This is a genomic window from Crystallibacter permensis, from assembly GCF_025960875.1.
Lineage (GTDB): Bacteria > Actinomycetota > Actinomycetes > Actinomycetales > Micrococcaceae > Crystallibacter > Crystallibacter permensis.
Map to the genome: position 1 here is coordinate 1 of NZ_JAODLR010000019.1, position 57359 is coordinate 57359.

At 63.5% G+C, this 57359-nt stretch carries 52 protein-coding genes (1 of these 52 running past the window's edge); 13 read left to right on the forward strand and 39 right to left on the reverse strand.

From position 1 onward, the window contains the following. Positions 1-172: 172 nt before the first annotated feature. From B0G38_RS17965 to fdxA, 3 genes are all read right to left on the reverse strand, one after another. Positions 173-1456 (reverse strand): citrate synthase, encoded by a 1284-nt coding sequence (locus tag B0G38_RS17965; RefSeq protein ID WP_264670690.1) that lies wholly within the window; start codon positions 1454-1456, stop codon positions 173-175. A gap of 193 nt (positions 1457-1649) precedes the next feature. Further along, the gene (gene dapC, locus B0G38_RS17970; RefSeq protein WP_264670691.1) at positions 1650-2777 is read right to left on the reverse strand and encodes a succinyldiaminopimelate transaminase; all 1128 of its coding nucleotides are present in this window, start codon (positions 2775-2777) and stop codon (positions 1650-1652) included. Between the two features lie 2 nt (positions 2778-2779). After that, positions 2780-3103 (reverse strand): ferredoxin, encoded by a 324-nt coding sequence (gene fdxA / locus B0G38_RS17975; protein WP_074703313.1) that lies wholly within the window; start codon positions 3101-3103, stop codon positions 2780-2782. Positions 3104-3194: 91 nt separating this feature from the next. Between fdxA and B0G38_RS17980 the strand changes: the two genes are divergently transcribed. Both B0G38_RS17980 and B0G38_RS17985 read left to right on the forward strand, forming a co-directional pair. Next, positions 3195-3437, forward strand: a complete 243-nt coding sequence (locus B0G38_RS17980) for a putative acetyltransferase (RefSeq protein ID WP_264670692.1) — start codon at positions 3195-3197, stop codon at positions 3435-3437. 73 nt (positions 3438-3510) lie between these two features. Further along, a complete protein-coding gene (locus B0G38_RS17985; protein ID WP_264670693.1) occupies positions 3511-4005 on the forward strand; it encodes an ArsR/SmtB family transcription factor in 495 nt (164 codons plus the stop codon). On the opposite strand, the gene B0G38_RS17990 is transcribed toward B0G38_RS17985, so the two are convergent. From B0G38_RS17990 to B0G38_RS18025, 8 genes are all read right to left on the reverse strand, one after another. Next, positions 4002-4415 carry a hypothetical protein gene (locus tag B0G38_RS17990; RefSeq protein WP_264670694.1) on the reverse strand — a complete coding sequence of 138 codons (414 nt, stop codon included), beginning with the start codon at positions 4413-4415 and terminating at the stop codon, positions 4002-4004. The genes B0G38_RS17985 and B0G38_RS17990 overlap by 4 nt on opposite strands. 87 nt (positions 4416-4502) lie before the next feature. Further along, positions 4503-6425, reverse strand: a complete 1923-nt coding sequence (gene typA / locus B0G38_RS17995) for a translational GTPase TypA (RefSeq protein WP_264670695.1) — start codon at positions 6423-6425, stop codon at positions 4503-4505. 204 nt (positions 6426-6629) lie between these two features. Further along, a complete protein-coding gene (locus tag B0G38_RS18000) occupies positions 6630-8321 on the reverse strand; it encodes an ABC transporter ATP-binding protein (RefSeq protein WP_264670696.1) in 1692 nt (563 codons plus the stop codon). Then, the gene (locus B0G38_RS18005; protein WP_264670697.1) at positions 8318-9274 is read right to left on the reverse strand and encodes an ABC transporter permease; all 957 of its coding nucleotides are present in this window, start codon (positions 9272-9274) and stop codon (positions 8318-8320) included. The genes B0G38_RS18000 and B0G38_RS18005 overlap by 4 nt, the downstream gene beginning before the upstream one ends. Continuing rightward, on the reverse strand, positions 9267-10193 hold the full coding sequence (locus B0G38_RS18010) for an ABC transporter permease (protein ID WP_264670698.1): 927 nt from the start codon (positions 10191-10193) through the stop codon (positions 9267-9269). The genes B0G38_RS18005 and B0G38_RS18010 overlap by 8 nt, the downstream gene beginning before the upstream one ends. 125 nt (positions 10194-10318) lie before the next feature. Further along, a complete protein-coding gene (locus B0G38_RS18015) occupies positions 10319-11950 on the reverse strand; it encodes a peptide ABC transporter substrate-binding protein (protein WP_264670699.1) in 1632 nt (543 codons plus the stop codon). Between the two features lie 308 nt (positions 11951-12258). Beyond that, positions 12259-12795 carry a hypothetical protein gene (locus B0G38_RS18020; RefSeq protein WP_264670700.1) on the reverse strand — a complete coding sequence of 179 codons (537 nt, stop codon included), beginning with the start codon at positions 12793-12795 and terminating at the stop codon, positions 12259-12261. A 106-nt stretch (positions 12796-12901) separates the two neighbouring features. Further along, positions 12902-14719, reverse strand: coding sequence for a dipeptide ABC transporter ATP-binding protein (locus B0G38_RS18025; RefSeq protein ID WP_264670753.1), 1818 nt, complete (start codon positions 14717-14719; stop codon positions 12902-12904). An 88-nt stretch (positions 14720-14807) separates the two neighbouring features. Between B0G38_RS18025 and B0G38_RS18030 the strand changes: the two genes are divergently transcribed. Next, positions 14808-15431, forward strand: a complete 624-nt coding sequence (locus B0G38_RS18030; RefSeq protein WP_264670701.1) for a PH domain-containing protein — start codon at positions 14808-14810, stop codon at positions 15429-15431. Between the two features lie 22 nt (positions 15432-15453). Here B0G38_RS18030 and B0G38_RS18035 read toward each other — a convergent pair whose 3' ends face one another. The 6 genes from B0G38_RS18035 to ychF form a co-directional block, all read right to left on the reverse strand. Continuing rightward, on the reverse strand, positions 15454-16497 hold the full coding sequence (locus B0G38_RS18035) for an ABC transporter permease (RefSeq protein ID WP_264670702.1): 1044 nt from the start codon (positions 16495-16497) through the stop codon (positions 15454-15456). Then, complete coding sequence (locus B0G38_RS18040) at positions 16494-18035, reverse strand: ABC transporter permease (protein WP_264670703.1); 1542 nt, start codon at positions 18033-18035, stop codon at positions 16494-16496. Before B0G38_RS18040 ends, B0G38_RS18035 begins: the two co-directional genes overlap by 4 nt. 194 nt (positions 18036-18229) lie before the next feature. Beyond that, positions 18230-20041 (reverse strand): ABC transporter family substrate-binding protein, encoded by a 1812-nt coding sequence (locus B0G38_RS18045; RefSeq protein ID WP_264670704.1) that lies wholly within the window; start codon positions 20039-20041, stop codon positions 18230-18232. Positions 20042-20442: 401 nt separating this feature from the next. Next, complete coding sequence (locus B0G38_RS18050; protein WP_264670705.1) at positions 20443-20799, reverse strand: iron chaperone; 357 nt, start codon at positions 20797-20799, stop codon at positions 20443-20445. 167 nt (positions 20800-20966) lie between these two features. Beyond that, the gene (locus B0G38_RS18055) at positions 20967-21491 is read right to left on the reverse strand and encodes a hypothetical protein (RefSeq protein WP_264670706.1); all 525 of its coding nucleotides are present in this window, start codon (positions 21489-21491) and stop codon (positions 20967-20969) included. Positions 21492-21830: 339 nt separating this feature from the next. Further along, complete coding sequence (ychF, locus tag B0G38_RS18060; protein ID WP_264670707.1) at positions 21831-22916, reverse strand: redox-regulated ATPase YchF; 1086 nt, start codon at positions 22914-22916, stop codon at positions 21831-21833. 112 nt (positions 22917-23028) lie between these two features. Between ychF and B0G38_RS18065 the strand changes: the two genes are divergently transcribed. After that, the gene (locus B0G38_RS18065) at positions 23029-24240 is read left to right on the forward strand and encodes a DNA recombination protein RmuC (RefSeq protein WP_264670708.1); all 1212 of its coding nucleotides are present in this window, start codon (positions 23029-23031) and stop codon (positions 24238-24240) included. A gap of 33 nt (positions 24241-24273) precedes the next feature. On the opposite strand, the gene B0G38_RS18070 is transcribed toward B0G38_RS18065, so the two are convergent. Both B0G38_RS18070 and B0G38_RS18075 read right to left on the reverse strand, forming a co-directional pair. Continuing rightward, complete coding sequence (locus B0G38_RS18070) at positions 24274-25359, reverse strand: 4-hydroxy-3-methylbut-2-enyl diphosphate reductase (protein ID WP_264670709.1); 1086 nt, start codon at positions 25357-25359, stop codon at positions 24274-24276. Positions 25360-25375: 16 nt separating this feature from the next. Then, positions 25376-26200, reverse strand: a complete 825-nt coding sequence (locus B0G38_RS18075) for a hypothetical protein (RefSeq protein ID WP_264670710.1) — start codon at positions 26198-26200, stop codon at positions 25376-25378. A gap of 226 nt (positions 26201-26426) precedes the next feature. Here B0G38_RS18075 and xseA point away from each other — a divergent pair, with 226 nt between their 5' ends. Together xseA and B0G38_RS18085 are read left to right on the forward strand one after the other, a co-directional pair. After that, on the forward strand, positions 26427-27623 hold the full coding sequence (gene xseA / locus B0G38_RS18080) for an exodeoxyribonuclease VII large subunit (RefSeq protein WP_264670754.1): 1197 nt from the start codon (positions 26427-26429) through the stop codon (positions 27621-27623). 38 nt (positions 27624-27661) lie between these two features. Next, complete coding sequence (locus B0G38_RS18085) at positions 27662-27928, forward strand: exodeoxyribonuclease VII small subunit (protein ID WP_264670711.1); 267 nt, start codon at positions 27662-27664, stop codon at positions 27926-27928. A gap of 9 nt (positions 27929-27937) precedes the next feature. On the opposite strand, the gene B0G38_RS18090 is transcribed toward B0G38_RS18085, so the two are convergent. Genes B0G38_RS18090 through B0G38_RS18120 form a run of 7 tightly spaced genes read right to left on the reverse strand, consistent with a single transcriptional unit; the run spans position 27938 to position 34090 of the window. Further along, the gene (locus B0G38_RS18090) at positions 27938-28789 is read right to left on the reverse strand and encodes a PPK2 family polyphosphate kinase (RefSeq protein ID WP_264670712.1); all 852 of its coding nucleotides are present in this window, start codon (positions 28787-28789) and stop codon (positions 27938-27940) included. Further along, entirely contained in the window at positions 28789-30003 is a 1215-nt protein-coding gene (locus B0G38_RS18095) for a pyridoxal phosphate-dependent aminotransferase (RefSeq protein ID WP_169993829.1), read from the reverse strand. Before B0G38_RS18095 ends, B0G38_RS18090 begins: the two co-directional genes overlap by 1 nt. A 28-nt stretch (positions 30004-30031) precedes the next feature. Beyond that, positions 30032-30952, reverse strand: coding sequence for an ABC transporter substrate-binding protein (locus B0G38_RS18100; RefSeq protein ID WP_264670755.1), 921 nt, complete (start codon positions 30950-30952; stop codon positions 30032-30034). 40 nt (positions 30953-30992) lie between these two features. Beyond that, a complete protein-coding gene (locus B0G38_RS18105) occupies positions 30993-31712 on the reverse strand; it encodes an ABC transporter permease (RefSeq protein WP_264670713.1) in 720 nt (239 codons plus the stop codon). Next, positions 31699-32454 (reverse strand): ABC transporter permease, encoded by a 756-nt coding sequence (locus B0G38_RS18110; protein WP_264670714.1) that lies wholly within the window; start codon positions 32452-32454, stop codon positions 31699-31701. Before B0G38_RS18110 ends, B0G38_RS18105 begins: the two co-directional genes overlap by 14 nt. Next, positions 32454-33521, reverse strand: a complete 1068-nt coding sequence (locus B0G38_RS18115) for an ABC transporter ATP-binding protein (RefSeq protein WP_264670756.1) — start codon at positions 33519-33521, stop codon at positions 32454-32456. The genes B0G38_RS18110 and B0G38_RS18115 overlap by 1 nt, the downstream gene beginning before the upstream one ends. Positions 33522-33568: 47 nt before the next feature. Continuing rightward, complete coding sequence (locus B0G38_RS18120; protein ID WP_264670715.1) at positions 33569-34090, reverse strand: NUDIX hydrolase; 522 nt, start codon at positions 34088-34090, stop codon at positions 33569-33571. A gap of 204 nt (positions 34091-34294) precedes the next feature. Between B0G38_RS18120 and B0G38_RS18125 the strand changes: the two genes are divergently transcribed. Genes B0G38_RS18125 through B0G38_RS18140 form a run of 4 tightly spaced genes read left to right on the forward strand, consistent with a single transcriptional unit; the run spans position 34295 to position 38607 of the window. After that, a complete protein-coding gene (locus B0G38_RS18125) occupies positions 34295-36010 on the forward strand; it encodes a tetratricopeptide repeat protein (protein WP_264670716.1) in 1716 nt (571 codons plus the stop codon). Between the two features lie 43 nt (positions 36011-36053). Continuing rightward, positions 36054-36479, forward strand: a complete 426-nt coding sequence (locus B0G38_RS18130) for a hypothetical protein (protein WP_264670717.1) — start codon at positions 36054-36056, stop codon at positions 36477-36479. A 26-nt stretch (positions 36480-36505) separates the two neighbouring features. Continuing rightward, complete coding sequence (locus B0G38_RS18135) at positions 36506-37942, forward strand: sensor histidine kinase (protein WP_264670718.1); 1437 nt, start codon at positions 36506-36508, stop codon at positions 37940-37942. Then, on the forward strand, positions 37939-38607 hold the full coding sequence (locus B0G38_RS18140) for a response regulator transcription factor (protein ID WP_169993817.1): 669 nt from the start codon (positions 37939-37941) through the stop codon (positions 38605-38607). Before B0G38_RS18135 ends, B0G38_RS18140 begins: the two co-directional genes overlap by 4 nt. Here the strand turns inward: B0G38_RS18140 and B0G38_RS18145 are convergent. The 4 genes from B0G38_RS18145 to galU all read right to left on the reverse strand — a co-directional run bounded on the left by B0G38_RS18145 (position 38583) and on the right by galU (position 42569). Beyond that, positions 38583-39815 (reverse strand): aminoglycoside phosphotransferase family protein, encoded by a 1233-nt coding sequence (locus tag B0G38_RS18145; RefSeq protein WP_264670719.1) that lies wholly within the window; start codon positions 39813-39815, stop codon positions 38583-38585. The genes B0G38_RS18140 and B0G38_RS18145 overlap by 25 nt on opposite strands. Before the next feature lie 115 nt (positions 39816-39930). After that, positions 39931-40737, reverse strand: a complete 807-nt coding sequence (locus tag B0G38_RS18150) for a hypothetical protein (RefSeq protein WP_264670720.1) — start codon at positions 40735-40737, stop codon at positions 39931-39933. A 269-nt stretch (positions 40738-41006) separates the two neighbouring features. Next, positions 41007-41630 carry a GNAT family N-acetyltransferase gene (locus tag B0G38_RS18155; protein WP_413542089.1) on the reverse strand — a complete coding sequence of 208 codons (624 nt, stop codon included), beginning with the start codon at positions 41628-41630 and terminating at the stop codon, positions 41007-41009. A gap of 18 nt (positions 41631-41648) precedes the next feature. Further along, the gene (galU, locus tag B0G38_RS18160) at positions 41649-42569 is read right to left on the reverse strand and encodes a UTP--glucose-1-phosphate uridylyltransferase GalU (protein WP_264670722.1); all 921 of its coding nucleotides are present in this window, start codon (positions 42567-42569) and stop codon (positions 41649-41651) included. A gap of 86 nt (positions 42570-42655) precedes the next feature. Between galU and B0G38_RS18165 the strand changes: the two genes are divergently transcribed. From B0G38_RS18165 to cpaB, 3 genes are all read left to right on the forward strand, one after another. Further along, positions 42656-43270, forward strand: a complete 615-nt coding sequence (locus B0G38_RS18165; RefSeq protein WP_264670723.1) for a 5-formyltetrahydrofolate cyclo-ligase — start codon at positions 42656-42658, stop codon at positions 43268-43270. Between the two features lie 79 nt (positions 43271-43349). After that, positions 43350-43631: an FmdB family zinc ribbon protein gene (locus B0G38_RS18170; protein WP_264670724.1), complete on the forward strand. Its 282-nt coding sequence runs from the start codon at positions 43350-43352 to the stop codon at positions 43629-43631. A 162-nt stretch (positions 43632-43793) separates the two neighbouring features. Then, complete coding sequence (gene cpaB / locus B0G38_RS18175; protein WP_264670725.1) at positions 43794-44453, forward strand: Flp pilus assembly protein CpaB; 660 nt, start codon at positions 43794-43796, stop codon at positions 44451-44453. A gap of 3 nt (positions 44454-44456) precedes the next feature. Here the strand turns inward: cpaB and B0G38_RS18180 are convergent, their stop codons facing one another. The 9 genes from B0G38_RS18180 to guaB form a co-directional block, all read right to left on the reverse strand. Next, a complete protein-coding gene (locus B0G38_RS18180) occupies positions 44457-48479 on the reverse strand; it encodes a DUF4011 domain-containing protein (protein WP_413542088.1) in 4023 nt (1340 codons plus the stop codon). Positions 48480-48594: 115 nt separating this feature from the next. Continuing rightward, positions 48595-50184 (reverse strand): glutamine-hydrolyzing GMP synthase, encoded by a 1590-nt coding sequence (gene guaA / locus B0G38_RS18185; protein ID WP_264670727.1) that lies wholly within the window; start codon positions 50182-50184, stop codon positions 48595-48597. Between the two features lie 172 nt (positions 50185-50356). After that, entirely contained in the window at positions 50357-50854 is a 498-nt protein-coding gene (locus B0G38_RS18190) for a DUF3817 domain-containing protein (protein WP_074703308.1), read from the reverse strand. A gap of 8 nt (positions 50855-50862) precedes the next feature. Next, on the reverse strand, positions 50863-51699 hold the full coding sequence (locus B0G38_RS18195) for an SURF1 family protein (RefSeq protein ID WP_264670728.1): 837 nt from the start codon (positions 51697-51699) through the stop codon (positions 50863-50865). A gap of 73 nt (positions 51700-51772) precedes the next feature. Beyond that, on the reverse strand, positions 51773-52243 hold the full coding sequence (locus B0G38_RS18200; RefSeq protein ID WP_264670729.1) for a PTS sugar transporter subunit IIA: 471 nt from the start codon (positions 52241-52243) through the stop codon (positions 51773-51775). A 38-nt stretch (positions 52244-52281) separates the two neighbouring features. After that, the gene (locus B0G38_RS18205; protein WP_264670730.1) at positions 52282-54006 is read right to left on the reverse strand and encodes a glycerol-3-phosphate dehydrogenase/oxidase; all 1725 of its coding nucleotides are present in this window, start codon (positions 54004-54006) and stop codon (positions 52282-52284) included. 28 nt (positions 54007-54034) lie between these two features. Continuing rightward, complete coding sequence (locus tag B0G38_RS18210) at positions 54035-55174, reverse strand: GuaB3 family IMP dehydrogenase-related protein (RefSeq protein WP_169993797.1); 1140 nt, start codon at positions 55172-55174, stop codon at positions 54035-54037. 118 nt (positions 55175-55292) lie between these two features. Beyond that, entirely contained in the window at positions 55293-56483 is a 1191-nt protein-coding gene (locus B0G38_RS18215; RefSeq protein ID WP_264670731.1) for a BtrH N-terminal domain-containing protein, read from the reverse strand. Between the two features lie 398 nt (positions 56484-56881). Then, positions 56882-57359 carry the 3' end of an IMP dehydrogenase gene (gene guaB / locus B0G38_RS18220; protein ID WP_264670732.1) on the reverse strand. 1028 nt of this gene lie beyond the right edge of the window, so the window shows 478 of its 1506 coding nt (coding positions 1029-1506); its start codon lies off the right edge, out of view — the gene reads right to left on this strand; the stop codon is at positions 56882-56884.

Here is a 57359-nt window from a genome sequence, read left to right on the forward strand (position 1 = left end):
GTTCTGTGGTAAGTCAAATTTTCCCTGAAACGACGGACATTTCGTGTTTAAAACGCCGAAGACGACCCGAAACTCATCGGTGGATCAAGGCTAAGCATTAAGCCATCGTACAAGCGTTAAAGGGCCAGGGCCCCGGAAAAACCGAAGCCCTGGCCCTTGGCGCAACTGCCCGTTAGCGCATGGGGTACTGGCGCTCGCCCTCGCCCGTGTAGAGCTGGCGCGGACGGCCGATCTTGGTCTGCGGGTCCTTCATCATTTCGCGCCACTGTGCAATCCAGCCCGGCAGGCGGCCGATGGCAAACAGGACCGTGAACATCTTCTCCGGGAAGCCCATGGCCTTGTAGATCAGGCCAGTGTAGAAGTCCACGTTCGGGTACAGCTTGCGCTCGATGAAGTAGTCATCGGCCAGGGCCTTTTCTTCCAGCCGCATGGCGATGTCCAGCAGCTCGTCGTTGCCGCCGAGCTTGCTGAGGATCTCGTGGGCGGTTGCCTTCACGATCCTGGCGCGCGGGTCGTAGTTCTTGTACACCCGGTGACCGAAGCCCATCAGCCGAACGCCGGCTTCCTTGTTCTTGACCTTCTCCATGAAGTCCTCGGGCTGCATGTCGGAGGACTGGATCTGGCGCAGCATGTTGAGGACGGCCTCGTTGGCGCCGCCGTGGAGCGGGCCGAAGAGGGCGTTGATGCCGGCGGAGACGGAGGCGAACATGTTCGCGTTCGAGCTGCCCACCAGACGTACCGTGGAGGTCGAGCAATTCTGCTCGTGGTCCGCGTGCAGGATCAGCAGCAGATCGAGCGCCTTGGCCATGGTGGGGTCCACTTCATACGGCTCGGCCGGGAGCCCGAAGCTTAGCCGCATGAAGTTCTCCACGAGATTCATGGAGTTGTCCGGGTACAGCAGCGCCTGGCCGATGGACTTTTTGTGCGCGTAGGCCGCGATAACCGGCATCTTCGCCATCAGGCGGATGGTGGACAGTTCCACCTGCTCGTCGTCGAACGGATCCAAGGAGTCCTGGTAGAACGTGGACAGCGCGGAAACGGCCGAGGAGAGCACCGGCATCGGGTGCGCGTCACGCGGGAAGCCGCCGAAGAAGCCCTTGAGCTCTTCGTGCAGCAGGGTGTGGCGGCGGATGCGCTGGTCGAAGTTTTCCAGTTCGGAAGGGGTGGGCAGATTGCCGTAGATCAGCAGGTAGGAAACCTCGAGGAAGCTCGAGTTCTCGGCCAGCTGGTCAATGGGGTAACCGCGGTAGCGCAGGATGCCGGCATCGCCGTCAATGTAGGTGATCGCCGAAGTGGTGGCCGCGGTGTTCATGAAACCGGGGTCAAAGGTGACGGCACCGGTCTGCTTCAGCAGCTTCGAAACGTCGTAGCCGTCATTGCCTTCGGCCGCTTTGAGCCGCGGGAGGTCGAGTTCGCCGCCATCGTAATGCAGGGTAGCACCGGATTGCTCAGTCATTGAGTCCCCTTCAGGAGGTGTATGGAAACTAGCGCACACACGGCGGTATCGGGGCGCCGAACGTATGCATACTCGGGTAAAACGCTACCCGCATAGTGCCCGGGATAACTAATCGTACGGTCACTTTTTGGTCACTAACGCAGGCAACAGAGGCCCGGATTTGTGCTTGCCTGACGGCGCTAGTCACTTCGGATCAGCTCAGCCGCTCGACGGCGGCGTCGACCCGTTCATCACTTCCCGTCAACGCAACCCGGATGAAGCCCTTGCCCTGTTCACCATAGAAGACGCCGGGCCCGACGACGACGCCAAGCTGGGCAAGACGGTCCACCGTGGTCCAGGTATCTTCGCCCGCGGTTCCCCAGAGATACAGCCCGGCCTCCGAATGCTGGATCTCGATGCCGAATTTCTGCAGCGCCGGCAGCAAGCGTTCGCGGCGGCCGCGGTACAGATCTTTCTGCGCCTGTACGTGGCCATTGTCCGCCAGCGCGCTGCGCATCGCTTCCTGGATGGGAAACGGGACGATCATGCCGGCATGCTTGCGGCTGTTGATCAGGTTTGGCATCAGTACCGGATCGCCGGCAACGAACGCTGCCCGGTAGCCGGCCAGGTTCGACTGCTTGCTGAGCGAGTAGATGCTTAAAAGTCCCTCATGGCTGCCCTGGGCCACCTGCGGATCCAGCACGCTGGGAACGGTTTCCCCGCCGCGTGCCGGGTCCCACTGGCCCCAGCCCAGTTCGGCGTAGCATTCGTCCGACGCGACGACCGCGCCGAGAGCGCGTGCCTGGTCCACGATCTCCCGGAGCGATTCGCGGTTCCGGACGATGCCGGTGGGGTTGCCGGGCGAGTTCACCCAGACAAGTTTGACCCGCCGGCGGACGTCGGGCTCAAGGTCATCCAGATTGTCTGCGGCAACAGGGGTAGCGCCTGTCAGCAGCGCACCGATGTCGTAAGTCGGGTAGGCCACTACAGGCCGCACAACGACGTCGTTCTTTCCCAGGCCCAGCAGCAGCGGCAGCCACGCCACCAGTTCCTTGGAGCCAACGGTGGGCATGATGGCCGCTGGATCCAGACCGGAAACGTTGCGACGGCTGGCAAACCAGTCCGCGATGGCTTCACGCAGCGCCGGTGTACCGTGCGTCGTGGGGTACCCCGGCGCGTCAGAAGCCGCCCTCAGCGCCTCTTGCACCACGGCCGGCGTGGGATCTACCGGCGTACCGATAGAGAGATCAACTGCCCCGTCCGGATGAAGCGAGGCCTTTTCGAGATAAGGCTGCATCGCGTTCCACGGGTACTCGGGCAGGCGCAGACCAAAACCTTCCATGCCTACTCTTGGTTCTGGGGAGGAAGCACGGCGATGATCGGGTGGTCCTTGTGCGTGTTGCCGATCTTGGCGGCACCGCCCGGGGAGCCGAGATCGTCGAAGAACTCCACGTTGGCCTTGTAGTACTCGGCCCACTGCTCGGGGGTGTCATCTTCGTAATAAATGGCCTCGACCGGACACACGGGTTCACAAGCGCCGCAGTCCACACACTCGTCGGGGTGAATGTAGAGAGAACGCTCGCCTTCGTAGATGCAGTCCACCGGGCATTCTTCAATGCACGCCTTGTCTTTGACATCCACGCACGGCTGTGCGATTACATACGTCACGTCCTTGAGCACCTTTCGTTGTCAGCTACCACCAAGGGTATCGCTTGGTCCATTATCTAACAGCGGCCGATGTCACACGTACTATGAAGGGGTGAGATCGGCTACGCCATTGGACTTCCTGCGAGGAGCCGCGCCCGGGACCCGGGTAGTGGTACGCTACCGCATTGACGACGGTGTCACGGACGCGCTCGGCTACCTGATCAGCCTCGACGCCACCGAGTGCACGGTCCGCACGCGACGCGGCGACGTGGTGGTCCCGCTGGACCGGGTCGAGGCCGCGAAGGAAGTGCCTCCTCCCCCGGCGCCGAGAGCACCTCGCCACCCGGCCCCCTAGCTGTTACGCCCGAAGTCCATACTTGTGATTGAGAAACATCAATCATCGGCGCTGCCTCACGTATGCTGGAAACATGCCAACGGACCAGGACCTTCAAGCTACCGGACGCGCGCTCAGCTCCCCTGTCCGCCTCCGCATACTGCGACTCTGCCTGCACCGCTCGCGGACCAATAAGGAGATCGCGGAACTGCTGGAAATGAATCCGGCCACCTCGCTGCACCACGTGCGCACCCTGCTCAACACCGGGTTCCTCGAGGCTGAAGAACCGCGCAAGGGCAACCGCGGGGCCAAGGAAGTTCCTTATCGGGCCACCCGGATGTCCTGGGGCGCCAAAATGCCCGACGCCGCACCCGTCCTGGTCGAGACGTTCCTGCAGGAGATCGACGGGCTCGCCCCGGACGAGATTGAAACCACCAGGATGGGCATCAAGCTCAATGATGCCAACCGCAAGGAAATGATGGACAAGATCCGCGCCGTGCTGGAAGAGTATGCCCGCCGGCCGGCGGATGAGGACGGCACCGCGACGTCGATCTTCCTCGCCCACCACGTGGACCGCACAGCCAACTAGCGCCGCGGCTTGAGCGCCCAGGCGGCGGCCATGATGGCCAGCACGACGGCGACCGCCAGCCCGATCATCCAGATCTTTCCGGCGAGTTCGATGCCCAACTGAATCTCGGCCGTAGTCTCGGTAACGATGAGCGGATCGCCGAAGACACTGGTGGCCATGATGCCCACCAGCAGGTAGGTCACCATGCCGGTCAGGCCCGTGGCCAGGACATTGTTCGCCCGCATGCCAACCCAGACCATCACCGCGAAAGCGAAAACCAGCGCCAGGACCGCTCCCCACGGGTAAGCCTGGTCCCCCGCGTAGGCAATCTGGCCGTGGAGATTGGTGCCCAGCGCGGCGGCGATAACGCCACCAACGACGGCGGTGCCCCACCCTGCCAACGGATGTTGCCGGCGTCGTACTCTTGACACCGGGCCTTGGGCATCTGGGGATTTAAACGCCGGAGGCAACCCACTTCCATAGTCCGTGGGTTGCCTCTGCTCAGTCATAGGACCAGTTTAGGCCTTGGCGCGGGCGCGGCTTGCCTTGGCCCGTTCGTTGGAGTCAAGAATCAGCTTGCGGATCCTGATGGATTCAGGGGTGACCTCGACACATTCGTCCTCGCGGGCGAATTCGAGGGACTCCTCCAGGGTGAGGATCCGCGGCGGGGTCAGGTTCTCGAAGCTGTCTGAGGAAGCGGCACGCATGTTGGTGAGCTTCTTTTCCTTGGTGATGTTCACGTCCATGTCGTCGGCGCGGGAGTTCTCGCCCACGATCATGCCCTCGTAGACCTCCGAGGTCGGCGGAACGAAGAAGGAACCGCGTTCCTGCAGGTTGATCATGGCGAACGGCGTCACGACGCCGGCACGGTCTGCAACCATGGACCCGTTGGTGCGGTATTCGATCGGGCCAGCCCACGGCTCGTAACCTTCGGAGATGGACGCGGCGATGCCGGCGCCGCGGGTCTCGGTCAGGAACCGGGTGCGGAACCCGATCAGGCCGCGGGCGGGAACGATGAATTCCATCCGGCACCAACCGGTGCCGTGGTTGGCCATGTTGACCATGCGGCCCTTGCGGGCGGCCATCAACTGGGTGACGGCGCCGAGGTACTCTTCGGGCACGTCAATGGTCATGTGCTCCATAGGCTCATGGATCTTGCCGTCGATGGTCTTCGTAACCACCTGCGGCTTGCCTACGGTGAGCTCGAAGCCCTCGCGGCGCATCTGCTCCACCAGGATGGCCAGCGCCAGCTCGCCGCGGCCCTGGACCTCCCAGGAATCAGGACGCTCGGTCGGCAGGACCTTGAGCGACACGTTGCCGATCAGTTCCTTGTCCAGACGGTCCTTGACCTGGCGCGCGGTGACCTTGGCGCCCTTGACCTTGCCGGCCAGCGGGGAAGTGTTGATACCGATGGTCATGGAGATGGCCGGGTCATCGACGGTGATCATCGGCAGCGGCTGCGGGTTCTCGGCGTCCGTCAGGGTCTCACCGATGGTGATTTCCTCGATGCCGGCGACGGCGACAATTTCGCCCGGCCCGGCTTCTTCGGCCGGAACGCGGGTCAAGCCCTTGGTCGCCAGCAGTTCGGAAATGCGCACGTTCCTCAGCTCGCCGTTCTGGCGGGCCCAGGCAACCGTCTGGCCCTTCTTCAGCGTGCCGTTGTAGATGCGCAGCAGGGCCAAGCGGCCCAGGAACGGGGAAGCATCCAGGTTGGTCACGTGTGCCTGCAGTACACCGGCCGGATTGTAGGTAGGTGCCGGGATGTGCTCCATGATGGTCGCGAAGAGCGGCTCCAGGTCTTCATTGTCGGGAGCGGTGCCGTCCGCGGGCTGCTCGAGCGAGGCGCGTCCGAGCTTTCCGGAGGCATAGACCACCGGCACGTTCAGCACGGCGTCCAGGTCCAGGTCCGGAACTTCGTCGGAGAGGTCCGAGGCGAGGCCGAGCAGCAGATCCATCGATTCGGCGACGACGTCGTCAATGCGGGCATCCGGGCGGTCGGTCTTGTTGACCAGCAGCACGACGGGCAGCTTGGCAGCCAGTGCCTTGCGCAACACGAAGCGGGTCTGCGGCAGCGGGCCCTCGGAAGCATCAACCAGCAGCACTACACCGTCGACCATGGACAGGCCGCGCTCAACCTCGCCACCAAAGTCGGCGTGGCCGGGAGTGTCGATGACGTTGATGGTGACATTTTCACCCTTGGCGGAGGGACCGGAATAGAACACGGTGGTGTTCTTCGCCAGAATGGTAATACCCTTTTCGCGCTCCAGGTCGCCGGAGTCCATGACGCGCTCTTCGACATCGCCATGGCTTGAGAATGCCCCGGTCTGCTTCAGCATGGCGTCCACCAGAGTGGTCTTACCGTGGTCAACGTGGGCAACGATAGCGACGTTACGAAGGTCGCTGCGGACGGCGCTCTGCGTCGACGTGTTGGTTTCAGACATGCGAGAATGCTCAATTCAGGTGGAGAACTAAAGGGACGGCGAAATGCGCAGCCGTGTGCCCTCAAAAGGGGGCATGTATATTCTAGCGGCATAGGCAAATCCTCACCTAATGCAGATTTTCCGGGCACGCCGGATCGGGGCCGCGGATTCTGCTCCACGACCCCGATCCTGCCTGCTACGCCTGCTACGTAGGTGGAATCCGCGTCAGGCTACCTGGGGAGGCAATTCCAGACTCGATCCCGGGATAGCAGCCAACAGGGCGCGGGTGTATTCCTGCTCAGGTTCGTCAAAGACGGCGTCCGTCGTGCCGGCTTCGACCACCCGGCCCTTCTCCATGACACAGACATGATCCGCAATCTGCCGCACCACTGCCAGGTCGTGGGTGATGAACAGATAGCTCAGTCCCAGTTCGTGCTGCAGGTCTGCCAGCAGGTTCAGGATCTGGTCCTGCACCAGCACGTCCAGGGCCGATACCGCTTCGTCGCAGATCACCACTTCGGGATCGAGCGCCAAAGCACGGGCGATGGCAATTCGTTGCCGCTGGCCTCCCGAAAGCTCGTTCGGGAAGCGCCGCATGACCGAGGCGGGCAGGGCAACCTGGTCCAGCAGGTTGCGCACTTTGGCTTCGCGGCTCTTTTTGTCGCCGATGTTGTGTACGCGCAGCGGTTCCTCGATGGTGCGGAAAATGTTGTACATCGGATCCAGCGAGCCGTACGGGTCTTGGAAGATCGGCTGGACCCGACGGCGGAAAGCCAGCAGTTCCTTTCCCTTGAGGGAACCCATATCGACGCCGTCGAACCGGATTTTCCCGCTCGTCGGGTCCTCGAGGTTCAGCACCATCCTGGCGACCGTGGATTTACCCGAGCCGGACTCCCCCACCACGGCAGTGGTGGTTCCGCGTTTGATCGCGAAGGACACGTCATCCACTGCCTTGAAGTCGGTGGTTTTGCCGAACCCTCCCCGCAACTTGAACACCTTGGTCAAGTTGCTGACCTCGATAACGTTGTCAGCTGTTTCCGCGGATGCCTCTGCCGGCGCGAGCAGCTCCACGGTCTCGATTCCGGCAGCCTTGGCCGACTGGATCCGGCGGGAAGCGAGCGACGGCGCCGCCTCCACCAACCGCTTGGTGTACGGGTGGCGCGGATTGGTCAGAATCGCCTGGGCGGGGCCGGACTCCACGACGCGGCCCTTGTACATGACCACGACTTTCCGTGCGCGTTCTGCCGCCAGTCCCAGGTCGTGGGTAATCAGCAGCACCGCCGTGCCCAGCTCCGCTGTCATGGTTTCCAGATGGTCCAGGATCTGCCGCTGCACGGTAACGTCCAAGGCCGACGTCGGTTCATCGGCAATCAGCAGCCGCGGGCGGCAGGACAGCCCGATCGCGATCAGCGCGCGCTGGCGCATGCCGCCGGAGAACTCATGCGGGAATTGCCTGGCCCGCCGTTCGGCGTCCGGCAGCCCCGCTTCGGCCAGCACCTTGGCGACGTCGGAAGGCCCGGCGGGGAGACCGTTGGCCTTCAGCGTCTCCCGTACCTGGTAACCGATCTTCCACACTGGATTCAGGTTGGACATGGGATCCTGCGGGACCATACCGATGGAACTGCCCCGCAGCTCAACAATGCGCTTGCTGCTGGCCCCCGTCAGGTCTTCGCCGGCGAAGGTAATCCGGCCGCCGCTGACCCTGCCGTTGCCGGGCAGCAGCCCGATGGCGGCCAGCGCCGTAGTGGACTTTCCGGATCCGGACTCCCCCACGATGGCTACCGTCTCACCCGGCATCACTGTCAGGTGGGCGTCCTTAACCGCCTGCACCTCACCGGTGGACGTGGCGAAACTGATGGCCAGGTCCCGGACTTCCAGCAGGGGTTCGTTGCTATTGACTTCGTTGATTACTGTCATCGTTTTCTGGCCTTCGGGTCCAGGGCATCCCGCAGAGCGTCCCCAAGCATGATGAAGCTCAGGACGGTCACGGAGAGTGCGGCGGCGGGCCACAGCAGGGTGGAGGGATTCGAGCGTAGGGAAATCTGAGCCGAGGAGATGTCATTACCCCAGCTCATCACGTCCGGCGGCAGCCCGATACCGAGGAAGGACAGCGTTGCCTCGGCGACGATGAAGATGCCGAGGTTAACGGTGGCCACAACGATGACCGGCGCCAGCGAGTTCGGAATGACATGGCGCACCAGCGCGGCCGGCCGGGACACGCCCAATGATCTGGCCGCGGTCACGAAGTCCGCGTTTCGCACGGAAAGGACCGCGCCGCGGGTGATCCGGGCAACCTGGGGCCACCCGAACACCGTCAGCGTGATGACCACTGTCCAGACGTTGCGGTTTTCCCGGAAGAATGGCAGCTGCATGATGATGATGGCGCCAAGAATCAGCGGCAGGGCGAAGAATACGTCGCCCAGACGCGCAATCACCGCGTCGAGCCAGCCGCCGTAGAAGCCCGCGATCGCACCAAGGGTTCCACCGATGATCAGTGTCCCCAAGGTGGCGAAGATGCCCACTGTGAGGGACGCCTGCGTACCGTAGATGATCCGGGAAAAAACGTCACAGCCCTGCAGTGTGAAACCCAGCGGGTGCCCGGGTGCCGGATCGCCGTCGGAATTCGCCAGCAGGCAGTTCTGGTTGGGCGGCGTCTGGGTGAAGACGCCCGGGAAGAGGGCCACGAAGACGATCAGGACAATCAAAAGGGTGGAAATGATGAACAGGGGTTGCTTGCGTAGATTCCGCCAGGCCTCCGCCCAGAGGCTCAGCGGCTGTACGTCTTCCGCCAGGTTGTCCGTGGCCTGGAGCGGAGTCTCATCCAGCGGAGCGACGTAGTGTTCGATCTTTTCAGTGGGTTTCTCAGGCATAACGAATCCTCGGATCAAGCCAGGCGTACAGAACATCGACCAACAGATTGGCCAGGATGTAAACCATCACCAGCACGCTGACAATGGAGACAATCGTCGGCCCTTCGCCCCGGAGCACGGACTGGTAGAGCCGCTGGCCGACACCGGGCACATTGAAAATGCCTTCCGTCACGATCGCGCCACCCATGAGGGCGCCCAGATCCGCTCCAAGGAAGGTGACCACGGGAATCATCGAGTTCCGCAGGATATGTACGACGACGACGCGCTGCCGGCTCAGGCCCTTGGCCGTCGCGGTGCGCACGTAGTCGGCATGCATGTTTTCGATAATCGACGTACGCGTTAGGCGCAGCACATAGGCAAAGGACACCAGTCCGAGCACGATCGCCGGAAGGATCAGGTCAAGCCAACCGGCATCGCCACCGACCGTGGGCTTCGCCCAGCCGAGTTTCACGCCGACAACAAACTGCATCACAAAGCCCAGCACGAAGATGGGGATGGCGATGACGATCAACGAGGCTACCAGGACGGTGCCGTCGAACATTTTGCCCTTCCGCAGGCCGGCGATGACACCGAAGATGATGCCGAATACGGCCTCGAAGACCAGGGCCAGGATCGCCAGCCGGATCGTTACGGGGAAAATCTGGACCAGCACCTCGGCGACGGGCCTGCCGGAAAAATCATTGCCCAGGTTAAAGGTGACCAGGTTCTTCAGGTAGAGGAAATACTGCACCAGAAACGGCTCGTCCAGGTTGTATTGCTCTCTGAGCTGTGCGGCGACAGCTTCATTGACCGGACGGTCGCCGAACAGCGCCTGGATGGGGTCGCCTGGCAGCGAAAATACCAGGAAATATACGAGGAAGGTTGCCCCGAAGAAGACGGGGATCATTTGGAGGAACCGCCGGATGATGTACCACGTCATTGTGTAGCTTCTTCCGACGGGACCAGCAGGAGACTAGTCATTCACATGCCTGTTCTTTGCGAGTCCGGCACAGCACGGGGGCCGGCCAAAGGATGGCCGGCCCCCGAGCAGCCGTTAGATGGTTCTTACTTGCCGGTGATGTTGTGGTAGATCGGAACACCGTTCCAGGCGGTGTCGACGTTCTCGACGTTCTCGCTCCAACCCACCTGCCGCACCTGGTACCAGAGCGGGATCGCCGGCAGGTCCTGGAGCAGAATCTCCTGCGCCTCGTTGAAGATAGCGTTGCCTTCTTCGGGAGTTTCGGCGTTCAGACCCTCGTTGAGCTTCTTATCGAAAGCTTCGCTGGAATACTCGCCGTCGTTGGAACCAGCACCCGTGCCGAACAGCGGGCCGAGGAAGTTGTACAGGGACGGGTAGTCCGCCTGCCAGCCGGTGCGGAACGCTCCGGTCATGTCCTTGGCCGTGATCTTGGTGCGGACTTCGGCGAAGGTTGCGTACGGTTCAAACTGCGCGTCGATGCCCAGGTCGTTCTTCAGGCCGTTGACGACGGCTTCGATCCATTCCTTGTGGCCGCCGTCGGCATTCGAAGCGATGGTGAAAGTCCGGTCGCCCCAGGGGTCGATTTCCTCAGCCTGTTCCCAGAGCTTCTTAGCCTCTTCGGGGTTGTATTCAAGCACTTCGCTGCCCGGGATGCTCTCGTCGTATCCGTCGAGTACTGGCGCCGTGAATTCCTTGGCTGGCTGGCGTCCGCCGGAGAAAATGACCTCGGTAATTTCGTCACGGTTAATGGCCATCGAGATGGCCTTGCGGCGCAGTTCGCCGGCCTCGCCGGTCCACTCATCGAGGTACTGCGGAATGGTGATGGTCTGGTTGCCGGCGTAGGCCTTCTCCAGCCAACGGCCCTCTCCGAGGTCCGTCTTGAAGTTCGCCAGCGAGCTCGGCGGGATCGTATCGAGCAGATCGAGGTTGTTCGCCAACAGATCCTGGTAGGCGGCTTCGAAGCCGGAGTAGAACTTGAAGGTGATGCCCCCGTTCTTCGGCGTTCGGGTGCCTTGATAGTCAGGATTGGGCGTCAGTGCGATCTGAACGTCGTGCTGCCAGGCGCCCTCGTCTGCCAGCATGTAGGGGCCGTTGCCCACGGGGTTGTTGCCAAAGGCTTCCATGTCTTCGAAGGCAACTTCGGGAAGCGGCGAGAAGGCCGTGTAGCCAAGCCGTAGCGGCCAGTCGGATTCCGGCTGGGCAAGTTCAGCAGTGAACGTCAGGTCGTCGACGACCTTCAGACCGGACATCTCGTTCTTAGTGCTGCCTTCGGCGCTGACTTCGTCGTACCCGGCGATGCTCTCGAAGAAGTACTGGCCTAGCTGTGCGTTCTCGGCCGCGGCGCCGTAGTTCCAGGCATCCACGAAGGAGTTGGCAGTAACGGGCTCGCCGTTCGTGAAAGTCTGGTCGGCCTTGAGCTTGATCGTGTAGTTCTGTGAATCCTCGGTCTCGATGGACTCCGCCATCTCGTTGACCGGTTTGCCCTCGGCGTCGTAACTGATCAGCCCCTCGAAGAGGAGGTCCACCACACGGCCGCCGCCGACCTCGTTCGTGTTGGTGGGGATCAACGGGTTCTGTGGCTCCGTACTGTTGGCGGTGATAACTGCAGCAGCGTTGCCTTCTCCGCCTTCGGTGCCACCTCCCCCGCCGCATGCACTCAGGGCCAAAGCCGCAGCTGCGGCCAGGCCGATCAGTTTCGATGTTCGCGCGAAACGCATGTCGATTCCTCTTTGCAGTCGGAATGCCCGGCATCGGTTTGCGCCGGGCAAGCCAGTGCGAACTTGAATCTGAGTCCGCCCCGACTCTTGGTCGTGATCAGGATATTCCCGACGTGTGACCTCGGTAACAGTATTGGGTTTTCGATTGGGTTGCAATTTGCCCCGGAGAGGCGGCCGGCAAGCCCGTTCAGCGCCATTCTCCCGCGTCAGTACGGGAAAGTGGCGGCATAAGCCAAAATCAGGATGTAACGTTTTTGCATCGGAAGGCCGAGCGAGTCCCCGGGCGTGTCATGCCCGTGTTAATGCTGCTAGGAGATTTGGCTTAGCGTGGCCTTCCAGAAGGACTTCCAATGATCCAACTGCTCCGGCGTTTCCAACTTCTCGTGCTGCAGGGATAGCGCTGACTTGCCCGGGGCCTTTTCATAGATGTTGACGTTCACCCGTGAACCGTCGGCCAGGCCACAGCGCCAGTAGCGCCATTTAGAGGTTTCACTGAGTTCCGGACCTCTGCTGATACCGACTCCGGAAAAATCCTGAGCGGCCCCGATCAGGGCGACCCACTTTTCCCTGACCTCGTCCATGGTGCCGGACACTGTCTTGCTCGTAGAAGTCTGGAACCTGCCATCACAGTCCTGCCCCGGCACGCGCCGCCCGATCAACTGTTCGAAAGCGACTGTGGCCGATTGAGCCCACCAGTCCGTGGCCAGACCGGCATCCTGCAGGGCTTGGGCGATCTCCTTATGGCTCTTCTCTTTAGCATCGATGGAGGCCAGAAACTCCTCGACTTCAGTCCATGACCTGCCGATGCCGCGTTCGATCGCCTCAATGTTCATGGTGCGGATCATCGATTACTCCTTCGTTTCAGCCACGTAGCGAAAGACCACCGGGGTCCGGGCAATATCCTTTCACGGACCGGACCCCGGAGCTATGGATGGTGGAGAGGGCAAGGGACTAATCAGCCGCGGCCAGGAGTTGTGCACGCAACTCCCTGCGCTCACGCTGCTTGTCGGGATCCGGCAGCGGTACCGCTGCCAGCAGACGCTGCGTATACAGCTCCTGCGGATGGCGGAGTATCTGGTCGCGCGTGCCCTGCTCCACGATGCTGCCGTGCCGCATAACGCAGATCCGGTCAGCCAGGACATCGATGACTGCAAGGTCGTGGGTGACGAAGAGGCAGGCGAAACCAAGTTCACGCTGCAGATTCTGGAAAAGTTCCAGGACGGTCGCTTGGACGGAGACGTCCAGCGCCGAGGTCGGCTCGTCCGCAACCATCAGCTTCGGTTCCAAAGACAGGGCCCGGGCAATTCCCACACGCTGCTTCTGCCCACCGGAGAGCTCGTGTGGATAACGGTTCCGGTAGCCGCGGGGCAGCTCGACCTGATCGAGCAGCGTCTCGATGTTCCGCTGCAGGGCCGCACCTTTGGCGACACCGGCAAGGAACATGGGCTCGCCAATACTTTCTCCAATAGGGAGCCTCGGATTCAGCGACGAAGAAGGATCCTGGAAGACCATGCCGACTTGACGCCGGAGTGCGTGCAATTGCTTTCGGCTGGCTCCCGCTATCTCCCGACCGACAACCTTCAGGGAGCCTTCGGCCACCGGCAGAAGGCCGACGGCGGCACGGCCGATAGTGGTTTTACCGGATCCCGATTCTCCGACAAGGCCTACGACCTGGCCTGGATAAATGGCGAGGTTGGCTCCCTCCACCGCCCGGAATGCCGGTACTCTGCCCTGCTTCGGGTATTCGATGGCAACATTGGTCAGTTTCAGGACCGGATCGCCATGTTCTCTCTCTCGGGCACCCATGCCCAGTGCCGCCTCGTTGGCAGCTTCCCTAAGCTTTAGCTCCGTCTCATCAACCTCGCGGAGGCTAATTCCCGTTGCTGCAGCGAGGGCGGCGGTGACATCGATGTCGTCGTTGCCAGTATGATGGCCTCCCAGGTGTGGCACGGCAGCCAGCAGTTGCTGCGTGTACTCATGCTGTGGGTCGTTGAAGATCTCCTGCGCCGTTCCCGTTTCGACGATCCGGCCACGCCGCATCACGGCGATACGATCCGCCAGATCGGCGACCACACCCATGTCGTGGGTGATCAGAACGATGGCGCTGTCCAGCTTGTTGCGTAAATTGCGCATCAGGTCCAGGATCTCCGCTTGGACCGTCACGTCGAGAGCGGTGGTCGGTTCGTCGGCGATCAGCAGCTTCGGATCGCATGACAGCGACTGCGCGATCATGGCGCGCTGCCGTTGTCCACCGGACAACTGATGGGGATAGGATCTGAATGCTTTCTCCGGATCGGGCAGCTCGACCAGCTCAAGCAAGCGCATGGCACGGTCTTTGGCTTCGTCAGGAGAAATGGCATTGTGCAGGCGCAACGTCTCCACAATCTGAAAGCCGATGGTGTACACCGGGTTCATCGCCGTCATCGGTTCCTGGAAAATAACGGCCACGTCATTGCCGCGAAGCTGGCGTAGCTTGTTGGGGTTGAGTCCCAGAATCTCCCGGCCGTTGAGCTTCACGCTGCCGCGCACGCGGCTGTTGGCCGGCAGCAATCCCAGAAGCGCCATGGAGCTGGCGCTTTTGCCCGAGCCGGACTCACCAACAATGGCCAGCACCTCGCCTGCCGAGACCTTGTAGTTCAGATCGATGGCGGCCGGCACCCACTCCTTCTCAACACCAAAATCGACGCTCAGATTTGAAACCTCCAGCACCGGCGGTTCTGCGCCGCCAGCGGGGGCTCCGGTATAGACGGGGATGGCAGGATCGATCATTTCAGTCATTGCGGGTTTGTCCTTCCAACTGCTCCCAGCCGGCTTGTTCCATTAGTGATGTGGCGCATGCCCCTGACACGATGGAAGCATGTCCAGTCATGACACCGACGCTCCTGTTGTTTTCCGGCCGAGAAGTGCCGCTTGGTTGACGGGTGTTGTCTGGCTCGTTGTGTTGTTCAGCGTGCTTTCCACGGCCGTGACGCATGGATTCCCGGCTCTCGTGCAGGTTGTGCCTTTGGTAGCCCTTGGGTACCTGGCGTGGTGGCTGGCCTGGTACCCCGCCGTCGTTGTTTCCAGGGACGGGGTGGCGCTGCGCAATCCTCTGCTGACGGTACAGGTCCCGTGGAATGCCCTGATCATGGTTGATACGAAATACGCGCTGACATTGGTGACCCCAAAGGGAAAGTTCGCCGCATGGGCGGCGCCGGCGCCTGGCATCTTCGGTGTCCAGCGGGCACAGCCGGGGCATGTCCGCGGGCTGCCTGAGGTGACCTATGGGCCGGGCGAGTCCGTGCGTCCCGGCGACCTGTCCAATTCCGACTCGGGTGCCGCGGCCTTCCATGTCCGCTCCCGCTGGGCCGACCTGATCGCTTCCGGCGCCGTGGCTACTGGCGAGGCGGACACGGCTGCCGTCACGAAAAGGCCGAACTGGCCGGTTCTTGTTGCGGCAGCAGCCCTGGTTGTAGCCAGCCTGCTGTCGTTGACCGGCTGACCACCGTGCATGAAGAAGATCTTCAGCCATCTGAAGCCTTCTTCGTCCGGGAGTCCGCGGCGCGCTGACCACCATCCGGTGCGGCCGCCGCACCGGCTTTCCTGACATTGAACTTCTTCTGCCGCGGGTCGAAAGCGTCGCGCAGTCCATCCCCGATGAAGTTGATGCACAAGCAGATGGCAACAATGAAAAGTCCGGGCCACCAGAAGAGCCATGGGCGGGTCGAAAACGCTTCCTGATTCTGGCTGATCAGCGAGCCCAGCGAAACATCGGGTGCCTTCACACCCATGCCAATGTAGGACAGGCTGGTTTCCAGCAGAATCGCAGCGGACATGCTCAGCGTCACGCTGACAATGATGACGCCCACGGCGTTGGGCAGAATGTGCTTAAAGATGATCCGGGCGTTCGAGGCACCGGCGATACGTGCCGCATCCACGAATTCGCGTTCCCGCAGGGACAGGAATTCCGCCCGCACCAGCCGGGCGAGACCGGTCCAGGCGACAAGTCCGACGAACAGGCCCAAGAAATAGGGCTGGATTCCCGCTGGAATCCAACGCGCAGCAAGCTGCCCGAGAACGGCCGCCAGAATGATCAGTGGAATCACGATGACGACATCCGTGAGGCGCATGAGCACCGCCTCGATCCTGCCGCGGAAGAAACCAGAGACAGCTCCAACCACGACGCCGATGGCGCCACCGACGATGCCGATAATGAACATGACGGCTACCGAAATCTGCACGCCTCGCATCGTCTGGGCGAACGTATCCCTGCCCAGCCGATCTTGGCCGAACGGGTGGTCTCCCAAGCTGAACGGGAAAAGCTGCAGTGTAGGCTCTCCGCCATTGGCCAGATCGTTGACCTCGTTATAGGTGTATTTCCACCAGCCCGGCAAGCCGAAGAAACCGCCCGCGGAATAAGCCAGAACGAGAATGAGCAAGAACAGCGCCAGGCTGATCAGTGCGGCGGTGTTGCCCATGAACCTCTTGCGGACAATCTGCCCTTGGCTTAGTCCTGCTTTTTCTTCCGGCACCGCAGGTTTAGTTGAAATAGTACTCGTGGTGGTCATGCCTTAACCCTCACTCTCGGGTCCAGAGCGGAGTAAACGAGGTCCGCTATGAGGTTGAAGACGAGCGCCAGGATACCCGTGACCAGGAAAACCCCCATGACGGGATTCGGATCAACATGCTCCAGGGCCTGGATAAAGAGTTGCCCCATGCCGGCAAACGCGAACACCCGTTCGGTGATGACGGCACCGCCGATAAGTCCGCCGATGTCGTAGGCCACGATGGTGGCAATGGGGATCAACGCATTTCTGAACGCGTGGCGCATGACCACTGTCCGCTCGCCGAGCCCCTTCGCCCGTGCGGTGCGGATGTAGTCCATGTTCATGATTTCCAGCATCGAAGACCGCGAATACCGGCTGTAGGACGCCAGTGAAATGAGCAGCAGTGCGATGGTGGGCAGGAGCAAATGGGTAAAGGTATCCAAGCCGTGCACCCAGAAGTCCCCCTCCAGGTTCGGCGTCTCTGCACCAATGGTGGCGATGGGCCGGCCGTTGACTCTGTTGTTGTTGAAGTAGGCGGGCCATGCCTGCATGTATCGGTCCAGAAGGACCAGCCCCGCGGTCAGGAACGACGTAATAACGGCTGCGCTCATGTTCTGGCGTCTGTCGTAGCCGCCCATGACGTATCCGACTCCCAGCCCCACCAGGATAGTCGCTACGGCCAACAGGAAAACCATCAGGCCTGTCGCCTGGGCCAGCAGCGGCTGGATGGGAAAATACACGACGATGCCGACGGCAACCATCGTCAGGGACGAATACAGTGCCCGCCGGTTCTTCAAGCCCGCAGTCAATAAGGTTGCGCCGAAGGCGATTCCCGCACCCGTGACCGCGATAACCGGTAGCCCAAGCCCTGGAGAGCTGAGCCAGGACGTCGCCGACAGCAGCCAGAGGACCCCGCCAGCCAGCACGAACCCGACACCCGCGGCCTTGAGCCGGACGGGCACAGTTCCACGAGCGCAGATGAACCAAATTACGGCGCTCACCACGCTAATGATAATGATCGTTGAAAGGGGTATCTGAGGTTCCCGCAGGAAGTTGTTGAACCCGATGGCAACGTATTCCTTGAGCAGAACTGCTACCCAGAAGACCGGCAGTGAGAAGAAAAGGAACGCCATAAAGGTGACGCCATAGTCCAGTGTGCTGTACTGACGCAGTGCCGTGACAATGCCGAGCGAAACGCCAATAAGCACCGCTAGAATCGCAGCCGAGCTGACCAGCAGTATGGTCATGCCCATGGCCCGGCCCAGCGCCTCGGTCACCGGCTGTCCCGTGATGGAAAATCCAAGATCGCACTGGCCGACGAACGGAACCACGCATTTTGCCGCGCCTCCCAACCAGTGGAAATAGCGTATGGGTGCCGGCACGTTCAGGTCCAGGAGCTCAATACGCTGCTGGATGAGCTCTTCCTTATTCGGCTGGTTACTCGTGCGAAGGTCGGCAAGAGGGTCGCCGGACAGCGCCGTTAATTGGTAGACCAAGAATGAGGCACCCAGGAGAATCAGTACGGCTGTGAATAGCCGCCGCACAATATAGGTCACCATCGTATGTATAAACCTCGTTTTTCGCTTCCCGGACGACGTGATCCGGTTGCCCGCCGCTGGCACTCCGATCAGAGAGGGGAGATTCAGGGCCGCAATGGGTCAGGGACGTTTCAGGAGACTGCAAAGGCGCCGGGACCGTTGTTGCATATGGTCCCAGCGCCTTGCAGTACCCTGCGCGTTAGAACGTTAGGGAGTTACTCACCCTTGACTTTCCAGTCCCAGAAGTTCCAGAACACACCCGTCTGGTTCGGCTGGTAGACAACGCCTTCAACACGTTCGCTGTTGTAAGCATCCAGCCCCACCGACTGGAAGAGCGGCAGACCGTAGAAGGAGTCCCACACCAGCTTGTCGATCTTGGTGATGATCTCGTCCTGTGCAGCAGCGTCCGTGGTGACCATGAGTTCGTCCATCAGCTTGTCGGCCTCGGGATCGGAGAAGCCGTTGTAGTTTGAACCGCTGTCCGTACGGAAGATCTGCGGTACGCCGCTGACGCCGACACCGGAGTTGATCCAGCCGTAGATGGATGCATCATAGGTGCCGGTTCCCAAGGCGGCACCCCAGTCAGAGGCACCCAGGCCGCCGTCGACAATTTCGAACCCTGCCTGCTCGGCAGATTCCTGGATAAGCGCGAAGGCATCCACGCGGTTCGGGTTGTCCTTGTTGTACATGATCCGAACTTCGGGGGTCTCTCCGTTGAGCAGCTCCTTGGCGGCTTCTATATCAGCTTCCTGGTATGCCTCCGAGCCGTTAGATGCGGCGGACGTTTCATAGGCTTCCTGGGCAGGAACAAAGAACTGCGAGTCCAGAGGTTTCGCGTCTTCCTTCAGCGGCTTCACGATGCGGTCCACGATGGTCTGCCGTGGAACAGCTTTCATGAAAGCTTCCCGAACATTTTCATCCTCGAAAACGCCGGTGTAATTGAGGTCGATATGGTCATAAGCCAGCTGATCGTCGACTTCTACCGTGACGCCTTCAATGGATTCGAGTAGCTCGACTGTGTCTGCAGAGGGCTGAGGCGCAATGATGTCCACCTCACCGTTCTCCAGAGCCTGGACCTGGTCGGGAGCGGCACCAATGAACCGGACGGTAATTTCGTTCACGTTCGGCGTTGGGCCCCAGTCATAAGACTCATTGCGTACCAGAGTGATTGACTGGTCCGGCGTGATGCTGTCCACCACGAAAGGTCCGCTGGAGAGGTAGAGCGATTCGTCACCGGGCAGGGACTTCGTGTCGAATCCGGTGTTATATACATCGGCGACTCCCTGCAACTCGGCATTCGGATCTGCAGGGCTCGCCGCGTCACCGCGTTCCAGTCCTTGGATCAAATCAATAAGGGCTTGCTCGTCAGCCAGACCGGCTTTTTCGGCTATGACATGCGCAGGCATGCCGACACCGCCGTCATTCAGACCTCCAAAAACGATCTCCCAGTCGGCGTACGGCTTGGAGTAGGTCAAGGTGATTGAACGGCCGTCGTCGCCGATCTCCGGGATCTCGGTCAATCCCAGCCCGCTGGTGTCGCCTGCATAATCAAAGTAGGAAGTCCCTTCGGTGACTTCACCGGTTTCCGGATCGACCGTCGCATCGTTGGCGTAACCGGATTCGGCGACCCAGTTCAACAACAGGTCGGCCGCGTCGACAGCATTGCCGTCGGACCATTGGACTCCCTCGTTGACCGTGTACTTCACGACCAGCGGATCATCGGAAAGCTTCTCGTACGTTCCGAATTCTTCATTCCGAACTACGTTGAGTTCATTATCGATGTGGTAAAAACCGCCGCGGGTCATATAGGCGATCTTGCCGTTGATATCAACGTTGCCTGCCGCGGTGTCCGAGTTGAACGAACTGAACGCATTGGTCTCAGCGACACTGATGGTTCCACCGGTAGCCGCGGTATCACCTGCACCTTCGGATGCGGTATTTCCGCCACCCGTCGACGCGCAGGCACTCAGTGCCATAGCCGCAACAGCAGCAACACCGATTGCTTTGGAAGTACGTCCGAAACGCATTCCGCCTCCTAGTTCCTCAGAGTGATGTGTGTGGCCGGTTCGCCGATCGGGATCCGGGAAGCACGATTTGGCTGCCCCCGAAAGACTGCCGCAAGAGTGGCGTGCCTCACATGCATAAGAGCGTAAACCGTTACACCTACTCTTGGGTATAAAAAAGTTGCTTCACAACGGGTTGTTATCGAGATGCAACCAAACGACGGCGCCACATAACTTCCTGAAGCAGTCTCTTCATGCCGAGTATAAGACGAGTTAATCCCCGGAAACATGCGGCAAAACGGGGCATAAAAGAACCAGCGGCCCCGTTCGTTTCGAATCGGAACCGCTGGTGGGGATGATATTTAGTTATTGGCTGCTAACTGGTTTGCTGGCGCCGCAGCACCTCACGGGCAGCTACATCCACTTCACCCGTCCTTCTCGTACTCGCGGATCCGATAGGCAATCATCATGCCGAGCACGTCTGCTGGTACAGGCTCGTCGTACGGAAGCTGTACCGAGCCTTTGCCGGTCTTGTATCCCGCGAGCCGGTCGCTGAAAGCAGCCAGGGTAGACGGAGTAAAGACGAAATTCGCGTGCTTTTGATGGCCGCTGAAGATGAACAGGATTGTTCCCAGCGAGTAGGCCGGGTTGCCCGATTTAAGTCCTTCGGCGGCAATCGGAGCGCCGGCGCGGCTTATTTTTCGCAACTCCCGAAGCCGCGGCTGGACGGACTCGGGGAACGAACCGATGTACTCGTCGACCCTCTCATGCTGTATCGCCATAGGACTACCTTGCCACCATCGGCACAAACTCAGATGGTAAAGCGGAACTCCTCCACATCCTCGCGGTGAGAAAACTCCGTTTGCCGACGCGATGAGGTCTAGATTCTCGGCGTGCGGTACGCCGCCATGATCACACCCAACGTGCGTGCGTTGCTGCCGCACCGCGATCAACCGATCATGTAGGCGAATCCACGTCCCTCCGAGGCCACCGCGTCGGCGAAGTCTCTAGCTCGATACAGGAACTGGGTCGCGTAGGCCAACTCGGACTCCAGCGACTGCCTGGCCGAGAAGAACCCGCCCAGGCCCGCTTCGATGTCGCGGTCGCTGATCGTCTCAAGGTCCCGGGCGACGGGTTCGACCTCATGAGGCGGGAGTGCGCGCACCCCCGGCCACCATGTGCAACCACCGTCGGTGTTTGTCACCTGCCCTTCGAACATCCGATAGGCCGCTCTGGCTCCAGCACCCGAAGAGCGCCGAGCAGTTAGCCACTGCAGGTGCGGCCATGCCTCGTCGAGGTAGAGAAAGTCACGCTCCGGCAAGGGTTGCCGGAAGTCTGTGACACCGTGAGTGAAACCCGGCTCAAGGCCCAACGCGTCCGCGAGCGGGTCGGAGCCGATCACCGTGAGTGGGTCAGCGAGTGCCTTCTCGGTCTGATCGCTGTCGAATGCGTATGCGTAGTATCTGATTCCCATAAGACGATTCTGAGACAGCAGTACGCCACCACGGCCAATATCCTGTCGTCTGTGGATAACGAGGCAGCGGACCGACAGTCGTCCGATATGAAACTGGAACTGAACCGCCCTCTGCCACAGCAAAAACGTTTTGGCGGCAACATCGACGTCGTACAGGGAATACCCGGCCCAAACACGACCGGCCAGCCTCAACGAGGCAGATATCGCAGATACGCGGGTGCCTTGTCGAAGATTCTGTATTCAGGAGGCCAAGGTCGATCGATCCGCACTCCTGTGTGCGGGTTTGCCCGGCTTGGCGGTGGCTCCTGCAGTTACGGCAGGAGCCACCGCCAGGCCGAGTTATACATTGAATCTAAATTCCACGACGTCGCCGTCGGACATGACGTACTCTTTGCCTTCGATCCTGACCTTGCCGCGTGCTTTAGCCTCTGCCATCGAGCCGGCGTCGACGAGATCGGCGAAGGAGACCACTTCAGCTTTGATGAAGCCGCGCTGAAAATCGGAGTGGATGACTCCGGCCGCCTGCGGAGCGGTATCGCCCTGGTTGATCGTCCAGGCGCGTGCTTCCTTCGGCCCGGCCGTGAGGTAAGTCTGGAGGCCCAGCGTATGGAAGCCAACCCTTGCCAGCTGGTCCAGACCGGATTCGTCCTGGCCGTTCATCTCCAGCATCTCGCGGGCTTCTTCTGGTTCCAGCTCCACCAGATCCGATTCCAGCTTCGCGTCAAGGAACACGCAGTCCGCCGGAGCAATCAGTTCGCGTAACTCCGCCTGGCGCTCGGCGCTGCCCAAAATAGTGTCATCGACGTTGAAGACATAGATAAAGGGCTTGGCCGTCAGCAGGCTCAGCTCCCGCAGGTTTTCGACGTCGAGCTTGTCGCTCTCGACGGACGAGAAGATCGTATCTCCGCGTTCAAGCACCTTCCGGGCTGCCTCCATGGCGGCCAGTTCGGCGGCGTCGCGCTTCTTGATCTTTACTTCCTTTTCAACCCGGGGCAGCGCCTTTTCCAGCGTCTGCAGATCCGCGAGGATCAGTTCGGTGTTGATGGTCTCCAGATCGGAGCGCGGGTCCACCTTGCCTTCAACATGGACCACATCGGGGTCATCGAACACCCGGATGACCTGGGCGATGGCCTGGGCTTCACGAATGTTGGCAAGAAACTGGTTGCCCAGCCCTTCGCCTTCGGAGGCGCCCCGGACAATCCCGGCGATATCGACAAAAGACACGGTCGCCGGCAGGGTGCGTTGGGAGCCAAAGATCTTGGCCAGCTGATCCAGCCGGGAATCCGGCAGGGGCACCACGCCGACATTCGGCTCGATGGTCGCGAACGGATAATTCGCCGCCAGAACCTGGTTGCGGGTCAGTGCGTTGAAGAGAGTTGATTTGCCGACGTTGGGCAGTCCGACGATGCCAATAGTAAGAGCCACGGTATCCAAGGATACCGGTGAGGTACCCGGCTCAGCGATTCGGCCGGAACGGTGGCGCAAACGACGCCCCGGCTTCGCCTAAATTGTCATAGCCGGCTGGCATGGTTGAGCTATGGATGCGTTTCAGATTGTGCTCACATTGCTCATGCTGGTTATTGGGGCAGCGGCCGGGGCTGCGGGAACTGCGGTGGCATACCGACGCAGGGTCGCAGTGCTCGCGGAAGAAATTGACGACGCCGGTGCTCGTCTTGGCAACGCAACGGCCCGTTTGGCTGCGGCCGAGGCGGAAAGCCGATTGCTCGCCCAGCAGAACCGGCAGCTAACTGCCAGCAGCGAGCAGGACAACTCTGTGCTTCGCGCCCTGGTCCCTGTCGGGGAAAAGCTGAAGACGGTCCAGCAGCAGGTCAATGTGCTCGAGCGGGACCGCGTCGAACAATTCGGCCAGCTGGCCGAACAGCTGCGCGCCGCACAACTGAACGATGAGCAGTTGCTGCGCTCCACCCAGACCCTGACCGCGGCATTGCAGTCCAACTCCGCCCGCGGACAGTGGGGAGAGGTCCAGCTCCGCCGGGTGGTGGAGGCCGCCGGCATGCTGGCGCACGTGGACTTTAGCGAGCAGGTCCATCTGGTGGGGGCCGAACGTGCCCTTCGACCTGACATGCTGATCCATCTTCCCGGCTCCAAATCACTCGTGGTGGATGCCAAAGTGCCGCTGCGGGCGTATCTGGAAGCCCAGGAACTTCCGTCCTTCGGCTCCGCGGAGGAACGTGAAAAGCGGGCCGGACTGCTGACTACACATGCCAAGGCGGTCAAGGCACACGTAGACGCGCTTGCAAACAAGAAATACTGGGACGGAGTGGCTGCGTCCCCCGAACTCGTCCTGTGCTTCCTGCCCGCCGAATCCGTTCTTTCAGCAGCCCTGCACAGTGAACCGGGCCTATTGGATTACGCCTTCTCGCGCAACGTTGCCCTGGTCTCCCCCGTCTCACTGCTGGCCACGCTGAAGTCGGTCGCCTTCACCTGGCGGCAGGAAGTCCTCACCGAGAATGCCCGGGAGATTTTCGAGCTCTCCCGCCAGCTCTACGACCGGCTGGGCACCCTTGGTGAGCATGTGACGAAGCTGGGCTCGTCCCTGAAGGGTTCAGTGGAAAAGTACAACGCCTTCGTCGGAACACTTGAGTCCAGGGTCCTGCCGACAGCGCGGAAGATCAGTGCCTTTGACCCGTCTTCGCTGAAGGAAGCGCCTGCCCCTCAAGCCTTGGAGAGCACCCCACGGCTGTTGGCCGCACCGGAGCTCATTGCCGACCAGGAGCGTAGCGCCTAGCCATAGGCACGCAGCTGCCCCGTCCCGCCACGTTTACCGTGCGGGCCGGGCGCCCCTGCCGCCGAGACCGCGTGAAACGTCGCCCTTTTCCTTGAGAGTTGCGCGCAGTTCCTTGGGCAGCGAGAACAGGATGTCCTCTTCTGCGGTGACCACTTCCTCAACATCGGCATAACCATAGTCAGCGAGCAGGCTCAGAACTTCGCGCACGAGGACCTCCGGCACGGACGCTCCGGAGGTCACACCCACAGTGGAAATGCCTTCAAACCAAGACTCATCGACCTGGTTCGCGAAGTCGACGCGGTAGGAAGCCTTGGCGCCGTATTCCAGAGCCACCTCCACCAGGCGCACGGAGTTGGAGGAATTCGCCGATCCGACCACGATGACCAGTTCCGCCTGCGGGGCGATCTTCTTGATCGCAGCCTGCCGGTTCGAGGTTGCGTAGCAAATGTCGTCGCTGGGCGGATCCTGCAGGGTCGGAAAGCGTTCCTTGAGCAGGTTGACGGTCAGCATGGTCTCGTCCACGCTCAGCGTGGTCTGCGAGAGCCAGATCACCTTGTTCGGATCCCGGACCTCAACCTTGTCGACATCTTCCGGACCGTTGACGATCTGGATATGCTCGGGGGCTTCTCCGGCGGTTCCCTCGACCTCCTCGTGGCCCTCATGTCCGATGAGGAGAATGTCGAAATCGTCCTTTGCGAAACGGACGGCCTCGCGGTGCACCTTTGTCACCAAGGGGCATGTCGCGTCAATTGTCTGCAGTCCGCGCTCGTCGGCAGACTGCACGACGGCAGGCGAAACGCCGTGGGCGGAGAAGATAACCAGTGCACCCTCGGGCACCTCGTCCGTCTCTTCGACGAAGATCGCGCCCTTTTCTTCCAACGTGCTGACTACATGGAGGTTGTGCACAATCTGCTTACGCACGTAAACCGGCGGGCCGTAATGCTCGAGCGCCTTTTCGACGGCGATGACGGCGCGGTCGACGCCTGCGCAGTACCCGCGCGGGGCAGCAAGCAGGACCTTGCGGGGGCCTTCGACCGGTGCGGCAGAGGCAATGTCTTCGGGGCTGCGGCGCCTGCGCGGAATAGTGGGCATCGGAACGGAGACAGCAGTGCTACTCATACCTCCATGCTAGCCGTTAGGCCCTTCGACCCGAGAGTTGGCGGGCTGTTACACCAATCACCGCGGCAGCCAATCCCGCCCCGGCGAGCACGACGGCCCAGGGCTGGAAAGACGTTGCCGCGAGTTCGACGAACCGAGCGGTAAAGGCATCGGCAACAGGGCCGGCCGCATCGTGCTGCGCAGCCACGTCCGGGGCCGCCTCCGCTGCCAGCCAGAATCCGACGGCGAGAATAACTGCGCCGACACCAAGCCAGGCAAGGGCAGTCGACGCCCTTCTCGCTACCAACAGGGTCAGCAACAGGCCGGCCAACGCTCCTGCCGCGATCCAGCGCCACTCGTTGGCAACACGCTGTACAAGGTCGACCGATTGCAGCTGATCTGCCTGGCCGATATCGACAATGAGCTCCTCTTGTACGGGGATCTCTGTGCCTAAGGTGTCCGCTACCCGCTGAATCGCCAAGGCAACAATGGGAGCGATATCAAGCCGCAGGGCCCCCTCATCCGGGCCTTCTGCCTCCAGCGTCAGAGTATGGGACTTCGCCAAAGCTTCATTCCATGCCTGCGGGAACTCTTCCAGTCCGGTGACGGCTCCGGCGGCCCTGGCGATGATGGGATCAACCAGCTCCTGGAGCCCCGGCGGCAGCTGGCTTTGGTTGCGCACCTCTTCCGCGATGGCTTCTGCCAGGGCGCTGCGGAAGTGTGGGTCCTGCCCCATGGGTGCCGCCAATTCGACGAAGCCTTGCTGGTTCGTCAGGTTCTGGCTGGTCCATGCCGCAGGCACGGCGACGGCTGTCATCACCAATGTGACCAGGCCAAGGATCAAGGCAAGGACGGAACGCATCCGCAGGCTCCTCTCCGCCGGCTTCCAGAGAGGCGCAGGATGCCTCTTGGGATAAGTAGAACAGAATCAATAATGTCTGCGATAGCTGATAAGAATGTAAGGATCGCTGTACTGTAGCTGCGCCAAGCATCGCCGAGAGGGACACTACGTGAACCAGAACCCGGGGCCACCCACCGGTGGCCAGCTGGATGCCCCGGCCAAGCCATCCACACTGCCTGCTACCGCCATGGAGACCTCGGCGGAGAATCCCTGGCCATTGCGGCTGCTTTCGCAGAAGCTCAAGAGCCACATTGACCGTGTCCCGCCCACCTGGATCGAAGGCCAGGTGATTGAGCTCAACAGGCGGAACAATGTCACGTACCTCACGCTGCGGGACACGGAAGCGGAAGCATCGTTCAGCCTCGTGGCCTGGGGAAGTGTCATGGCCCGGCTGGAGTTTCCACTTGAGCCGGGATCGCGCGTCGTGGCGCAGTTGAAGCCGGATCTATACGTCAAGACAGGCCGGCTCTCGATGCAAACCCGCGATATCCGCCCTGTGGGTCTGGGCGATCTGCTGGCGCGCCTCGAACGGCTTCGCCATGCCCTTGCCGCCGAGGGACTCTTCGCGCTCGAACGCAAGAAACCGCTTCCCATGCTGCCACACCGCATCGGGCTGATTACCGGCCGCGACTCGGATGCCATGAAAGACGTTATCCGCAACGCTTCCCTGCGCTGGCCGGCCGTGGCCTTCGAAGTACGGGAAGTCGCTGTCCAGGGTGTTAATGCCGTAACCCAGATCCAGCGCGCATTGCTGGAACTGGACGCCCGCGAGGATGTCGACGTCATTGTCATTGCCCGCGGTGGCGGATCCCTCGAAGACCTGCTGCCCTTCAGCAGTGAGGATCTGATCCGCGCGGTTTCGGCTGCCCGCACGCCCGTGGTCAGCGCTATCGGACACGAAGCGGACCGTCCCCTGCTGGACGAGGTCGCGGATCTCCGCGCTTCCACTCCGACCGATGCCGCAAAGCGTATTGTCCCCGACGTTAACGAGGAGCTCGCCAGGATCGCCCAGGCACGGCAGATGCTGGACCGCAGGGTGGACCAGTTGATCCGGGTCGAGAGCGAGCGGCTGACAGCTATCCGTTCCCGTCCCGTTCTGGCCAATCCAGCCAGCATGGTGGAAGCCCGGCACGAGGACCTGCAGCGTTTGTCCACACGCGCTTACAACTGCATCTCGGCCGCCGTACACAGGGACTCGGACCGCATCGCCCATCTCAGGGCGCAGGTTCGTTCCCTCTCGCCCCAAAACACCTTGGACCGTGGCTACGCCGTCGTACAGCTTCCGGACGGAAGCGTCCTGCGCGACAGCTCTGACGCCGCGGCGGGAACGCGGCTTCGCGTGCGTGTTTCCGTCGGCGAACTGTCCGCCGACGTCGCTCCGTAATACTGAACAACACCATCAATCCGAAAGCGGGAACCAGCATGGATGCCAAGAATTCCGTCGAAATTGCCGATGTCGCATCGCTGAGCTACGAGCAGGCACGGGAGGAACTCGTCGCCGTTGTAAGCCAGCTGGAAACCGGCGGGGCCAGTCTTGAACAGTCGTTAGCCCTATGGGAACGCGGTGAAGCCCTGGCCGCCCGGTGCGAAACGTGGCTGGAAGGGGCCCGGCAACGCCTCGACGCAGCCAGGGCCAACGCGGCTGGCGGACCGGAGGCAACAGGAATGGCGGAACCAGGCAGGGACTAACCTTCGTGGTCAGCTTTCAGCCAACCGCTTTTTCTCTGCCGCCACGTCGAAATCCGCCCTCGGCCACTGGGGATTGATGTCTTCGAGTACATCGATCAGCAGCTGTTGGACTGCGAGCCGCGCGTACCATTTCTTGTCCGCCGGGACCACGTACCAAGGCGCGATATCTGTGCTGGTGCGTTCCAAAGCCATTTGGTACGCCTGCTGGTACTGGTCCCAGAATGAGCGGTCATCGACGTCGCCGGGGTTGTACTTCCAGTGCTTATCCGGCCGGTCCAGCCGTTCCTGCAGCCGGCCTTTCTGCTCATCCTTGCTGATGTGCAGCATGACTTTGATGATGCGGGTACCGCCCGCGGCGACCCTGGCCTCAAAGTCCCTGATGATGCTGTAGCGCTGTTCAATCTCGTCGGCGGGAGAGAGCTTGCGGACCCGTTGGACCAGCACGTCCTCGTAATGCGAGCGGTCAAAGACACCGATGATGCCAGGCTCCGGCAGCTCTTTTTCGATCCGCCACAGGAAGCCCTTGGACTGTTCCTCCGCCGTCGGTGCTTTGAACGCCTTGTGGTGGATGCCTTGCGGATCGGCTGCTCCGATGACATGGCGGACGATGCTGCCCTTGCCGCCGGTGTCCATGGCCTGCAGGACCAGCAGCACGCTCTCGCGGGCGCCGAACCGGCTCTGGGCGAACAGCTTCTCCTGCAGTTCCGTGAGCTGCTCGTCCTCCCGGTCGAGGAGTTCTTTGCCTGCCTCCTTATCGCCGGTAAACCCCGGGGTCGATCCGGGGTCGACATGGCGCAGGTCGAAGCCCGTCTGCACTCGCAGCAGGACGGTCGGACTCGGGCTGAACGCGGTGGTCTCCATTACGGCTTGTACGTACTCAGGAATTCGGCGATCCGGTTGACGGCTTCCTCGAGGATGCCGACGTTGGGCAGGGTCACAAGCCGGAAATGGTCCGGTTTGTGCCAGTTGAAAGCGCGCCCGTGGGAGACGAGGATCTTTTGCTGCTTGAGCAGATCCAGCGCAAACTTCTCGTCGTCCTTGATCGGGTACACGTCCGGGTCCAGCTTGGGAAACAGGTAGAGGGCTCCCCTGGCCTGCTGGGTGCTGACGCCGGGAATGGCATTGAGCATTTCGTAGGCCTTGTCCCGCTGTTCCAGCAACCGGCCTCCGGGCAGGATCAGATCGTTGATGCTTTGGTAGCCCCCGAGTGCCGTCTGGATGGCATGCTGCGCGGGAACATTCGCGCACAAACGCATGTTGGTCAACAGGTTGATGCCTTCGATGTAGTCCGTAGCCAGGTGTTTCGGCCCGGAGATGGCCATCCACCCGCTGCGGAATCCGCAGACCCGGTAGGCCTTGGACAGCCCGCTGAAGGTCATGACCAGCACGTCGTCGGCCAGCAGAGCTGTATTTACATGCTGCGCATCCTCATAAAGGATTTTCTCGTAGATTTCGTCCGAGAACACCACCAGATTGTGCTTCCGGGCCAGTTCGAGCATTCCCTCGAGCACTTGTTGCGGGTACACCGCACCGGTGGGGTTGTTCGGATTGATGATCACGATGCCCTTGGTATTGGGCGTGATCTTTCGCTCCAGATCCTCCAGATCCGGCAGCCATCCTTCTTCCTCCACACACAGGTAATGGATGGGATGGCCGCCGGCCAGGCTCACGGAGGCAGTCCAGAGGGGATAGTCGGGCGCGGGGATCAGCACCTCGTCGCCGTTGTTGAGCAGCGCCTGCAGGCTCATGGTGATCAGTTCGCTGACCCCGTTGCCCAGGTAGACATCGTCAACGCCGATGTCCTGGATGCCGCGGGTCTGGTAATACTGCGACACCGCGGTCCGGGCCGAGAAGATCCCGCGGGAATCGCTGTAGCCCTGGGCATCGGGCAGGTTCCGGATCATGTCCACGAGGATGGCATCCGGCGCTTCGAACCCGAAGGGCGCCGGATTTCCGATGTTCAGCTTCAGGATCCGGTGGCCCTCGGACTCCATGCGTTGCGCATGCTCAAGCAGCGGACCGCGGATATCGTAAAGGACGTTATGAAGCTTGTTGGACTGCTTGAACTGGGCCATTTAAGCATCTTCGCATATCGGAACGGGTTTACTTCGTCAGCCCGTTTTCGCTAAGCCAGTCCGCCGCCGCGTCTGCCGGATTGCGCTTTTCGTCCCCGCTGACCTGACGGTTGAGATCAATCAGGTCTTCCGTGGTCAGCGCGGCTGAGACGTCGTTCAGCACCTCTGCCGCTTCCTCGCTGACTTTGTCCTGATTCACCAAGGGAAGCACCTGCTGGGCGATGAAGTTATTCTTCGGGTCCTCCAGCACCACCAGGTCATTATCCTCGATCGACGGTGTTGTGGTGTAGATGTCAGCGATCTGGATCTGGTCGGTAATCAGCGCCTGCAGGGTGGCCGGGCCGCCGCCGTCGTTAATCGGTTCGAAGGACTTCGGTTCGCAGCCGTAGTTCTCCTTCAGCCCGGGCAGCCCGTATTCACGCTCGGCGAATTCAGGATTGGCGCCGAGCACCAACTCGTCGCACACCGGCCCCAAGTCTGCGATGCTCTCGAGCTGGTACTTCTCGGCGGTGGCTTTGGTGACCACCATGGCGTCCTTGCTTTCGGCGGAGGCCGGTTCCAGGACGCCCAGTCCCTCCGGCAAGGCAGCGGGAAGGGCATCCATGATCTCCCCGGCGGAAGCAGCCGTTGCCTCGGGATCCAGGAACAACAACAGGTTGCCGCTGTAGTCGGGAACGACGTCCACGGACCCTTCTTCAACCGCCTTCACATATACCTCCCGGGAACCGATGCCGGGCTTGGTGGTGACATCGAAACCCGCAGCGGTAAGCGCGCCGGCATAGATCTCGGCGACGATCTGGCTTTCGGGGAAGTTGGCGGATCCGACCACCAGGGAACCGGTTGCGCCTGAACTGGCGGCGGTATCGGACGACCCCTCCAACGGATTGGAATTGGCGCCGCATGCCGTCAGCGTGACGGTCAGGGCGGTCATGGCTGCCGCCGCCAACATTGCCCGGCGTGAGGATGTCTGGATCTTCAAGGCTTCTCCTTTACTGGCCGGCACCCGGGGCGCCAACATTCTTCGTTCCCTGCCCCGGCGAGGCCGGGGAAGACTTCAAACCTGGTGAGACCGCGTACTTTTGCACCAGCGAGAGGATCAAATCGACAATCAGCGCCAGCACCGCAATCAGAATAGCGCCCGCAAACAGCCGGACGGGGTCGCTGACGGCTAATCCGTCGATCAGATACCGGCCCAGCCCGCCCAGATTGATGTAAGCAACGACGGCGACAGTCGAGATGACCTGCAGCACCGCGGCCCGCATACCGCCAAGCATCACCGGCAGGGCGTTAGGCAGTTCCACCCGCACCAGAACCTGCCACTCGGTCATGCCGAGACCGCGTGCGGCGTCCAGCAGTTGCCGGTCCACCGCCGCGATCCCCGAGTAGGTGCCGGCCAACAGCGGCGGGACAGTCAGGATGACGAGTGCGTAAATGGGCGGCATCAGGCCCAGGCCCATCAGGATGACAAACAGCGTCAGCAGGCCCAGCGTGGGCAGGGCCCGCAGTGCGCTGGCTGCCGAGACCACGGCGACCTTGCCCTTGCCGGTATGCCCCACGTACAGGCCCGCCGGAATGGCGATGGCCGCGGCGATCAACAGCGTCAGGACCGTATACCAGAGGTGCTCCCCCAGCCGGGCAGGAATTCCAGCCGGCCCGGACCATTGGGCGGGGTCCGCCAACCACAGACCAACCTGCTCAAAGAGATTCATGCAGCACCGCCGTTTCGGCCGCATCAGGACGGCGCACGGTACCGGCGCTATCCCCACTGGCGGAGTTGTCCGGGCCGGACGTGGCCGTCACCTGTTTACGTCCGGCCTTGCGGTGCCGGTTCCAGGGCGTGAGCAGGTGCTCCAGGCCCACGAGGACAAAGTCCATCAGCAGCGCCAGGATCAGCGTCATCACGATCCCGACGACGATCTCGGTCAGGAAGTTCCGCAGCAGCCCGTCAGTGAAGAGCACGCCGAGATTGCGGATGCCGATCAGTGCCCCCACGCTGGCCAGCGAAATGTTGCTGACCGACACCACGCGCAGGCCGGCAAAAAGGACGGGCACGGCCAGCGGCAGGTCCACGGCGAAGAACCGTCGGAACGGCCGGTATCCCATAGCTACGGCGGCTTGCCGGACGCCGTCGTCAATTGACTCCAGTGCGTCGACGACGGAGCGCACCAGCAACGCGATGGCATAGACAGTCAGGGCGACAATCAGATTGGCCGGGTCCAGAATCATGGTGCCCAGGATGACCGGAAGAATGACGAACAGGGCCAGGGACGGAATGGTGTAGAGCACCGAACTGACCGACAGGATCACGCCGCGGACCGGCGGAAGGCGCCAGGCCAGGTAGCCGAGGGGTACCGATATCAGCAATCCCAGCACGAGCGGCAGCACCGACTGGTAGAGATGGTGCCCGGAGAGCTCCAGCACAAAGGGCAGATTGGCCAGGAACCAGTCCATTAGCCGCGGCGCTCCGCGTCCAGCCGCTGGAGCACCTCGCCGGCGTCCACCAGTCCGGCTACCTTGCCGGCAGCGTCCACTGCCACGCCTTGGCCGGAGGGAGAGGACAGGGCGGCGTCCAGCGCCTGCCGGAGTGAACTGCCTATGGTGAACAAGGAGCCACCGGTGACCGCCGCTGCGGGCGTACGCTGTCCGGGCGGCAGCCACCCGAGGGGCGCACCGCCGTCGTCGGTTATCAGCAGCCAGCCTTCGGCAGGCATCGACGCCAGGGCCCCGGCCGTCGCCGTGGCCGCGGGCAGCAGCGGCAAGTCCCGGGCGGAGGCAAACGAGAGCGAGCGGAAGCCGCGGTCCCGGCCAACGAACCCGGCCACGAAATCGTCTACCGGCGCGCGTAACAGCTCCTCCGGCGGCGCGTACTGCGCCAAGCGGCCGCCGGTGGCGAAGACGGCCACCTTGTCCCCGATGACCGTGGCCTCGTCGATGTCGTGGGTGACAAACACGATCGTTTTCGCCAGTTCCTGCTGCAGCCGCAGCAACTCCTGCTGCAGTTCCGCGCGCACCACCGGATCCACTGCGCTGAAGGGCTCGTCCATGAGCAGGATCGGCGGATCCGCGGCGAGCGCCCGGGCCACCCCCACGCGCTGCTGCTGGCCGCCGGAGAGCTGCGCGGGGTAGCGCTTGCCCAGGGCCGGTGAAAGACCGACGACGGCGAGCAGTTCCTCGGCGCGGATTCTCGCTTGCCGCCGCGGGACACCGTTAAGGCGGGGAACGGTGGCGATGTTGTCCAGCACGCTCCGGTGCGGCAGCAGGCCCGAGGACTGCAGCACGTAGCCCATTGAACGCCGCAGCGCCGCAGCAGGCTGCGCCGAGACGTCCTGTCCGTCCACCAGCACTGTGCCCTCGGTGGGCTCCACCATGCGGTTGATCATCCGCAGCGACGTGGTCTTGCCGCACCCGGACGGACCGACGAACACGGTGATGGCTCCGCGGTCAATCTCCAGGTTCAGGTTATGCACCGCCGGCTGCCCCGACGCGTAGCTCTTCGACACGTTGCGGAACTGGACCATGGGCGAGTTGCCCGCGCTGGCCGGCGGGGCCACAGACTGGGCTTCGGTCATCGTGCCTCGCTCTCTGTCCTGGTCGGCGCACCGTATTGCGGCACGGTCCCGGGACTCCTGACAGCTTGGCTGATGGAAGCTGTCCCGGCAGCCGGTTCCGCGAAATAGAGGCTCAGGCCGACATCCACCAGGTCCACCCGGTCCAGTGCTGCGACGTCGTCCAGCTGGATCCACTTTGCCTGATCCGTCGATCCCTGGAGCTCATGCGCTAAATCACCGCTCGTCACAGTAGCAGCGTAAATGATCCGCAGGGCGTGCAGCGGCACCTTCCCGCCATGCAGCCGCCGTTCCGCCGGGATGAACTTACTGTCGACGCCGAGCAACCGCCCCAGTTCCACGGTGTAGCCGGTTTCTTCGGTGATTTCCCGCAAGGCCGCCGTGGGAGCATCTTCCCCCGCTTCAAGCCCGCCACCGGGCAGCGTCCAACGCGGGGTTCCGGAACCGGTCCATCGTGCCAGCAGCACGGCATTCTCCTGAACGATCACGCCGTAGGCGCCGATGCGAGTATCGAAGGACATGCCTTTCAGTCTAGGCGGGCTTCAACCTGCGCCGCAGAAGCGCCGGGCTGCATTTGGCATAGATCCCTTCGCCATACTTTCGCAAACGTTACTTTGGCCGCCCGAGCGTTGCGTCCGGGGCCAGCGGGGACTACAACTGAATGCATGGGGATCAGGCCAGCAAGGCATCGCGCGGACCCCGTCCCGCCGGATTGGAGCGTGGCAATGCCCGCCATCGAGCGGCGGCTTCTAGAAGTCCTCGCTGCCGCCGGGCCGGACCCTGCCGCGACGCCCGCGAATCCCCGTGACTGCCTGGACCGGGCCTATGAAGCGGCCTACGCGGAGGACCACTATGGCGCGGTGACCTTGGCACGCCTGGGACTTGAACAGGCTACCGAATCCGACACCGACACCGTGCTGGCGTTGTATTCGGTCCTGATAGCCGTTGCCCAGATCCAAGACCAGGCTTCGGATGCGGAGTACTACCTGGCGCAGCGGGTAGACCGGCTGCGCCATGCCGGACGCAAAGTCCAGGCATCCGTCGAGGCTGACCTGGGGACGGTCCTCTTCCGCGAAGCGACCGCCGCGGAACTGCCCGTGCTGGAAGCGGCATTGGAGCAGCTGCAGGCAACCAAGGCCCCCGTCGGCGTCCTGGCCGACGTCAAGCTGGCCATCGCCGTCGCGCATTCGCAAAAAGGGGTCCGCTCCACGGCGGTCGCCCTGCTTGAGGACGCGGTGGAGGGTTACGCTGCCGGCGAGCGCACCGACAGTCTCGCCGGGGCGCTGATGTATCTGGCACACACCTACCTGCAGCTGGACCAGCCCGGGCAGGCCGTCGCCGCCGCAGACCGGCTGCTCGCCATTCCGGCCAACCGCGCACTGGCGGCCTCCATGTGGCTGCTGAAAGCCAACCTCGTCAACACCGGGGAGCACGACGACGAAGCCATCGAGTACGCCCTGACGGCCCTTGAGCTCTACGCTGCCTGCGGCGTCCGCAAGGGCGCCATTTCCGCCGCGGTCGTCGTGGCACAGCTGTGTGCTGCCGCCGGCGACGCGGAGAGTTCGGTACTGGCTTGGCGCGCGGCCGTGCAGCAGGCCGAACGCGGCGAAGTCCAGGAGGAGCTGACGCTGCGCCTGGCGCTGGGCAACCAATTGCTGGAGGCAGAGGAGTATGAGCTCGCTGCCCAGGTGCTGGGCAAGCTGCTGCAGCGCCAGCGGCTGATCGACGCCCCGCACTCGGACAAGGCCCGCACGCTGATGAGCCTGGGGCATGCACACCGCCACGCCGAACGCACGGTCGACACCTTGGACTGCTGGCGCGAGGCAGTAGCCGAGTTCACGGGCGGCGGAGAGTACGGCGAGGCTGCACGGTCGCTGCTGGCCATCGGCACCTTGCTGTCGCGGGAAGACCATGACGCGGACGCGATCGTCTGCTTCGAGGCGGCCGTTGCCGCCGCCCGCAAATCTTCCGACGACGCAGCGGCCCTGCCGCAGGCCCTCCATGCCCTCGGCCATGCAATGTGCGAAGCCGGCGACCAGGACGGCATCGCCCAGCTGGACGAGGCAATCCGGCTGGCGCGGGACTACGGGGCGCATTGGTACGAGGCGGACTACAGCGACACCAGGGCCCGCGGGCTCTGGGCCCTCGACCACGGCCCGGCGGCGGTCTCCGCTGCCCTGCAGGCCGCGGACCTTTACTCCGCGGCGGACGACGCGGCGTCGGCCGGCAATTCCGAACTTTTCGCCGCGCATGTCCTGGCGGAGCTTGACCGTCCCGCGGACGCGGTGCCGATGTTCCGGATGGTGCTGGCCCAGCCCGAGGTCAGCCGGATGCTGCGGGTGGCTGCCAACCTGGGACTGTCCGCGGCCCTGGACTCGCTCGGCCACAAGGATGAAGCCGAGGAGGCACGCCGCGCGGCGGAAGAGGCAGCCGAGGACTGACGCTTCTCATATTCGTCTCATCTTGCCTCGGAATACTTGAAGCATGCAGCGCGCGACCATCCGTTATGTGCTCACGGCCGTTGCCATTGTGCTCGGCATGGGGCTGGCAGGTTATGCCGTGGCGAGCACCCTCCGCAGCCCCGACCCCTCCGATCTGGGTCCGTCGATAGTGTTCACCCCCTCCCCTTCGGCCTCCAGCGCGCCAGCCGAATCGCCGGATGCCGGTTCCGCTGACAACGCTTCGACAGAACCGGACCCGGACGCCGGACGGCCTTCGGAGCCCGCCCCACAGCCGGACCCCGACCCGGCACCAGCGCCTGCCCCGGCACCTGCCCCCGCGCCGCCGCCCGCTCCCGCTCCGCCACCTGCTCCTGCCCCCGTCCCGGTACCGCCCGCACCACCGATCGATTACGACGACGGAGACGACGATTTCGATGACGACGACGGCATTGACGATGACGACGACTAAAATCAACCTGATGATGACCGGGACGGATGTTTAGGCGCCTGGACGGCCTGTCCGTCCGCACCCGTGTCCTCGCGGCCGTACTCGCACTTTCCGCCCTGGGCCTCGCGGTAGCCGGCGGCGTGCTCTTTGGCCTCCAGCGCGGCCAGATCAATCAACGCATCGATGACTCGCTGCGGCGGTCCGTCGAAGAGTTCGACACCCTGGCCGACATCGGCATCGACCCCGAAACGGGACAGGAATTCACCCGCGGCAGCCAGTTGGTACGCACCGTCATGGCGCGCACTGCACCGGCAGAGAACGAGGGCATGGTCGGCATCGTTGACGGACAGGTTGCGTTGACCGCCAACAACTCGGTCGAATTGCGGTTGGAAAACGACCACGAACTCATCGACAAGGTCGTGGCCCAGCCGGAGACGGAGCGCATCATCCTCACCTCCATCAAGACCGGGCAGACCACTTACCGCGCCGTGACCGTCCCTGTCCAGCTGTCCTCGGACCCCACCCACAGTATTTTTTTGCTGGCCTTCGACTACGATGCGGAACTCGAGGAGCTCGGCGACAACTTCCGGACCTACACGTTGATCAGCCTGGCGGCGCTTGTGCTCATTTCGGGCGTAGGTTGGCTGGTGGCCGGGAGGTTGCTGGCACCGGTCCGGCTGGTACGGGAAACCGCCCAGAAGATCACCGAAACCGATCTGTCCCGCCGCATCCCGGTCAGCGGGAACGATGACCTCTCCGAACTCTCCCAGACCTTCAACGAGATGCTGGACCGGCTCCAAGGCTCGATGACAGCCCAGCGCCAACTGCTCGACGACGTCGGGCATGAGCTGCGAACGCCGATCACCATCGTCCAGGGGCACCTGGAACTCCAGGACTCGTACGATCCGGAAGACGTTGACTCCGTCCGCGCTATTGCGCTCGACGAACTGGACCGCATGCGGCTGCTGGTCGATGACCTTGTTACGCTCGCGGGCGCCGAACGCCCCGAATTCGTCAAACCCCGCCCACTGGAGGTCGGGCAGCTGACAGATGATGTGCTGGACAAGGCCAGGACACTGGGCGACCGGCGGTGGGTTGTCGACTCCCGCGCCGAACACATGTGGAGCCTCGATCCCAAACGCATGACCCAGGCGTGGCTGCAGCTGGCCGCGAATGCCGTCAAGTTTTCCCCGATAGGTTCAACCATTGGCGTTGGTTCCCGGGCCGTCCCCGGGGAACTGCGCCTATGGATCCGTGACGAGGGTGCAGGGATCGCCCCCGAAGACCAGGGCCGGATCTTCGCACGCTTCGCCCGTGGCGCCAACGGGACCAGGGCCGAAGGATCCGGGTTGGGATTGACCATCGTCAACGCCATCGCCCATGCCCACGGCGGGCGCGTTGAACTGGCCAGCGCACCCGGACACGGTTCCACTTTCACTATCGTTATCCAAGAACGCCAGCCCGAACAGGAGGATCCAGTATGAGCCAGATTCTGGTTATCGAAGACGAGGTCAGGATCAGTTCCTTTGTCGCCAAGGGCCTGAAGTCGGCCGGCTACGTGCCCACTGTTGCGGCCACCGGCCGTGAAGGTTACCACCTGGCCATGACGGGTGATTTCGAGCTGATCGTGCTGGATCTCGGCCTGCCGGACCAGGATGGTTTTACAGTGCTCCGCCGGATCCGCGAGGCCAGGAACGACACTCCGGTCATTATCCTGACCGCACGCAGTTCCGTCGACGACACCGTCGCCGGCCTCGAAAACGGTGCCGACGACTACATGGCCAAGCCCTTCCGCTTTGAAGAGCTGCTCGCCCGGGTCCGCTTACGGCTGCGAACGGAAGCACCGACGTCGGACATGAGCACCCTCAGCAGCGGAAACCTGCAGCTCGATCTGCGCACCCGGCGTGCCACCATTGACGGGAAAGAGATCGACCTGTCGGCCCGCGAATTCGCTTTGGCTGAAGCCTTCCTGCGCAACCCCGGCCAGGTGCTCAGCCGCGAACAGCTACTCTCCCGCGTCTGGGGCTACGATTTCGATCCAGGTTCCAATGTGGTCGATGTGTACGTGCGTTACCTGCGCAACAAGCTCGGGGCCGAGCGCTTCGCCACCGTGCGGGGCATGGGTTACCGGCTGGCCGCGGACAGCTGACCGGCTTCGGCAGCAAGCCGCTCCGCGATGGCCAGGCGCTGCAGGGCGTCCAGTTGCCAGGCTTCGCCCTGGCCAAAGGTCTTCGCGCCGGCCACCAGGGATAAAGCCACCCCGGCGGATCGGCCTCTCAGCCCTGCCGGATCAACAGTTTGGTCAAAGGCGCGCAGATAACGCTCCATGACCTGCGGTACGTGGACATATCCCTCGTGAACAGCCGGCAGTACCGCCAGATGGCCGATGAGGCAGGCGAGATCATCGATCCGGTGGCCTGGCCCCAGCGAGTCCACGTCCAGCACCCCGGTGACCGTGCCGCCGTCGATCAGCAGATTCGCTTCGTAGAAGTCACCGTGCGTTGGAACCAATGGACCGGGCTTAGTCACCGCCAGCACGTTCGAGATCTTCTCCTCCAGACGGAAAATCCGCTCCTGCTCCTGCGGCAGAGCGGCCGCGGCGGCCCGCGCGTAGTCCGCCGCGCGTTCGGCCCACGCCGGGCGGCGGGACAGCTTCATCGCCCCGGCGGGCATCCTGTTCAGAAGCTCCAGCAGGGTGTCTGGGTCCAATTGGGACGCACCGTCATTCATCAACGCTTGGGCCAGTGGCGTTCCCTGGACCTCGCGCAGCAACACCACGCCGGTGGCCGGGCCGGGTATAAGCTCCGGCGACGGGAGTCCAGCCTCCGTGAGCAGCCGATGGCGCCGCAACAGCGCGTCGGCCTTGTCGGGGCGCACCACTTTAATGAACACACGCGATGCTCCCTGCGAGGCCTCCAGCACTGCCCGGCGGAGCGGACGGTAGTTGACCATCCGCAGGTCGGCGTCTCCGCTTCCGAAGGCCGCCCGTGCCATAGCGGCGGAATCGCAGGCTGTTGGCAACCCGGTCAACACCGGATCCGCGGGATACAGCCATGCGGTCAACGTGATAGTGCCGTCATCCAGCCGGACCACGGGTACGCCGGTGTCCGGAACGGCCGAAGTGGTGATGCAGACGTATTCGGTGCGCACAGTTCCGTCAGGAACCTGCACGTCCACGCTGTAGATTCCGGTTGCTCCGGCGCCCGGGCGGTGCTGCAGCTTGGCCAGTTTCCATGCCTGTATGCCCGCGCCAATGGTACCGACCGCGAGTTCCAGCGGCTGCTGCATCTTAGTGCTCTCCAGCAGGTCGATGCCGTCGGTCTCGGCCCGCATCAGGTCCCGGCTCGGAGCGTTCATACTTCTTTTCATATCATCCCGCTGCAGAAACGGCTCCCTCCGGCCGGGGAAAGGCAAAAGGCCCGCCCCTTACCGGAGCGGACCCACTGATCGCCAGTTGCCAGGGCTGCGGCCCTCACGCCCGGCGCCGCTGCAGCACCGCATCCAGATTGATCTTGCCCGCCTGCGGCGCCGCTTCCTTGGCAGCCGGAGACACGCCGCCCTTCGAAGCGGCCGGCACGTCGGCCTTCGGAGCCACGGCTGCCTGTTTGATCGGCGTCTTCATCGTCGGTTTTTTCACTTCCGGGGCCGGCAGCGGTGCCGGGGCCGGCCGTTCCGCTTTGGCCGAGGCAACATACGTAGGCTTCGGCACTTCTACGGGCTGCCAGGTGGGACCGGATCCAGGCCCGGAATTTCCTGCGCTTTTTGACTCGGCTTCGGCTGCAACTTTGAGTGCCTCCGCGCGCAGTTCCTCCGGTGTCAAGCGCCGTGGTTCGGGAGCGGGAGCCGGTTCCTGCTTTTCAGAACCGGAGACAGCGTCGGCTTCCGCTTCTGCCGCATCGAAAAGCACGGTTTCCCGCTGCGGAAGTGGTGAAAGATGGTGGACCGGCGGATTCATCGCTTCTTCGAAGGCCCTGTTCACTCGGGCGGCTGCACGGCGGCGGCGGTCTCGCCGCACCAGCATACGCAGCATAAGGACGACGGCGGCGACAGCCAGCAGCGCGACCCCCGGGACACTGCCCGAGACCAGGCCGAAGAGCGCCAGTCCCCCGCCGATGACGAAAGTCAGCAATGCGGCGGTTCCCACCAGAGCCAACGCGGTGCGACCGTAGCGGATGTTCAACGGCGCGGGCACACGTTGCTCCGGGGCAGCGCTCTCCGGGGCGACGCGCTCAGGCCCGGAGGCGGCGCGGGATGTTCCGGAATGGGCGTTATTTTCCATGATGATCCCCTGAGCTGCACTGCCTGTGGCGGTGACGGGTCCTGAGTCGAATGATATTCCCTGGCCCGGGAGTGCCTCGGCCAGTGTTGCAGTTCCAAGAAAGCGAAGTAAATACGGTCCTACCCAGACAAGCCAAAGCCCCACGATCACTACGAAGATCACTGAGCTTTGAATGTCCACAATCAAAACCGTAGAAGCTAAAACATGCCGGGTGCGGCATTAGTCACGGTGTGTCGGCGAAAGTCACCGAAAATTGATAAACCAGCAGGTCAGCACGAACGTCCGCTGCTTTCGAGCCAGCCGGGAAGAAGTCCGTCCGGAACTTCCTCCGCAGTCAACGCAAAAGACCTGTGATCGGCCCATGAACCATTGATGTGCAAGTAGCGGGGGCGCAGTCCTTCGTCCCGGAAGCCAAGTTTTTCCACTACCCTCAAGCTGGCAGAATTCTCCGGGCGGATGTTGATTTCCATCCGATGCAGCCCCAGGGCCTGAAAGCAGTGATCCGTGGCCATTGCTACCGCCGTTGGTGCGATACCGCGACCGGCCGAAGCCTGATCCACCCAGTAACCGAGCGTAGCCATCATGGCCGATCCCCAAACGATGCTGGACACAGTCAGCTGCCCGACGATCACCGGCGCCGCCCGGCCAGGCTGGACTTCGGTAATGACCCAAGGCAGCGCTGTTGCCAGCTTCGCCTGCCGGTTCAGCGACCGGACCATCTCGGCAAACTGCGGCAAGGAACCGTTGGGGTCGGGGTTGGAGGCTTCCCACGGAGCGAGCCAGACCGCGTTCTGCTGGCGCAGCTGGAGCCACTCGCGCTTGTCACGACGGGAGATCGGACGCAGCGCCAAGCTACCGCACTCAACTCTGACGGGCCAGATGGCCGAACTCAGCACCGCCGCAGCCTGGTCTCAGCCCTGTGTGCCTTCGGAGAATTCCTTCAGCCAGGAGCGCAGGTCCTCACCGATGTCAGCGCGTTCCGAGGCGATGGTCACCACAGCCTTCAGGTAGCTCAGCTTGTCACCCGTGTCGTACCGCCGTCCGCGGAAAACGACACCGTAGACGCCCCCGCCTTCTCCTTCGCGGGACGCGAGTGTTTCCAGTGCGTCGGTCAGTTGGATTTCGCCGCCCCGTCCGGGACCGGTCTCTTCCAGTACGTCGAAGACCGACGGGTGCAGCACGTAGCGGCCGATGATGGCCAGGTTCGAGGGGGCCTCTTCAGGCGACGGCTTTTCGACCAGCCGGTTGACCTGCACGCAGTCGATACCGTCCATCTCGGTGACGTCGGCACAGCCGTAGGCACTGATCTGCGCAGGCTCGACCTCCATCAGGGCGACGACGGATCCGCCGGTCTTCTCCTGGACGTCGATCATCCGGCGCAGCAGCTCATCGTTTTCGTCGATCAGGTCATCGCCGAGCAGCACGGCAAACGGCTCGTCACCAACGTGCTGGCGGCTGCGCAGCACGGCATGCCCCAGTCCCTTGGGATCGCCTTGGCGCACGTAGTGGATATCAGCCAGGTTCGATGCCTCGCGCACCAACGCCAGTTTGTCGAGGTCACCCTTTTCCTCGAGGACGAACTCGATGTTGGGCACGCGGTCGAAGTGGTCTTCCAGCGGCCTCTTGTTCCGTCCGGTGATCATCAGGATGTCCGTGATGTCCGCGCGGACCGCTTCCTCAACCACATACTGGATGGCCGGTTTGTCCACTACCGGCAGCATCTCTTTGGGCATGGCTTTGGTAGCGGGCAGGAAGCGGGTGCCGAGACCGGCGGCCGGGATGACGGCCTTGCGTACGGTGCGATGAGACTTCATGGAAATAAGATTACCCATCCGCAGCGTCAAAATATGAATTAGCATGACAGCTGCCGCCGAAGTGCTTTCGACGGCGGCGATGACCCCTTCGAACAAGGATTGCCGTGACTCCTCTCGATAAAGACTCCGCCCGCGCACACTTCCGCAAGCTGCGGCAGGATCTGCCGGACACCGACCGGCGCGCGGCCGCCGAACAACTGGCCAAAAATGTCATGGCGGGACTCGAAGCGGCCGGAGCGGAACGCGGCAGTACCGTTGCCGGCTATCTCTCAACCGGCGCGGAACCCTCCACCGACCTACTGCTGCCCGCCCTGACCCGGGCTGGCTACCGCGTGGTTGTCCCCGTCTGCGAGCCGGAGTACCAGCTCAGCTGGGTGCAGTGGTACGACGGCGTGGAGCTCGTCCGCAGTCAACGGGCCTGGGTCTACGAGCCGGTCGGGGAACGGCTGCCTTCAGCCATCATGGCCGATGTCCCGCTGATCCTGGTACCCGGCCTGGCAGTTGACGCGGACGGCAACCGGATAGGCCAGGGCGGCGGTTACTATGACCGGTTCCTGGCAGGTGTCGCCCGGCTGCCGGAGCAGCCCAAGGAAGTCGGCGTTTTTTATCCCCACGAAGTTGTCTCTCCCGGGACCTTCGAGGTCACTGAGCTGGACGCCCCGCTTGACGGCGCCGTGACGGCAGAGGGTTGGATATGGTTCGGCCCCGGGACAGTGTAGAATTAGCACTCGGAACTATCGAGTGCCAACCCAACGGGTGGCCCGGACGTGTTCCGCAGGAATTTTCAGGAGGATTCAAGTGCCCACGTACGCCTATGCCTGCAAAGATTGCAGCCACGCTTTCGAGATCCAGCAGTCCTTCAGCGACAACTCGCTGAGTGTTTGCCCTGAGTGCAGCGGCAACCTGCGCAAAAAGTTCAACAGTGTCGGCGTCGTCTTCAAGGGTTCCGGTTTCTACCGGACCGATTCACGCGATACCAAGAGCACCAGCACGGTTCCGGCCGCCGGCAAGTCCGAAAGCCCGGCGTCGGCACCGGCAGCAGCGCCCGCACCGGCCGCTGCTGCCCCCGCTGCCAGCTAGAGAGCCTCCTTAGCAATACACCACCCGGGGATGCCACGGCTCCCCGGGTGCTCTGCGTCCGATGAGGTTCCTTTCCTCCACAACGGAAACTATCGCTGCCCCCGTGCACAGTTCGCCGCAAGCCCCTGACGAACCGGTTCCGGGCCTCCTTACTGTGGCCTTATGCAGCATTCACCCCGGGCGACCATCCCGCTCCTTGTCCGGCGTCTGGTCAGGCGCCATTACCGACTGATCGCAGCCGCCCTGCTTTGTGCAGCCGCCGGACTCACTGTCCATGAGCTCACTCCGGCCCCTCTTGAGACCGTCCCTGTGGTCACTGCCGCCGCGGACCTGCCCGCGGGGACCATCCTGGCCGCTTCGGATCTAGTGACCGGCCGCCTTCCCGCCTCGGCCGTGCCGTCCGGGTCGGCTGCTTCAGTCTACGACCTGGCGGGAAAACGGCTGGCCACGGCGCTGCGGGCCGGTTCCCCGGTCCTGGATACCTCCATCGTCGGCCCCGGGCTCCTGGCCGGCAGCCCGCCGGGCACTGTCGCGGTTCCGGTCAGGCCCGCCGACCAGTCGACCGTCCAATTGCTCAGCCCCGGACAACGGGTGGATATCGTGCTCAGCACCGGCAACGGTTATGAAGAGCCGGCAGCCTCGGAAGTGCTGGCGAACGACGTGCCCGTGCTGTGGCAGGCGGGGAGCACCACCGACGGTTCCGGGCTGCTGGGCCGCCAGGAAAGCGAAGGGCTCGTGGTGGTAGCAGCTTCACCGACCGAGGCCACGGCCCTGGCAAGTGCGTCGAGCCGGGGCAAGGTCTTCCTGGTACTTGTCGGCTAGGCGTCAGCTCCAGTGGGGCGGGCGCTGTTCCTTCAGCCAGGCGTCCCGGTCCTCGCCGCTGTCGCCCCAGGCCCTCGGATCGTCCTCTTTGGCCCGGTCCGGGATCGCACTGCCGCGAAGGGCCGCCGCGGCGGCCTTCCGTGTTTGCGGTTGCTGGTCCTGCGGTTCTGCCCGGGCCGCGGCGTCTGCCGTGGCGCCGGCGGAATGGTCCGTGCCGTCTGCCTGCAGGTCAGCGGAACGTTCCGCAGGCTGATCATCCTTGGCCACGTGCCTCCCCGTCCCTTCTAGATCCGGATCCTGTAGTCCCAAGTATCCTCCGATCAGCTGCGCGCACTTCTCCGGGTCGGCAAAAACTTCGATGGTCCACAACGTCAGCGGACGCCATCCGAGCCGCTCCAGCAGCTGCGGCCGCAGCCGGCTGCGCTCGCGCACACTCATCTTCCGGTACTGCGGCGTGCCGTCCGACTCCAGCGCCACCGGCAGGGTCGGATGGTGGTCTCCCGGCTGCAGCAAGGGGTCTGCCGCTGCGACGATGTCCAGGATTCCACGGTAATGGTCCTGCACCTGTGCGCCACGGCTGCGGATCCGCTCAACCAGATCCGCGACGAGCGGATCCTCAATGCCGGCAGAGGCAGCTGATACTGCTACCCCGCCTGTACCGAGCTTCCGGTTGATCAGTTCATAGAAGTCGACGGCGCCATGGCTCAGCCGTTCGGGATCAAGGTCTTCCGGACGGAAACATGTCAGCACCCGCAGCGAACGCCGCGCCCGGGTCATAGCCATGGCGAACCTGCTCCGGCCATCCGGCTCCGACAAGGGACCAAAGTTATGCACTGCCCGGCCATGCGGCGTGCGGCCGTAACCGAGCGAAAAGACGATGTCGTCGCGGACCAGCCCGGAGGACCGCTCCACGGGAACCACACGGAAGGAATCCTCGGCCCGCTTGAAGAACTCCGAAGCGGCAGGGTAGTTCGGCATTTGCAGGCGGATCGCTTCTGCCACGCGTGCCGCATGGCGGACGGTGGAGGTGATGACGGCCAGCGAACGCTGGGGCCGGTGACGCGCGTGTTCAAAGACCAGATCCACAACCCGGTTGATTTCCGCCGGGACGCTTTCAACGCCCTCATGGCCGGCACCGGGCAGCCCGGTACCGTCCGGCAGGTATTCGACCATCAACCCGTCGCCGCCGGTAATTTCGCCGGCGGACGGCAGCCGGGTGACGGCGCCGTCGTAAAATTCCTTACTCAACGACTGCGCCAGTTCCATATCGACCGCGCGGTACAACGTGGTCAGCGGCAGTACAGGCAGGACGCGTGCCAGCGCGTGGTAGCTGCTGATGACAGGATCTGTCTCGGTGCCGGGCGCCTGCTCACGCTTCCGGTCCACATTGACTTCGAACGGCTCCGCCGTACCCAGCTGGCCGTCGCCGAAGGCGATGACCTGCTCGGCCCGGGCCATGGCCCCGACCGCCGACTGCAGGCTGGTGGCTTCGGCGTCGAGAATGATGACGGCGTCGAACCGTTTCTCGGCCGGCAGCACCATCGGCAGGACCAACGGGGAGGCAGCCCAGACCGGCATCAACGACGACACCAATTGGCCCGACTGCTCGCTCAGGGACCGCAGGGTCGGTTCGGAGGTCTTGAGCATCTCCCGCAGACGCTCCGCCGCCTTGGGCTGGCTCTTGATGGCGTGCCGCCAGTTCTGGGCCAGCTCCCAGCGCAGGCGCGCCGCACCGGAAGCGATGTGGGCGTTATCGGCCAGCCGGTAGACCGCTTCCAGCTTGCGCAGGTTGTCGCCGTCGGACATGGCCAGGTAGTCGTCGCCGCTGATCATGGCTTCCAAGGCCGACTGCCACCAGGCAAGGTCCAGTTCGGCGCCGACATTCTCCGTGGCCACTTCACGCTCGGCCAGATCATCCAGCAGTTCGCCCAGACCGTGCTCGCGCATCTGCTCCAGCAGCAAGGTCCGTTCCGGCAGGTTCACCAGCGTCTCGCGGTCGGCCGCCAGTGCTTCCAGCCGCTCCACCAGTGCGTCCTGGTCCAGGTCGGCCAGCAGCACGCCGTCGGCCGGTTCCGCCAGGAGCCCGGAAAGTTTCTGCAGCTTCTTGTGGATGCCGAGGTAGAAACTATTCAGTTCCGCCAGACCTGACGGCACCGACGGGTGACGCTGCGTGGTGGCGTATTCGGCCCACTTGCTGCGTTGCTGCTGCACGTCTGCCAGGGACTCGTGCAGGTCCGAGATGTGAACACCGGGACGCACATATTCCTTGGCCACACGCCGCAGCCGGGAGCGGGTCATGGAGCTCATTTCGATGCCGCGCTCGCGCCGCCAGCCGGAAGATGCCGTTGCGGAGATCAGGTCCGTGACCGGGCGGTCGAAAATGTCCGGCGTGAACTTGTCCAGGCTGCCGCGAACGGCGACCAGCAACAGGAGCTGCTGCCCCCATTCACGGAAGCTGGTCCCCAGGGAAATCTGGGAATGGTCAGCCACCCGGTTCATCTGCTCACGCAGTTTGGGGATGTCGCGGGCAAGATCCACAGACAACTGGTGGGCGTCTTCGGTTTCCTTGCGGTTGAGCAGCTTGGCGCCGAACCACGCGCTGGTGGTCGAGGACTTGCTGAAGCTGCCCAGTTCCGCCGCACGGCGCAGCCGGCCGGTCAGCTCGGCGCGGTCCGCGATGCTGTCCAGCACGGAGCGCTTCAGCCGGACGGTGGTGGCCGGTGCCGGATCCAGCGAGACGAGCTTGGCCAGCGACTGCATGGCCTGGTACGGCGAGCAGTTCCAGCGCTTGCGGACATTGTGCAGCGACTGCACGTGGTCCATCAGCTGGTGGCGGTGGTCGATGAGGGTGGTGTGCAGTTTTTCCAGCTGCGGCGCCGTGGCCTGCTCGTTGCGCATGATGGCCCGGACCAGCTGATCCTTGAGCTGCTGGCTGGTGATGTTGGCGTTCAGCTGCAGCACCAGGGAGCCGAGCTTGAGCTCGTCGAGCTGCTTGGCGAACTGGTTCAGCGTGGTGCGCCGCTCCGCGACCACCAGGACGGATTTGCCTTCGAAGGCCAGCGTCGCCGCGGCGTTGATGGCAGTCTGGGTCTGGCCAGTTCCCGGCGGCGCCGAGACGACCACCGAATGGCCGCTCTGGACCAGGTCAAGGATCTTCTGCTGGGCGGGATCCGCGTCCAGCACCAGGAACTCGTCCTGCGGTGAGCGCTCGTCCAGCGGCGGCAGGTCCACCTCCGGCACGGGCACGTGGTAGCCGGTTTCCGGGTCCAGATCCGCTGCCATCATGGCGTTCAGCAGCGGGTGCGCGGAATCGAGGGCTGAGGTATCGGCAATGTTCGATACATCGGCGAAGGTGGAGACCAGGAGGTGGTGCTCGATGGTCATGCTGCGCACATCCTGGGTCAGCGACCGCAGCCGCTCCAGCACCGGATGCGGGTCGAACCGCGCGGTGCTGTAAGCCAGCCGGGCCACGCCTTCGGGGTCGATGTCGACGCCCTGTTCGGCTTCAAGGTGCCTCACCAGTGCCGGGTTGAGGCGGGCCTGATCGGTGAGCTGGAGTTCGAAGTCATCCTGGCTGGGCCGGACCGTCAGCGCCACCGGGGTGAGCATGATCGGAGCGTTCAGCGTCTCGGACCGGCCTACCTCGGGAACACGCCAGGAGGCGGTGCCCGCCGCAAGATAGCCGACGTCGATGCCGCGCTCCGTGCTGAGCTCAAAGATTTTGGAACGCAGGCTGCGGGCCGTCTTCATCGCCGCCGAGTACTGGGCCTGGTCCCGCAGCAATGTGGACAGCCGCGTGCGCCGGCCGGTCAGCAGCTGGGCAAGACCGGACGGATGGGCATGGGTGAGGTCGATGCTGTTCGTCGAGGACGGCGCGAAGTACAGCAGGGTATCTGTTCCCGCGTGCTGGCCCAGCTGTTTCAGCCAGTGCGTCAGAATATCCTCGGCAGCCTCGTCAGTGCGATCGCGCGACACGGCTACTCTCTTTTCTTCACTCTCGGGCACAAGCCTTGACCAAATTGGCATGTGTCTCAAACTATCGGATAGGACATGGCAAACGGGTGACCGCAACACTCCCCGGCTGAATTTGCCGGGGAGTTCACAGCTTTACCTGCTGCGAGGCTGCGGCCACCCGTCGGGGTTACTCCCACTCAATGGTTCCCGGCGGCTTGCTGGTGACATCGAGAACCACGCGGTTCACGCCGTCGACCTCGTTGGTGATGCGGTTGGAAATCCGCGCCAGCAGGTCGTAAGGCAGCCGGGACCAGTCCGCGGTCATGGCGTCCTCGCTGGAGACGGGGCGGAGCACAATCGGGTGGCCGTAGGTGCGGCCGTCGCCCTGGACCCCGACGCTGCGCACGTCGGCGAGCAGCACCACGGGCATCTGCCAGACTTCGTTATCCAGGCCGGCAGCGGTCAGCTCAGCGCGGGCAATCGCGTCCGCCTTGCGCAGCAGCTCCAGTCGCTCGGCGGTGATGTCGCCGACGATGCGGATGCCCAGCCCCGGACCGGGGAACGGCTGGCGGCCCACGATCTCGGCCGGCAGGCCCAGCTGGGCGCCAACGGAACGTACCTCGTCCTTGAACAGTGTGCGCAGCGGCTCCACCAGTTCGAACTGCAGGTCCTCGGGCAGGCCGCCGACATTGTGGTGGCTCTTGATGTTCGCAGCACCCTCGCCGCCGCCGGACTCGACGACGTCCGGGTACAGGGTGCCCTGGACCAGGAATTTGATGCTCTCGCCCTCCGCCGCGGCTTCCGCGATGATGGCGCGCTCGGCCTCTTCGAAGGCGCGGATGAACTCGCGGCCGATGATCTTGCGTTTGGTTTCCGGATCGCTGACACCGGCCAGCGCACTCAGGAAGCGCTCCTGCTCGTTGGCCACGTACAGCTTCACGCCGGTGGCGGCGACGAAGTCCCGCTCCACCTGTTCGGCTTCGCCTTCGCGCAGCAGACCATGGTCCACGAACACACAGGTCAGCTGGTCCCCCACGGCGCGCTGCACCAGGGCGGCGGCCACGGCGGAGTCCACGCCGCCGGAGAGCCCGCAGATCACGCGCGACGTGCCGACCTGCTCGCGGATGCGCTCGACCTGCTCTTCGAGAATGTTGCCGGTGGTCCAGTTCGGCTCCACCTTGGCGCCCTTGAACAGGAAGTTCTCCAGAACCTGCTGGCCGTGGGCCGAGTGCTTGACCTCCGGGTGCCACTGCACGCCGTACAGCGCCTTCGCCTCGTTCGCGAAGGCGGCCACCGGGGCGCCGGCCGTGCTGGCGAGGACCTCGAAGCCCTCCGGAGCTTCGTGCACCGAGTCGCCGTGGCTCATCCAGGTGTTCTGCGTTTCCGGCACACCTTCGAGAATGGAGCGGGCCTCGCCCACCATGGTGGTGTCCGTTGCCCCGTATTCGCGGAGTCCGGTCTGGGCAACCTTGCCGCCCAGGGCGTTTGCCATGGCCTGGAACCCGTAGCAGATGCCGAGAACCGGGACACCGGCCTCGAAAAGGTCGGCACCGACGCGCGGTGCGCCGTCGGCGTAGACGCTGGACGGCCCGCCGGAGAGGATGATGGCGGCCGGGTTCTTGGCCAGCAGCTGCTCGGTGGTGTGGGTGTGCGGGACGATTTCGGAATACACGTTGGCCTCGCGTACGCGGCGGGCGATCAGCTGCGCATACTGGGCCCCGTAGTCAACGACAAGTACGGGCCGGTGGTCCGTGGCGGCGGGGGCTGGATTAGTCACCCACTAAGGATAGTCGCCGCGCGCGGCTGCTTGCACATTGGCCTCAGGCGCGCCGTCGGTAGTACTGTTCCGGCGGTTCCGGTTGTTCCGGTTGTTAACGCCAGCGGACGACGGCGGGTGGGTACCGCCGTCGTCCGCTTGGGTTTTTGCTCGCCTGGGTTCAAACCATGGCTTAGTAGCGCTTGGCCGCTTCGGGATGCTCGGCCAGGTCTTCTTCCACCTGCCGGTGGACACGCTTTTCCAGCAGGATCGAGAGGAACGGGATGACACCGCCCAGGGCGATCAGGATGAACCGGGTGAACGGCCAGCGCATCAGGGACCACAACCGGAAATCGGCGATCAGATACAGCACGTAGAGCCAGCCGTGGGCAATCAGGACGGCGATGGAGAGATTGACACCTTCAACCACCGACGGTTCCGCCTGCGCCAGGCCGAGTGCGAAGGTCTCCCCGGTGAGCGTATTGGTGGCTCCGGCGAAGAGGAACAGGTTGAAGCCGTAACGCAGGATCATCTCGGCGCAGAGCAGCAGCAGCATGACGCCGGTGATGTAGGAAGTGACCTTGTAGAACGTCAGCGCCGAGCGGATCTGGGCGTGTGTGCCGCCGTAACGCCGCTTGGCAGGGCGGGCCTTGGCGGGAGCCTGCGGGGCATCCGGGTTCGGCTGGTTCACGTTATCTGTCACTTGCTTACCTCGTTGTTTTTATCGGTGCCGCCCTGAAGGCCGGCCAGATAGCGGGCCTCTTCAGCGGCGAATTCTTCGTCCTCGAGCGTCCGGCGGTAGTCGTCGGCGACGAGCCGCCACCAGAGGAAGATGGCGAAGCCGGCGAAGACTACCCACTCCACCGCGTAGAAGATGTTCATCCAGTTGACCGGCGTCTCCTGTGGCTGCGGGCCCACGACAACCGGTTCCATGGCGGTGCCGGCGGTGGCCGTGCCCAGCTCCTCGCCCGCCACGGTGAAGTCAGTGCCGACCACAAACCCTGCATACGCCGGGGCATTCCAGAGGTTGATCAGTTCCGCCACGGACAGGGTGGGCACTTCCCCCGGCGGGGTCTGCCCCGGGACCGGTGCTTCGGTCGGCAACAGCCGTCCGACGACGGTCGCCTCACCTTCCGGCGCCGTCGTCGCGTCCGCCGGATCCGCCACCCAACCGCGGACAACGGGGATAAAAACGTGCTCGCCGTTCTGTTCGGGAGCACCGTCCACGGTAAACGCGGTGACTACCCAGTACCCCTCCTCGCCGTCCTGCAGCCGGGTCTGCACCAGCACCTGGTCCGCCGGACGGAACCGGCCGTCGATGCTGACCATCTGGTCGGCCTGCGAAGCGTGCATCGGCGTGCCGGGCTCAAAGACCTCGGTCAGCGGCTGGACGGTTTCGGTCTGGCCGGGCGGCGGCGGGGCCTCGTTTTGGGATGCAGAAAACTGCCACTGGCTCAAGAGTACAAAGACTGTCGAAACGACCAGTGCCAGCACCAACGCCGCGATCCAGCGGGGTTTGAGGGCAGTTTTCAGCACCTATTAACCCTACTTCGTGCCTCTGTAGAAAACGAATCTGCCCGCGGCTCTTCGCCACCGTCGGCGGGTTGCCTCAGGAATCGGAGAAGTCGATGGTGGAGTTGATCAGCTCGGCAATCACGCCCGGGTCATAGGCCCGGCGCAGCGACTCACGGAAGTTCTCTTTCATTAGGGACCGCGCCAGTGTGGCCAGCACCTCCAGGTGCTCCGAAAACGAGGCGGCCGGCGTTGCCATCAGCAGCACGAGGTTGGCCGGTCCGTCCACGGCACCGAAATCGAGGCTGTGGCCGAATTTCGTCACCCCCACGGCGATGGAGGTGTGCTGCACGAATTCGCTACGGGCGTGCGGCAGGCCCACGCCGCCGGGCAGCCCGGTGGCCAGCTGGTGTTCCCGGGCATTGACCTGTGCCAGAAAACCGTCCAGATCCGAGATACGGCCGGCTGCATGCAGTGTTCCGGCGAGCTGCGCGGTGGCATCCTGCTTGTCCGCCGCCACCAGGTCCAGCAGCACCAGGGCCGGCGTGGTCAGTTCGAGTTCAGTCATCGGTATCTGTGCCTCCATCCGTGCACACTGCCGGTCCCTCAGCTGAGCGGGACAATGTCGTCCACACCCATGCGCGCGCTGTCGGCGGAGATGTCGTCGGGCTGTTCCTGACTGAGCCGCTCGGCTTCCACTCTGGCAAGGTAGTGCTTGACTTCCCGCGCTTCCTGCTCGTCGCTCCAGTGCAGCAGCGGCGCCATGAGGGCCGCTACTACGGGGGCGGCGGAGACACCGCGGTCCCAGGCCTCAATGGAGATCCGGGTACGCCTGGTGAGCACGTCGTCGATGTGCCGGGCCCCCTCATGCGTGGTGGCGTAGACGATTTCTGCCTGCAAATAGTCGTCCGCACCCGGCAGCGGCTCGGCCAGTTCGGGACTGCCGGTGATGATGTCCAGCACTTCATCCGTCATGGAGCCGTAGCGGTTGAGCAGGTGCTCCACCCGGGCCACATGGATCCCCGCGCGGTCGGCCATGCGGCTGCGCTTGTTCCACTTCGCCTTGAACCCGGAGGCTCCGAGCAGCGGGACAATCTCCGTGCAGCTCGGCGGCACGCGCTCGTCCAGGGCACGCGCGGCTTCGTCCACCGCGTCCCTGGCCATGACGCGGTAGGTGGTGTACTTGCCGCCCGCCACTACCACCAGCCCGGGAACGGGATGGGCGACAACGTGTTCGCGCGAGAGCTTGGCCGTGTCATCGTTTTCGCCTGCCAGCAGCGGCCGCAGGCCGGCGTATACGCCTTCCACGTCTTCGCGGGTCAGCGGGCGGCTGAGCACCTGGTTCACGTGCTCGAGCAAATAGTCGATGTCCTTGGACGACGCCGACGGGTGTGCCTTGTCCAGGTCCCAGCCCGTATCCGTGGTGCCGATGATCCAATGCCGGCCCCAGGGGATGACGAACAGCACGGACTTTTCGGTCCGCAGGATCAGCCCCACGGTGGACTGGAAGCGGTCCCGGGGCACCACCAGGTGGATGCCCTTCGAGGCCCGCACTTTCAGCTGGCCGCGCTCGGTGACCATGGCCTGGGTTTCGTCGGTCCAGACTCCGGTGGCATTGACCACCTGTTTGGCCCGGATGTCGAACTCGGTGCCGTCTTCCTGGTTGCGGACGCGCGCTCCGACCACGCGTTCGCCCTCGCGCAGGAAGTTGATGACCTTGAGCCGGTTGGCGGCATGCGCCCCGTACTCCGCCGCCGTCCGGACCAGGTTGACCACGAACCGCGCGTCGTCGACCTGTGCGTCGTAGTAGCGGATGGAGCCAACGAAGGCGTCCTTTTTCAGGCTCGGAGCCGCGCGCAAGGTGCCATGCCGCGACAGGTGCTTGTGGAACGGCACTCCGCGGCCGTACCCGCTGGCCACCGATAATGCATCATAAAGCGCGACGCCGGCGCCCACGTAGGGACGCTCGACGAACCGTTTGGTCAGCGGATAGAGGAAAGGCACCGGGCGGACCAGATGCGGCGCGATGCGCTGCAGCAGCAGGCCGCGTTCCTGCAGGGCTTCACGGACCAAGGCAAAGTCCAGCATCTCCAGGTAGCGCAGCCCGCCGTGGATGAGCTTGGAGGACCGGGAGGACGTGCCGGACGACCAGTCCCGGGCTTCCACGATGCCGACGTCGAGGCCGCGGGTGACAGCGTCCAGCGCAGCGCCGGCGCCGACCACTCCCCCGCCGACTATCAGTATGTCCAGTTCCCGGTCGTGCTCCTGCGTTGCCCGCAGGGCGGCCAGGGCCTCCTCACGGCTTTCAGGACTCATGGCTCCGGAACTCATACTTAGTCAGCCTCCCGGCATCGGCGGATCACTCGTTGGATATGTACGGCGAGAGGACTACCTCGCACCGCTGGAACTCCTTCAGGTCCGAGTAGCCCGTAGTGGCCATGGACCGGCGCAGCGCGCCCACCAGGTTGGACGTGCCGTTAGTGTGGTGTGAGGGCCCGTAGAGCACCTCGGCCAGCGGCCCGACCGTGCCGATCCTGACCCTGTCTCCGCGAGGCAGCTCGTGGTGGTGGGCTTCCTGGCCCCAATGCCAGCCGCGGCCCGGAGCCTCCTCGGCGCGGGCCAGGGCGGCGCCGAGCATGACGGCATCCGCGCCCATGGCGATGGCCTTGACGATGTCCCCGCTGGTGCCCAGGCCGCCGTCGGCAATGACGTGGACATAGCGGCCGCCGGACTCGTCCATGTAGTCGCGGCGTGCCCCGGCCACATCCGAGATCGCCGAGGCGAGGGGCGAATGGATACCCAGCGCGCGCCGCGTCGTCGTTGTTGCGCCGCCGCCGAAGCCCACCAGGACACCGGCTGCACCGGTGCGCATCAGGTGCAGGGCGGGGGTGTAGCCCGCGGCGCCGCCGACGATCACGGGAACGTCCAGTTCGTAGATGAACTGCTTGAGGTTCAGCGGCTCGTGCTCCCGGGAAACGTGCTCGGCGGAAACCGTGGTGCCGCGGATCACGAAAATGTCCACGCCGGCGGCGAGCACGGTCTTGTAGAACTCCTGGGTGCGCTGCGGCGTCAGGGAGCCGGCCACCGTCACACCGGCTTCACGGATCTCGGCCAGGCGCGAGGTGATCAGGTCCGCCTGGATCGGAGCCTCGTAGATCTCCTGCATCCGCTTGGTGGCGGCGGGGCTGAAGCTCTCCTCGCTCAGCGCGGAGATCTCATCGAGCATCGGCTGCGGGTCTTCGTAGCGGGTCCACAAACCTTCGAGGTTGAGCACACCCAGCCCGCCAAGCCTGCCGACCGCGATAGCCGTGGCCGGGGACATGACCGAGTCCATCGGGGCCGCGATCACCGGCATCTCGAACTGGTACGCATCGATCTGCCAGCTGACGGAGACGTCCTGGGGATCACGCGTGCGCCGCGAGGGAACAATCGCTACATCATCCAGGGAGTAGGCTCTGCGCCCACGCTTGCCACGGCCAATCTCAATCTCGTAAGTCACGGCTCTAGGTTATCCCACCACGGCGCGCACGCCGGGCCGGGACGCGGACTGTGGACAGCTGCGTCCGCCCACAGTCCGTCCACAGTCCGGCGCTGGCCGGCCCTCATGTGCGGGCAGCTCACCCGGACAAGGACTTCGCCGCGGCCTCCTCCGCCGCGTGGATGTCCTCCATCCGGTCTGCCAGAGCGGCGAAGTGAGCGGTCCGCCCTTCTGCAGGACACTGCGGATCGACGGCGTCGGCCAGCTGCTGCCACCGCTCGCCGGCGGCAGCGTACAGCTGCGCCGGCTGCTGCAGCCGGTCCAGGCCCTCCAATGCTGCCGCCTCGGACAGGAACCGGGAGTAGAGCGGCCGCAGCGCAGCCGGCCCTCCCCAGCCGGTTCCCGCCAGGCACTCCTTGATCCGTTCCAGTCCGAACCGCAGGCGCTGCTCGTCGGCGAACATGGCGGGCCAGCCTTTCTTGGTCCTGGTATCGCGCAGCCGCCCGGTCCAGGTCTGCATCCCGGCCAGCCCGAAATTTTTCGCCACGCGCGCGGGGACGCCGGCCGGCGGGACCGTACCCAGCAGCACGCCGGCCGTTTCCGCCACCGACTCCAGGACGCTCTGGCGCAGCTGGTCCACGGTGGTCTCGCCGGGATCGACCACCGAAGCCTGCCAGTGCTTGTCCTTCTTGCGTTTGCCGCGCGCGCCTGCCAACTCGGCGGCCGTTGCGCCGTACAACTGCCGGCCGCCGTCGTCAATCAGGTATTCGCCGTTGGTCTTGCCGGCCACCACCACATCCACCGAGTCGCTGTACTCCAGAGCATCCGAGTGGTACCAAGGCAAGGCGCCCTGGGTAACCCTGACGACGACGGCGCGGCCGGCTTCCAGCGCGGCGTCCAGATTGTCCTGGGCTGCTTTGGTGCTGGTGGTGGACTTCTCCTCCACAACCGCTCCACAGCGGTTCAGCAGATTGCCCACGTAGGGGCCGGGATGGAAACGGGTGACAATCGTCGCCGTCGTGATTTGTTCGTATTCGAAAGTGAACACCATGAAGCCGATGCCGCCGGCCAGTCCGGAAAGCATCGCTTCGGTAAAGGGTGTGCCGGTGGCCGGATTTTCGACCCCGGCTTGGGCCAGGACGTGCTGCCACAGCCCTGCGTCGCGCTGCACCAGCGGCGCGCCGGCGGGGTAACCGGGCAGCAGGCCCGGCAGGGACGGTTCGGTCGGCAGGTCCTTGAGCAGCTGCAGGCGGGCTGTCGTGTAACTCTCGCCAGTCTTCTGCATGCGTTCGCGGACACGGGACTTGAAGTGCTTGTGCTGGACCATCATGTCTCTTTCTGCACGCGTCGACGTCCGGCCCCACGCACCGCTGACGCCAACACATCGCAAAAAAATGTTCACATGGTCGTTCACCCGGAGGCTGGACCTCCTTTGCTCCCGCGGTTCCCGGCCGCGTGGGTGCCGGTGAAGGGAGTTAGGCGATGGGCGTCGCCGATCCCAGCCTATAGGACCGCCGCCGACGCACAACAGGCACGGTGCCGACGGCAACCGGCAGCACAACACGGCACAGAAGGAGCGCGAAACGCATGCAGTAAACGGATACGCCTAACGACGACGAAGGCCCGGGCTTGAGTGCCTGGGCCTTCGTCTGATGCTACTGGCGGTTGCCGGAACCGGTTGCTGGAACCGGTCGCTGCGCAGTGCGACTAACGCTTGTACTGCTGTTGCTACCGCTTGTAGTTCGGAGCCTCGGCCGTGATCATGATGTCGTGCGGGTGGGACTCTTTGAGCCCGGCTCCGGTAATTCGGACGAACTTGCCCTTTTCCTTGAGCTCGGCGATGGTACGGGCGCCGGTGTAGAACATCGTCTGGCGCAGGCCGCCGACCAGCTGGTGCGCGACTGCGGAGAGGGGGCCGCGGTACGGTACCTGGCCTTCAATGCCTTCCGGAATCAGCTTCTCGTCATCCGGTACGTCTGCCTGGAAGTAGCGGTCCTTGGAGTAGGAGGTGTTCTTGCCCCGGGTCTGCATGGCACCCAGTGATCCCATGCCGCGGTAGGCCTTGAACTGCTTGCCGTTGACGAACACCAAGTCGCCCGGGCTTTCGGCCGCACCGGCGAGCAGCGACCCCAGCATCACGGTATCGGCGCCGGCAACCAGGGCCTTTCCGATGTCGCCCGAGTACTGCAGACCGCCGTCGGCGATC

Bases quoted from the DNA above. Each gene is read 5' to 3' on its own strand.
- typA (WP_264670695.1), bottom strand. From the start codon at position 6,425: ATGTCTGAAACCAACACGTCGACGCAGAGCGCCGTCCGCAGCGACCTT.
- B0G38_RS18035 (WP_264670702.1), bottom strand. From the start codon at position 16,497: ATGACCACCACGAGTACTATTTCAACTAAACCTGCGGTGCCGGAAGAA.
- B0G38_RS18100 (WP_264670755.1), bottom strand. From the start codon at position 30,952: ATGTTGGCGGCGGCAGCCATGACCGCCCTGACCGTCACGCTGACGGCA.
- xseA (WP_264670754.1), top strand. From the start codon at position 26,427: ATGGAGACCTCGGCGGAGAATCCCTGGCCATTGCGGCTGCTTTCGCAG.
- B0G38_RS18145 (WP_264670719.1), bottom strand. From the start codon at position 39,815: ATGAACGCTCCGAGCCGGGACCTGATGCGGGCCGAGACCGACGGCATC.
- B0G38_RS18135 (WP_264670718.1), top strand. From the start codon at position 36,506: ATGTTTAGGCGCCTGGACGGCCTGTCCGTCCGCACCCGTGTCCTCGCG.
- B0G38_RS18015 (WP_264670699.1), bottom strand. From the start codon at position 11,950: ATGCGTTTCGCGCGAACATCGAAACTGATCGGCCTGGCCGCAGCTGCG.
- B0G38_RS18010 (WP_264670698.1), bottom strand. From the start codon at position 10,193: ATGACGTGGTACATCATCCGGCGGTTCCTCCAAATGATCCCCGTCTTC.
- B0G38_RS18020 (WP_264670700.1), bottom strand. From the start codon at position 12,795: ATGATCCGCACCATGAACATTGAGGCGATCGAACGCGGCATCGGCAGG.
- B0G38_RS18200 (WP_264670729.1), bottom strand. From the start codon at position 52,243: ATGACTGAACTCGAACTGACCACGCCGGCCCTGGTGCTGCTGGACCTG.
- B0G38_RS18090 (WP_264670712.1), bottom strand. From the start codon at position 28,789: ATGGAGACCACCGCGTTCAGCCCGAGTCCGACCGTCCTGCTGCGAGTG.
- B0G38_RS18050 (WP_264670705.1), bottom strand. From the start codon at position 20,799: ATGGCGATACAGCATGAGAGGGTCGACGAGTACATCGGTTCGTTCCCC.
- B0G38_RS18040 (WP_264670703.1), bottom strand. From the start codon at position 18,035: ATGGTGACCTATATTGTGCGGCGGCTATTCACAGCCGTACTGATTCTC.
- B0G38_RS18180 (WP_413542088.1), bottom strand. From the start codon at position 48,479: ATGCCAATTTGGTCAAGGCTTGTGCCCGAGAGTGAAGAAAAGAGAGTA.
- B0G38_RS18045 (WP_264670704.1), bottom strand. From the start codon at position 20,041: ATGCGTTTCGGACGTACTTCCAAAGCAATCGGTGTTGCTGCTGTTGCG.
- B0G38_RS18030 (WP_264670701.1), top strand. From the start codon at position 14,808: ATGTCCAGTCATGACACCGACGCTCCTGTTGTTTTCCGGCCGAGAAGT.
- B0G38_RS18115 (WP_264670756.1), bottom strand. From the start codon at position 33,521: ATGGTCCAGTTCCGCAACGTGTCGAAGAGCTACGCGTCGGGGCAGCCG.
- B0G38_RS18095 (WP_169993829.1), bottom strand. From the start codon at position 30,003: ATGGCCCAGTTCAAGCAGTCCAACAAGCTTCATAACGTCCTTTACGAT.
- B0G38_RS18000 (WP_264670696.1), bottom strand. From the start codon at position 8,321: ATGACAGTAATCAACGAAGTCAATAGCAACGAACCCCTGCTGGAAGTC.
- B0G38_RS18085 (WP_264670711.1), top strand. From the start codon at position 27,662: ATGGATGCCAAGAATTCCGTCGAAATTGCCGATGTCGCATCGCTGAGC.
- B0G38_RS18005 (WP_264670697.1), bottom strand. From the start codon at position 9,274: ATGCCTGAGAAACCCACTGAAAAGATCGAACACTACGTCGCTCCGCTG.
- B0G38_RS18065 (WP_264670708.1), top strand. From the start codon at position 23,029: ATGGATGCGTTTCAGATTGTGCTCACATTGCTCATGCTGGTTATTGGG.
- B0G38_RS18025 (WP_264670753.1), bottom strand. From the start codon at position 14,719: ATGATCGATCCTGCCATCCCCGTCTATACCGGAGCCCCCGCTGGCGGC.
- B0G38_RS18120 (WP_264670715.1), bottom strand. From the start codon at position 34,090: ATGTCCTTCGATACTCGCATCGGCGCCTACGGCGTGATCGTTCAGGAG.
- B0G38_RS17965 (WP_264670690.1), bottom strand. From the start codon at position 1,456: ATGACTGAGCAATCCGGTGCTACCCTGCATTACGATGGCGGCGAACTC.
- B0G38_RS18205 (WP_264670730.1), bottom strand. From the start codon at position 54,006: ATGAGTTCCGGAGCCATGAGTCCTGAAAGCCGTGAGGAGGCCCTGGCC.
- B0G38_RS18070 (WP_264670709.1), bottom strand. From the start codon at position 25,359: ATGAGTAGCACTGCTGTCTCCGTTCCGATGCCCACTATTCCGCGCAGG.
- B0G38_RS18110 (WP_264670714.1), bottom strand. From the start codon at position 32,454: ATGGACTGGTTCCTGGCCAATCTGCCCTTTGTGCTGGAGCTCTCCGGG.
- dapC (WP_264670691.1), bottom strand. From the start codon at position 2,777: ATGGAAGGTTTTGGTCTGCGCCTGCCCGAGTACCCGTGGAACGCGATG.
- B0G38_RS18075 (WP_264670710.1), bottom strand. From the start codon at position 26,200: ATGCGTTCCGTCCTTGCCTTGATCCTTGGCCTGGTCACATTGGTGATG.
- B0G38_RS18055 (WP_264670706.1), bottom strand. From the start codon at position 21,491: ATGGGAATCAGATACTACGCATACGCATTCGACAGCGATCAGACCGAG.
- B0G38_RS18140 (WP_169993817.1), top strand. From the start codon at position 37,939: ATGAGCCAGATTCTGGTTATCGAAGACGAGGTCAGGATCAGTTCCTTT.
- B0G38_RS18130 (WP_264670717.1), top strand. From the start codon at position 36,054: ATGCAGCGCGCGACCATCCGTTATGTGCTCACGGCCGTTGCCATTGTG.
- B0G38_RS17985 (WP_264670693.1), top strand. From the start codon at position 3,511: ATGCCAACGGACCAGGACCTTCAAGCTACCGGACGCGCGCTCAGCTCC.
- B0G38_RS18150 (WP_264670720.1), bottom strand. From the start codon at position 40,737: ATGGAAAATAACGCCCATTCCGGAACATCCCGCGCCGCCTCCGGGCCT.
- B0G38_RS18125 (WP_264670716.1), top strand. From the start codon at position 34,295: ATGCCCGCCATCGAGCGGCGGCTTCTAGAAGTCCTCGCTGCCGCCGGG.
- B0G38_RS18105 (WP_264670713.1), bottom strand. From the start codon at position 31,712: ATGAATCTCTTTGAGCAGGTTGGTCTGTGGTTGGCGGACCCCGCCCAA.
- cpaB (WP_264670725.1), top strand. From the start codon at position 43,794: ATGCAGCATTCACCCCGGGCGACCATCCCGCTCCTTGTCCGGCGTCTG.
- galU (WP_264670722.1), bottom strand. From the start codon at position 42,569: ATGGGTAATCTTATTTCCATGAAGTCTCATCGCACCGTACGCAAGGCC.
- B0G38_RS18215 (WP_264670731.1), bottom strand. From the start codon at position 56,483: ATGATGGTCCAGCACAAGCACTTCAAGTCCCGTGTCCGCGAACGCATG.